The following is a 57,671-nucleotide window of genomic DNA, read 5'->3' on the forward strand; positions in this document are numbered from 1 at the left end:
TCCCCAGCTGTGGATGTAGCTGTGGATAACTCGGCAGTGGGTCCCGGCGCATGGCGGGCGGGAGAGCCCTGGTCACGGCTGGGTGTTCAGCGGCGAGACGCCTGTTGTGGCGGGTGTTGGGCGCTAGAACCCAGCACAACTGCCAGATCGGTGCGGCGCCGCGCGCTGGAACCCGGCACAACGGCGCGGCGTCGGGCGCATGTGGGTGGGGCGTCGGGGGCGAGGTGGACGCGCGCCGTGGGTGGAACCGCGGTGCAGCGCGCGCACGGGTGGAGCAGGGTGTGCGGCGTCAGCGCCAGCGCATGGTCATGACGAACCCGATCATCATGACACCGAACCCGATGGCCAGGTTCCAGTTGCCGAAGCCGGGAATCGGCCCGGCGGACTGCATCAGATAGGTAGTCACCACCCAGACGAGGCCGATGATCATCAGCGTCACCATCGTGGGCGCCCACCAGCGGGGGTTCTGCTTCGGCCCCGACGGGGCCGGCGGTGGAGTGTAGGCCGGTTTCTTCCGGCGCTTCGACTCGGGCATGACGACAACTCTCCTCGGCGATGGTCCTGGCCCATCCTAGGGCCCTTTGCGGCTGAGCTCGGCCAGCGGGTGCAGCCGCCGCGCTGCGACTTGGCTCCCGGCGCTCTGAAGGCTCAGCACCGCTCCGGAGGCTCAGCCCGCTCTGAAGGCTCCCCGGCACCCTGAAGGCTCAGCACCGCTCCGGAGGCTCAGCACTGCACGGGAAGATCAGGCCAGGCCGGTCACCCCGGCGTAGTCCTGCACGGGTGCGGCCCCCGTCACCTGGTACTCCAGCAGCAGGCCACTGGCGGTGCGGCTCTGCTCGGTCAGCTCGAGGCCGACGGCGCTCGGCAGCTGCGGAAACAGGACGCGACCGGTGCCGACGAGAGTCGGCGCGAGGGCTAGCCGCACGACGTCGACCAGACCCGCCGCAAGGAGGGTGGCAGCGAGGCGAGCGCTGCCGTGCACCTGCAGCTCCCGCCCCGGCTGCTCCTTTGAGCTCGGAAACCGCTCGGACCGGGTCGCCACCGAGCACGGTGGTCGGGCTCCACACCCCCTCGGTGAGCGTGGTGCTCACGACGTACTTCGGCAAGCTGTTCATCCGTGCGGTGAAGGGGTCACCGGGATCGGTGATCTGCGGCCAGTCGCGGGCGAAGGCCTCGTAGGTGCGCCGTCCGAGCAGCAGCCCGTCCGCGTGGTCGAGCCATAGGGAGGTCTGGTGCACCAGGTTCGGCGTCCAGGTAGGGCACGAACCAGCCTCCGCGGGAGAACCCATCGGTGGTGTCCTCATCGGCAGCTCCCGGCCCCTGGCTGACGCCATCCAGGGAGAGGAACTGGCTGATCGCGATCTTCACGCGGCCTCCCCTTCGGCGACCTCGGCCAGGGCAGCGGTGACCGAGCCCCAACCGTCGAAGAAGCCCAGCTGCTCGTGCCGGCGTCGCTCCGCCGGGTCGCCGTGGCGGACGATGACTCGGTAGTCGGTGCCCTCCTCGCGCTCGGTGAGCAGGACCTCAGCGGTCATCGCGACCGGGGCGGGTGCGGCGGGGTGCCATCCGCTGTCCACGGCATTGGTGAAGACCAGCCGCCGGTGCGGCTCGACCAGGAGGAATATCGAGTCGGTGTGCGGGACGTACTCGTGACCGTCCTCGCTCATCCGGGTGACGAACCCGCCACCGGGCTGCACCTCGAGCCGGTCCACCCTGGTCAGGGTCGGTGCCGGGGTCCACCAGCGCTGCAGCAGCGACGGCGTGGTCCACGCGTCCCACACACGGTCGAGCGGAGCACGGATCACTCGCTGCAGAGTGAGATCTCGGTCGGGGTCGATCACAGGTCCTCCATCGGTGGTGACACCAGAGCTTCGAGCCGGTCGGTCCGCTGCTCCCAGCGGCGGCGCTCCTCGGCAAGCCAGTCGTCGAGGAGTCCGAGGCGCTCGCGGTCGAGCGTGCAGGTACGGACCCGCCCGCGTTTGGCGCTGCGCACCAGCCCGCTGCTCTCCAGTGTGCGGATGTGCTTCATGAACGAAGGCAGCGTCATCTCGAACGAGCCGGCAAGTTCGCTGACACTGCATGGCCCGCCTCCGAGCCGACGAACTACTGCCCGCCGGGTGGGATCCGCCAGGGCAACGAAGACGCGATCCAGCTCGATCGAATGCTTAGCCACCTGGCACAGTATTGTCGATCGAAACACTTAGCGCAAGGGCTAAGTGTTTTCGCTCAGCTGCGACGGTAGATGACGGCGAACCCGTCCCACCCCTTCATCCCGACGGTCTGCAGTGCCGTGGCGTCCAGCCGCGGATCCTCGGCGATGGTGCGCAGCGCGGTCCGCACGCCGATCACGTCGGGAGCAGTGGACTCGGAGTCGGCGACCCGACCCTGCCGGGTGACGTTGTCCAGCACGATCACGCTCCCGGGCCGGGTGAGGGCCATCGTCGCTTCCAGATAGGCGGGATTGTTCGGCTTGTCCGCGTCGATGAACACCAGGTCGAAAGGCTCGGCCGGTTCCGCGACCAGTGCAGCCGAGGTCGCGGTCGCCGGACCGACCCGGATCTCCACCCGATCGCTCATCCCGGCAGCGGTGAGGTTCTCCCTGGCCACGGCGGCGTTCTGCTCTTCCAGCTCCAGGCTGACCACCCGCCCCTGCGGGCCCACCGCACGCGCCAGCCAGAGCGTGCTGTACCCGGCGAGCGTGCCGAACTCCAGCGCCCGGCGGGCACCGATCATCTCGCCGATCAGCGAGAGCAGCTTGCCCTGCGGCGGGGAGACGGCGATCCCGGGGGCGGTCGTCCGGGCGTCACCCCGCGCGGTATCGATGAGCGCCTGGTCCTGGCGGACCAGCTCGTCGGTGAAGTAGTCGTCGACGGCGGTCCAGTCCCGGGGAGAGTCCATGCGGTCATCCTGGCATCAGCAGGCGGCTCGCCGCGAGCAGGGATGGTGGCCCGCACCGCTGTGTGGGGTCTCATCCGGGCGGGCGCAGCGCCCGGTGGTCGGGATGGTCACCCGTGCGGACGGCCACCGTATGCTTCTGCTATGGGTCAGTCACCCGAACAGCCACCGCAGCCGCCGAACCGCACGGGCATGTCCCTCGGTGTCGCTGTGGTCGGTGTGCTCGCCGGACTGATGTTCGCCACGAATGCGTCTCTGTTCGCTGATTCCTCGGGCCGGCAGCCGATGAATCTGCAGGAGCTGGTCCGCTCCGAGAACGATCGGCTGGAGGAGACCAATACCGAGGTGCGGGACCTGCAGGCCCAGGTGGACGAGCTGGTGGCCGCGCAGTCTCGAGCGAACCCGGACGTGGCCGCGAGCCCGGAGCTGAGCTTCGCCTCTGGTCGCACCGCCGCCGAAGGTGCGGGAGTGACGGTCTCGCTCTGGGATTCGCCGCTGATCCATGACATCCCCGAGGGTTTCCATGCCGATGACCTGCTGGTGCACGAACAGGACCTGTGGGCGGTGCTGAACGCGCTCTGGGTCGGCGGTGCCGAGGCGGTCACCGTGCAGGGGCACCGGGTCGGTCCGCTGACCGATATTCGCTGCGTCGGCAATGTGCTCCTGCTCGACGGCTACACGTACTCCCCGCCGTACACGCTCTCTGCGATCGGGGATCAGGACGAGCTGCGCACTGCACTGGACGAGTCCGAAGCCGTCACGGCCTACCGCACCTATGTGGACGCCGTCTCCCTGGGCTGGTCCGTCGAGCAGCAGGACTCGCTCACCATGCCTGCGATCGAGGGCGGTCTGTCCATGCAGTACGCCCGGCTGCCCGGTGACGAGCCGATCACGCTGGACGCTCCGCCGGGCAGTGGGTCGTGAGCACGTTGACCGACATGCTGGACGAGGCGCAGCAGGATCCGCCACCGCGGCGGCACGGGCGCAAGTCACGACCGTCGGTGGGCGCGGCGATCGCCGGTGGGCTCGGGGAGCTGCTGATCACCGCAGGGGTGCTGCTCGCGCTGTTCGTGGTGTGGCAGCTGTGGTGGACCGACGTGGAGGGCGCTCGGTCCGCGAACATCGCGATCGAGCGGTTCGAGGAGACCATTCCCGAGGCCCCGGACAACGTCGGGGGCCCCCGGACCGATGAGCCACCTGAGGAGCTCGTGCCGGCCGAGGGGGATGTGTTCGGCACGCTGTACGTACCGGACTGGGGCCAGGACTACCGGATGCCGATCGCGCACGGGGTGGACCGTGCCTCCGTGCTGGACGCCGGCCGGGTGGGGCACTACCCGGAGACCGCGATGCCGGGGCAGATCGGCAACTTCTCCGTGGCCGGGCACCGGCAGACGCACGGCAAGCCGTTCTACTCCATCGACACCCTTGCCGAAGGGGACTCGGTCATCGTGCAGACGGCTCAGGCCTGGTACGTCTACACGGTGACAGCTCATCAGGTCGTCCGCCCCGATCAGGTGGACGTGATCGCTCCGGTGCCGGGGGACCCGGGGGTGGAGCCGACCGAGCGGATGCTCACCCTGACCACGTGCCACCCGCTCTGGTCGATTGCCGAACGCTACATCGTGCACGCTGAGCTGGACCACTGGATCCCGCTGGACGATGGTCACCCCGCCGAGCTGGAAGGAGGCCAGTGATGTACGGCTGGATCTGGCGTCATCTGCCGGGACCTGTGCTGGTTCGCCTGGTGCTCGTGCTCGCACTGCTGACAGCAGTGGTGGCGGTGCTGTTCCTCTGGGTGTTCCCCGCGATCGCCCCGCACATGCCCTTCAACGACCAGACCGTAGGAGGGTCGGCGTGAGCGTGAGGAGCCCCCGCGGAGGGACGGCGAGGAACGAGCTGTGCCGGAGCGAGGCACCGCAGCGCTTAGGCAAGGAGAAATCGACATGAGCCGCATTCTGGTGATCGACAACTACGACAGCTTCGTCTATACGATCGTCGGCTATCTGCAGGAGCTCGGCGCCGAGACCACCGTGCTGCGCAATGACGACCCGGCGCTGCGTGCGCCGGAGGTGCTCACCGGTTATGACGGTGTGCTGATCTCCCCGGGCCCGGGCACCCCGAAGGAGGCCGGGGAGTCGCTGCACCTGGTCGACCGATGCGCCCGCACGCAGACCCCGTTGCTCGGCGTCTGCCTCGGCCACCAGGCTCTCGGGGAGTACTACGGTGGCACGGTCGGGCACTCCCCTGAGCTGATGCACGGCAAGACCTCGCAGGTCGAGCACGAGCAGGAGGGGGTGTTCGACGGGCTACCCTCCCCGCTGACGGCTACCCGCTACCACTCGCTGGCGGTGCTCGCCGGGACCGTGCCGGACGTCCTGACGGTGACTGCCACCACCCATGGGGACATCATCATGGGTCTGCAGCACCGCAGCCTGCCGCTGCACGGGGTGCAGTTCCACCCGGAGTCGGTGCTCACCGAGGGAGGTCACCGGCTGTTGGCGAACTGGCTGGCGATCACCGGTGACGACGGCGCACCCGCCCGGAGCGTAGGACTGGCTCCGTTGGTGGAGGGGTCCGCTATCCCCACGAACTGATCCGCACCACTGCTCCCGCAGCACTGGTCCAGCGTCCGGCCGGACGGCTAGCCGCCGTTGTTGCCGTTGCTGTCCGCGCCCGCGTCGGTCTGGTCGTTGTTGTTCCCGCTCGCATCGGCCTCGCCACTGGCGTCCGCGCCGGCGTCATCGCTCGGTGACTCGGTGTCGCCGGACGCGTCATCACTCGGCGACTCCGCGTCGCCGGACGGGTCATCGCTCGGCGACTCGCTCGGCTCATCGGTCGGCTCCGGCACCGGTATCGAGACCACCAGATCGACTGTGGTGTTGTTCGGCACCGTGCTTGCACCGGGGTTCTGGTTGAGCACTCGACCGGCTTGTCCCTCGTCCTCCTGCTCGGTGATGCTCGAGCTCAACCCGAGATCGTTGAGGATGTTACGGACTTCTTCCAGGTCACGGTCCACCAGGTCGGGCAGCTCCACGTTCCCGGTGGCGATGACGATCTCGATCGGGTCATCGGGGTGGGCCATCGTGCCCGCCTCCGGCTCGGTACGGATCACATCGTCCTGCGCCACGTTCGGCACGTCCTCGGTGGCCACAGAGAAGCCTGCCGGATTGAACCCTTCGCTCTCCAGCCGCTGCCGCGCCTGGTCCTGGCTCATCCCGGACACGTCCGGTAGCTCCAGCTCGCCGGGACCGGAGGAGAAGACCACCTCCACCGAGCTGCCCTCGTCCACCATCGTCTCGGTCTCCGGGGTCCAGCTGACCGCCTGGTCCTCGGGGACGTCGGGATCAGCGACCGGGTCTCCGACCACCAGCTCCAGGCCCTCGCTGCCGCCTTCGGGCACGACTTCCAGCAAGGCAGCTCGGGCCTCGTCCTGGGTCATCCCAGCCAGGTCGGGGACGGCCACCTGCGCCGGTGGCGGTGGCGGTGGTTCCGGTCGGTTGATCAGCAGGATCGCGATCGCCGCGGCGGCGAGTACGGCGACGATCGCCAGCACCCACACCAAGGCCTTGGACCGCTTCGGCTTGTCCTCGTCCGTGGCGTCGCCCAGCGTCTCCCGACGGCTGGGGAACACGTCCGGCGGTGCGGTGCCTGCGGCGCCGAGGACCTGGGTGGCGGGGGCGGCGGCTGCCGCCGCCGCGAGGGACGGGGCCTGCACCACGCCGTCGGAGATCGCTGCGTCCAGGTCGGCGCGGAACTCCGCCGCGGTGGCGTAGCGGGCGTCCCGGTCCTTGGCCAGGGCCTTCATCACGATTCGGTCCAGCGGCTCCGGAACGTCGCCGGCCACTTCGCTGGGCGGCTTCGGGTGCTCGCTCACGTGCTGGTAGGCCACTGCGACGGCGGAGTCTCCGCTGAACGGGGGCTGTCCGGTGAGCAGTTCGTACAGCAGGCAGCCGGTGGAGTAGAGGTCGGAGCGGGTGTCCACCACCTCGCCCCGGGCCTGCTCCGGGGAGAGGTACTGTGCGGTACCGACCACGGCCTGGGTCTGGGTCATCGTGGCCGAGGAGTCCGCCATCGCGCGAGCGATACCGAAGTCCATCACCTTCACCGCTCCGGTGGGGGTGAGCATCACGTTCGCGGGCTTGATGTCCCGGTGCACGATGCCGGCGTGGTGGGAGTACTCCAGCGCGGCCAGAACGCCCTGGGTGATCTCAACGGCCTCGTCCAGCGGCAGCGCGGAACCGTCCTTGAGCAGGTCGCGGACGGTGTGCCCCTCCACGTACTCCATCACGATGAACGGGATCGCCACCTCGGCACCATCCACGCCGGTGGTCGCCTCGTCCCCGGTGTCGTACACCGAGACGATCGCCGGGTGATTCAGCGATGCGGCGGACTGGGCCTCCCGGCGGAAGCGGGCATGGAAGCTCGGATCGCGGGCCAGGTCCGAGCGGAGCATCTTGATGGCCACGGTTCGGCCGAGCCGGTTGTCGCGCCCGATGTAGACCTCAGCCATCCCGCCACGACCGATCGGCTCGCCGATCTCATAACGACCGGAGAGCACTCGGGGAACGTCGTTCACCACTTAGCGTTCCTTCACTTTCTGTGGCGGGCGGGGCCCGATAGGTCGATGGTGGTTGGCAGGACGAGGGCAGCGCTGAGTGCCCACGCGGCGTTGGCAGCGCCCAGCCTAGTGAACCACAGCGCAGCGATGGTGCCGATAGCAGCCAGAGCGATCACTACCAGGGGCCACCACCAGGCGGAACCGAACTGCGCCGACAGCGCGCTGACCAGCGGGTTTGCCTGATTATGGCGGCGATGGGCGCCCGCCGCCCGGCGAGAATCGTGACGTGATCGAGATGACGCCGCGCCGCCGCCGGCCGGTGCCCCGTCGGGATCGTTCGGGAGCCGTCGGGTGCGTGCCGTACCGGCCAGCGGTCGCCAGAGGAGGGGCGAGTTGTCGTCGTCCTCGTCCGGGGCGTCGTCCTCGGCGCCACCGCGCCGGGTGCCCGCCGCACCCGCCCCACCCGCCGCCTCGGCACCGTGCTGCACAGGACGCCCCCCGCCCCCGGTGCGGGATCCGACCGAGGGCTGTGCCGCCGTCGGCGGGCCGAGCGGAGCGCTGCCTGGCTGCGGGGAACTGCTCGGCTGCGCGGCCGAACTCGCCTGGCCCCCGGACGGGTTGCCCGGCCCCGCCGGGCCGCCCCCAGAGTCCGCTGCCGCTGCGCCCGCGGTACCACCGACCGAGGTGAGCGGATCGCTCGAGCCAGGCTCCGCCGTCGTCATCCCGGCAGGCGGCGTGCCGCCGACGCTGGTGGCAGGCCGTTCCGGCTCGATCACCACCTCGAGCGCGGACGCGATCGCCTCCAGCGTGCGGGCCAGTGAGGCCGCGGACCGGGGACGGGCCTCTGGATCCTTGGCGAGCATCTGCTCCACCACCTCGCGCACCCGCGGATCGAGGGAGTCTGGCAGCGGCGGCAGCGGCTGCTTCACATGCGCGAACGCGATGTCCACCTGGTTGGTGCCGGTGAACGGCCGCTTGCCCACCAGCGACTCGTACGCCACCACCCCGAGGGCGTAGATGTCCCCAGCACCGGTCGCCGCGCGACCCATCGCCTGTTCCGGAGGCAGGTACTGAGCGGTGCCCATCACCATCCCGGCAGCGGTCATCGGGGCCTGGTTCGAACCGAGGGAGATCCCGAAGTCGGTGATCTTCACGTTCCCGTCCGGGGTGATCAGGATGTTCGAGGGCTTCACGTCCCGGTGCACCACCCCGGCGCGGTGCGCCGCATGCAGCGCGCGTGCGGTCTGAGCCAGTACCGGCAGCACCTGTGACGGCTCCAGGGTGTGCTCGCGGCGGAGCAGCTCCTCCAGCGACTCCCCGCGGACCAGCTCCATGATCAGATAGCCGGAACCACGCTGCTCCCCGTAGTCATACATGGCGGCGATGTTCTGGTGGGTCAGTGCCGCCGAGTTCACCGCCTCGGCCCGCAGCCGCCCGAGAAAGTGCTGGTCACCGGCGAACTCCTCGCGCAGCACCTTCGCCGCGACGTGCCGACGCAGGTTCAGGTCGGTGGCCACCCACACCTCACCCATCCCGCCGATGGCAAGCCGCTCGGTGAGCTCGTAGCGCTCACCGAGAAGGAGGCCGGCCGCCGGTTTCACTCCTCGAGCACCGCCTCGATGATCTCTCGGGCCACGGGGGCGGCGACGGTGCCACCGGTGCCGGCGGCACCGAGCTGCTCGTCGCCTTCGAGCATCACGGCGACTGCTACCTGCGGATCGTCGGCCGGGGCGAATGCGGTGAACCAGGCGTTCGGCGCCACCACCCCGTCGGGGCCCTCGACCCCGGTCTCCGCGGTACCGGTCTTGCCCGCCACCTGCACACCGGAGATCCGAGCGTTCTGCCCGGTGCCGTTGTCCACGACGTTCACCATCAGGTCCGTCATCGTCGCCGCCGTCTGAGAGGAGATCGGCTCAGCGAACACGGTGGGGTCGGCCTCGCGAGTCACCTGCAGGTCCGGCCCGCGCTCGGTGGCTACCAGGTACGGGGTCATCAGCTGACCGTCGTTGGCCACGGCGGCGGAGACCATCGCCATCTGCAGCGGGGTGGTGCGCACATCGAACTGGCCGATCGCGCTCATCGCCAGCTGGGCGTCGTCCAAATCCTCACCGAAGATGCTCGGAGTGACCGAGAGTGGGATGTTCAACCGCTGCCCGAACCCGAATGCCTCGGCCTGATCGGCCAGGGCCTCCTGGCCGTGCTCCACGGCGAGCATCGCGAACGGGGTGTTGCAGGAGACCTGCAGGGCGTACTCGAGCGTGGCCTCACCGCCGCTACCGCACGTGGCACCGCCGGGGTTGCGGATGTAGGTGTCCTCAGTGCCGGGCAGCAGGTACTCGGTGGGTGCGGGCACCATCGTGTCCGGTTCGTACTCGCCGGTCTCCAGCAGCATCGCCAGGTCGATCAGCTTGAACGAGGAGCCCGGGGCGTACAGGTCACCGGCGATCGCGCGGTTGAATAGCGGGTTGTTCGGATCCTCCAGGAGCTCGGCATAGGCGGCGTCCACCTCGGCGCTGGAGTGCCCGGCCAGCTCGTTCGGGTCGTAGCTGGGGCTGGAGACCATCGCGAGGATGGCCCCGGTGCTCGGGTCGATCGCCACCGCGGCGCCGTTGCGCCCGTCGAGAGCGTCCCAGGCGGCCTGCTGGGCCTGAGCATCGATGGTCAGCTCCACACTGCCGCCGTTGTTCTCCGCGCCGGTGAACATCGCACGTATCCGGGCCAGCAGCAGGGAGTCGTCGGTGCCGTTCAGCACGCTGTGCGTGGCCCGCTCCAGCCCGGTCATCTGATACATCCCGTACCAGCCGGTGACCGGGGCGTACAGCGGGCCGTCGGTGTAGACGCGCTGGAAGCCGAACGCATCGTCCACCGGCTCCGACAGTGCGATCGACTCGCCGTTCACCACGATCGGGCCGCGGTCCCGGCCGTAATCCTCGTAGAGGGTGCGCACGTTCCGGGCGTCGCCGTTCAGGGACTCCGCCTGCACGAACTGGACGTAGGTGGCCGAGCCCATCAGAGCGAAGAACATCACCAGCATCACTACCGAGAGCCGGCGCAGCGGAGTGTTCATTCGCCTCTCACCACCTGGGTCGGTTCGTCGCCGTTGCCAAAGCCGTCGTCGTCCTCGTGCGGGCTGCGGTGGTCCGTCTCGTCCCGGCCCTGGTCGCGGACCGGAGCCAGGCCGACGGCGGTGGCCTGGGTGTCGGAGTCCGGCTCACCCTCCGGGCCGTGCGGCCCGGACTCGGGGCGGTGCTCGCGTTCATCGGTGGCGCCGATGATCTCCATCGCGGTCTCGGTGGAGACTCCGCCGCCGACCTCGCTCGCCGGGCGGCGGGAGGAGTCGGAGATGCGGATCAGCAGGCCGACGATGATCCAGTTCGCCACCAGGGAGGAGCCGCCGGCGGCCATGAACGGCATGGTCAGCCCGGTGAGCGGGATCAGCCGGGTGACGCCGCCGACCACCACGAAGCACTGGAACGCCAGGGTGAACGCCAGACCGGACGCGAGCAGCTTGCCGAATCCGTCCCGCACCCCGATCGCCATCCGCATCCCGCGCTGGGCGAGTACCAGGTAGATCAGCAGGATCGCCATCAACCCGGTGAGTCCGAGCTCCTCGCCGAGGGAGGCGATGATGAAGTCGGAGTTGGCATAGGAGACCAGGTGGGGGAAGCCGTCGCCCCAGCCGGTGCCGAGCAGGCCGCCGAGTGCCAGTCCGAACAGCCCGCGCACGATCTGCCCGGATCCGCCGTACTCCCGGTTGTAGATCTCGTTGTCGAGGGCGTTCAGCCAGATGTCGAACCGGTCGGCGACGTGCGGGAAGACCATGATCGCCACGGTCGCCCCGACAGCGAACATGATCAGACCGATCAGGATCCAACTGAACCGTTCGGTGGCCACGTACACCATGGCGACGAACAGCCCGAAGAACATCAGTGAGGTGCCGAGGTCGCGTTCGACCACCAGCACCAGGATGGCCCCGGCCCAGGCGACGACCAGCGGGCCCAGGTCGCGCAGGCGCGGCAGCTGGAGGCCGAGGAACTTCGGCCCGGCCAGGGTGAGCACGTCCCGGTGGGAGACCAGGTAGCCGGCGAAGAACACCGCGAGCAGGATCTTGGCGATCTCGGCGGGCTGGAAGCTCATCCCGGCTACCCGGATCCACAGCTGGGCGCCGTTGATGTTCACCCCGAGACCCGGGATCATCGGTAGGAGCAGCAGGACGATACCGGCCACCATCGCGGTGAAGGTGTAGCGGCGGAGCAGCCGGTGGTCCCGAAGCAGCACGATCACCAGACAGGCGGCGGCCACCCCGATGATCGTCCACATCTGTTGCCGCGGACCGAACCCGGCAGCCAGACCCCGGCCGGTCAGGCCGATGTCGATCCGGTAGATCATCGCCAGGCCGATGCCGTTCAGCGCCATCACCAGTGGCAACAGCAGCGGGTCCGCGTACCGGGCGCGCCAGCGCACCACCAGGTGCAGCACCAGCGCCAGGGCCACCAGGACGCCGGCGAATCGGAGGAGGTCTCCCGGCAGAGCGCCGCCGGTGTTCAGCCCGACCAGGGCGTAGCCGCCGACGCCGAGCAGCACGGAGAGCAGGAACAGCCAGATCTCGGCAGCCCGGCCGGTGCGGATCCGGACCGGTGCGACGGTGGCCATTAGAAACCGCCCCCGGTGGTGCCGCTGGTCTGGGTGCCGGAGTGGGCCGGTGCCGGTGCCCCGGCGCCGTCCGAGGGCCGGTCGCGGCCGGTGGGCGTCTCGCTCGGGCCGTTGCTCGGGCCGGTGCTGGAGTCCTGGCTGGGGCCCCCGCGCGGTGACTCGCTCGGATCCTCGCTGGGGTCCTCGGTGGGTTCTTCCGGTCCGCTCTGCTCCGTGAGCCGCTCGACGATCTGCTCGGCGTCGGCCAGGTCGTCCGCGCTGATGCTCGCCTCCACCCGGGACTGGACGAACGGTGGCAGCTCCGCCAGCTTGAGCTCGGTCACCTGGTGCTGACGGGACAGCTCGAGCGGGCCGAGCGTGGTGGGCACACCCTGGTAGATCACCACATGGCTGCCGTCGGTGCCGACGTAGTACTGACTCTGTGTCCACCGGTACCCGATCGCGGCGGCACCCGCCAGCAGTGCCAGCACCACCACGACGGAGATCGCCCAGCGCAGCGCCCGCCGCCCCGGTGGCTCGCTCTCGTCCAGGTCTGGTGGTATCTCCTCGCGGTCCTCGTCCGGACTGCGGGTCAGGGCCGCAGCGCGGGCCGCCGCACCGGTGCCGCCGCGGGTGGGGCGGGTCCGGTCCGTCTCCGCGGCGCCGACGATCTGCGGTGCGGTGGCGGGCAGGTCCGTGGTGTTCACCACATCGGCGACCACCACGGTGATGTTGTCGGGTCCGCCGGCGCGCAGCGCCAGGTCGATCAGCTGGTCGGCGCACCGGCCTGGGTCGGCTTCGGCGAGCATCGTCTCGGTGATGGTCTCCGGGGAGACGTAGGAGGACAGCCCGTCGGAGCAGAGCAGCCACCGGTCGTCCTCGCGAGCCTCGCGGATGGACTCGTCCAGTTCTGGCGCATCCGGGTCGTCACCGAGCACCCGGAGGATCACCGACCGCTGCGGGTGGTGCTCGGCCTCTTCTTCGGTGATCTGGCCGGTGGCCACCAGGTGTTCCACCAGGGTGTGGTCGGTGGTGACCTGGGAGAGCACACGGTCGCGCAGCAGGTAGGCGCGGGAGTCGCCCACATGGATCATGCCGATCTTGCTTCCCGAGCGCAGCAGAGCTATCACCGTCGTGCCCAGCCCGGCGGCCTCGGGCTTCTCCTCGGAGTACGCCATCAGATCGTGGTGGGCACCGGCGACGGCGCGGCGGAGCTGGTCGAGCAGATCGTCACCACCGTGGGCCTCGCCGTCCAGAGGCGCCAGGTGCCCGACCGCGATCGAGGAGGCGATGTCGCCGCCGGCGGCCCCACCCATGCCATCGGCGAGCACGAGCAGGTGCGGCCCGGCATACCCGGAGTCCTGGTTCGTGCTCCGCACCAGGCCCACATCGGAGCGGGCGGCGTAGTTCAACCCTACGGACACGCCGACTACCGCTGCAGCTCGATGACGGTCTGGCCGAGGTGGATCGGGACGCCGGTCTCCACCGGGACCGGGTCGGTCACCTGGGCCGAACCGAGGTAGGTGCCGTTGCGCGAGCCCAGGTCCTCCACCCACCAGCGGCCATCTTGCGGGAAGATGCGGGCGTGCCGGTTGGAGCAGTAGTCATCGTCGAGCACCAGGGTGGACCCGGGCGCCCGGCCGATCAGGATCGCCGAGGGGCCGAGTGCCAGCGTGGTGCCGTTCAACGGCCCGGCCGTGACCCGGAGCCGAGTAGGCCCGCCCCGGGTGCGACCCCGGGAGGGGCGTCCTCCGCCGTCGGACCGGGACTTGCGGACCACGCTGCCGTGCGCGAGCACGCGGGTGCCGAACACGTCCCGGCGGAGCACTCCGATCGCGGCGAGTACCAGCAGCCAGAGCAGCGCCAGGTAGGCCACCTTCATCACGGTGACGATCAGATCGCTCATTGCCGTGGGTTACCGATCGCCTGAGTCGTCTGCTCCGGACCAGAACAGGATGCGGGTGCGGCCGATGGTCAGCGTGTTGCCGTCCACCAGGGTGGCGGCGTCCACGTGGTGGCCCTCGATGTAGGTGCCGTTGGTGGAGCCGAGGTCGCTGGCGATCACACCGTCGGAGGTGATCCGGATCTCCAGATGCCGGCGGGAGACACCGGTGTCGTCGACGATGATGTCCGCTTCGCTGCCGCGCCCGATCACGGTCACGGCGCCGGTGAGCAGGTAGCGCTGACCGTCGATGTCCAGGATCGGGTGCCGGCGGCTGGCCCGACTGGTGGTGGCCGGGGCGACGGCGCCACGGCGGGAGGCAGAACGGATCCGGAACCGCCCCGGCTCCAGGTCGTCAGCCTCGTCGAACTCCACTTCGACCGGCCCGACGAAGACGTACTCCTGGCTGGTGGCGTGGTCGGTGGCGGCGGTGATCATCTCTTCCGCCATCGCCTCCTCGCCCCAGCCTCGCACCTGCTCGTAGTCCTTGGTGGCCAGTTCCACGGTGAACGTGTTCGGCACCACAGTGCGCCCGCGGGAGAGTGCGGCCGTGCGTTCGTCCATATCCCGGCGGATAGCACTAGCGATCTCCACGGGCTTGAGGTCGGAGCGGAATGCCTTGGCGAAGGCGTTGTTCACTACCCGCTCGACGCCCTTCTCGAAGCGATCGAGGACTCCCACAGCGCACCTCCCTCTCCTGGTCTCGTGGCCGGTGACGACCCGACAGCCTGCACGTGGCTGCACTGGTCCTCACGGAATCGTAAGCCGAATCGCGCGCGCGTGGGTTCAGGCGTGCCGGTCGAGCACCTATCCTCTGCCCACGCAAGCGACCTTTGATCGTGTCCGCCGAGCCCTCAGTCTGGCGGGGTGGAAGGCCGCTGCGCCTCCCACTGCTGCGGGTTCGGCGCGCCTGCAGCGGGCCGGTTTCGGGTGACTGAGCACACGTGCCCGGTTACGTTCTGGCCCGGTGCGCGTGCTAATCTGCATGCGGCGATCAGCACGGCCAGGGTCGAGTTAATCGCCAACAAGCGCGAGTGGCGGAATAGGCAGACGCGCACGGTTCAGGTCCGTGTGCCCGCAAGGGCGTGGGGGTTCAACTCCCCCCTCGCGCACAGTAGGAAGCCGCAGGATCCCAACGATTTCAAGGGTGCTGCGGCTTCTTTCTGCCCGAGGCATAGATTCATGCACAGAGTGTGGAGCCGACCCTGCCTTGCCCGCCAGTGACGGCGAGGCAAGGCGATGACGACGAGAAGTTGCCGCGGCTTCGGCGTTCGCCACCGTTGCTGGAAGCACCGATACCGGGAACCATGCGTAGATTGGCCCGCCCGCCCGGAAGGGTGGCGGGCGGACGGGATCGGCGCAGCGTATGCAAGAGCCCGCACATAGTCGGATGTGCAAGTACTTGCACTTCCGACTATGTGCAAGTACCGTTACATCATGGCTCGAAGCATCGACAGCGTCCCTCGGCTCGGCACCGCGATCCGTGATGCTCGCGCCCGGAGCGGTATGACCCAGGAAGCCCTGGCGCACGCCGCCGGAGTGTCCCGGAGATGGCTGATCAACCTGGAGACCGGCCGAGGCGAACGCAGCGAGATCGCGATGGTGATGGCTACCGCCCGCGCACTCGGGCTGAGCCTGGTCTTGGCATCGGCCAGCGAACCCGAACTGACTGACACCGAGCGGGAGCTGCTTGAGCTCTACGCCGAGGACGGCTAATGGCGTCCGGGCGGAGCCTTGCAGTACTGCTCTACGGTGAGCACCTGGCCGACCTGCACCAGACCGGTGGCGGGGCACACCGCCTCCAGTACCGAGAGGTAGGCCGCGGCGCCGGAATCTCGCTCGCGATGCCCCCGCGGGAGCATCCGTACACCAAGCGGCAGGTCGACCCCTTCCTCGAAGGGCTTCTGCCCGATCGGGAGGAGACGAAGGAGGCGCTCGGCAGGAAGTTCGACGTCTCCGGGCGCAATCCGTTCGCGCTTCTGGAGCACATCGGCCTTGACTGCGCTGGGGCAGTGCAGTTCTGTCGTCCCGACCAGGTGCCCGACGTCCTCAACCAGGCCGGAGAACTGATACCGCGCGAGGAGCGCGAAATCGGAGACCGGCTGCGCGAGCTGCGGGCTAACGATGCCTCGTCGTGGACGGCTGCGCGCGAAAAGTGGTCCCTTGCCGGTGCGCAAGGCAAGTTCGCTCTGCGGGTTGAATCGGGTGCCTGGTGCAGCGTGACAGGGGCAGAGCCCACCACCCACATCATCAAGCCAGGGGTATCGGAGTTCGGAGCACAGGCCCTGAACGAACATATCTGCCTTGCCACAGCACGCCGCCTCGGACTGCCTGCGGCCACGAGCCAGTACCAAGAGTTCGACGGGCAGCCCGCTATCATCGTGGATCGCTACGACCGGCGTCGCACTGAGGACGGCCGGGTACTGCGCGTGCATCAGGAGGACCTCTGCCAGGCCCTGAGTGTCTATCCGCGAGACAAGTACGAGAGTACGGGCGGTCCGCGGGCCGTGCAGATCATCGACCTGCTCCGCCGAGCCTCGACCACTCGTGGGGGGCTCGATATACACCAGTTCCTGGATGGCCTGGTCCTGAACTACCTGCTCGGCGCCCCGGACGCCCACGCCAAAAACTACAGCGTGCTCCTGATCGGAAGGACGGTGCGGCTAGCGCCGCTCTACGACATCGCATCCGGGTTCCCCTACGACGCCGACGACCAACATGGGCTGCGCAGCGCGGCCATGAAGATCGGTGGCGAGAGCCGGTTCGGTCGAGTCGCGCGACGGCACTGGGAACGCTTTGCCACCGAGATTGCCTACCCGGCCGAAAGACTCATCGAGCGCGTGGAAGAGCTGGCCCGCCAGCTGCCTGATGCGCTGTCCTCGGTGCTGGATGCCGAGCGGGAGGTCGCAGCCGAGCTGCGGAACAGACTCCTCGATCCTGTCGCCACGAACTGCCAGAAGACCAGGCAAGACCTCAGATGAACCAAGGAGTCGACATGCCCCTCACCGTTGCCGGTGTCGCTGGCAATGTTCCCCCCCGGCGCGGCCAGGATCATCCTGGCGCTCGAACCGGCCGGCCACCGCACGTCCACTGGCGCCATCAATGAAGTTCACACGCCGAACATGCACTGCGGCACGCGAGCCTCGTGACTGGGGAGCGAGAATGTACCACTGGAGAACCGGGACCGATAGTGGCCAGCTCGCGCGCATACAGGAGTTGGCTAGCCGTATGTGGAGCTGGTCCAGCAGATGGCACCCAGGGGAGCTGACGTGGTTCTGGTGGGAGACGAGCCGATCCTCATCGGCATGGTGGGTGTCCACCTGGGTGTCCAACGGGCAGGCGGTGGCGTGGGCCTGGTCCCGGTCCCCGGGGCGGTTGGACCTGCAGGTCGACCCCGTGCATCTCGCCTTGTTGCCAGAGATCCTCGGTCGGTACGCAGAGTCGTGGGGCGGCTCCGGGTGTGTCATCACGGTCATGGACGCCGAGGTCGAGCTGATCGACGCGCTCAGCCAGTGGGGGTATCGGCGGGACGACAGCGGTCCGTACTTCGCGCATCTGCGGCGCAACCTCATCGACCCGCTCGTGGTGCCACCGGTGCCGCAAGGATTCACCCTGCGGGCGGTGCGCACTCCCGACGATGCGCAAGCGCGAGCAGCGGTACACCGCGCAGCGTTCGCCGACTATGGCGGAGAGCATAGCCTCACGACGGATGTCTACAAGCAAGTGATGGCCGGCCACCCCTACCTCGCCGACCTGGACTGGATCGTCGAGGATACGGAGGGAACCGTTGCCGCATTCTGCCTGTGCTGGGTGGATGTGGAGAACGCCACAGCAGTCTTGGAACCGGTGGGCACCGATCCGCGGTTCCGACGGCGCGGCCTCGCGCGCGCAGCGGTCGCAGCCTCGCTGCGGGCCGCGAGAGAGCGCGGAGCGCGGTACGCACGCGTTTGCGCTCGCGGCGACAGCGCCTACACCGCCGCAGCGGCCACGTATGAGGACATCGGCTTCTCCCGCTATGCCCGCAACATTCGTCTGATCGATGACGGCCCGAGGTTGGCGGCGGGCGGGGCCTGATACGCGGCAGATCGCAACGGAGGTACCTGGTGCGGTCGGAGGTAGTCCGTGCCAACCTCAGACGGTCGCACGTACCTCCGATGGAACGCTGCGGCCATCACCGGCAATGTTCAGACAAGCGGACATTAAAGCACCCCTGCTGCACCAGGCCCTGGATGTTGGCAGCGGACCATGCGGCCGTCGCCAGTCCTGCACCACCAGGCATCATCGCAGGTCAGCGCGTACAGCACCGGACCCTGGTTGCTGTGAACGGGCGTGAGGCGTACCTCGGTGACAGCACCGGTTTGACAGGACGTAACCCCTTGACCACAAGACATGCGTGTGATCGACTGGAACCCGTCGCGACACCCGAGTGACGGGCGAAGCTGAGTGGCTCCGCACCGCCGTCGGGCGTACGCAGCAGCGCCTGCCCCGGATGCCCGGTACAGGCGCCTGGGCACTGTCCTGCCCACCACGACCCCCTCGATCATGGAGAACCACCATGCGTAGGAAGACGGCAGCCGGCGCAGTCGCCGGTATGACGATCGCGGCCCTGACCCTCGCCGCCTGCAGCGGCGGTGACGACGGCGGCGGCGATGGCGACAGCGGCACGCTGACCATCGTCACCAACGCGATCAGCGGCGGGAAGAACGAGGCCGAGGCGGACTGGATCAACGAGTGGGTGATCCCGCAGTTCGAGCAGGCAATGGCCGACGAGGGCCAGGACGTCACGGTGGAGTTCGAGGCCCAGGGCGTGGACGACGAGGACTACAAGACCAAGATCGCCCTGGACCTGCAGTCCGGCGGCGGCGCGGACATCATCGGTATCGACGGCATCTGGGTCGGTGAGTTCGCCGAGGCCGGCTACATCAACCCGCTCGAAGAGGTCGGTGGCGACGCGGTCACCGACTGGGAGGGCTGGGAGCAGATCCCGGACGCCGTCCAGAACGGTCTCTCCTTCAACGATCAGGTCTACGGCGTCCCACAGGGTGCCGATGGCCGCGTGCTCTACTACAACAAGGAGCTCTTCGCCCAGGCCGGCCTGCCCGAGGACTGGCAGCCGACCAGCTGGGAAGAGGTCCTCGAGGCCAGCCGTGCCCTGGCCGGGATCGAGGGGGTGATCCCGATCCAGCTGAACGCCGGAACGGCGATGGGTGAGGCCACCACGATGCAGGGGCTGCTGCCGATGCTGGCGGGAACCGGCGCCGAGGTGTACTCGGGCGACCAGTGGATCGGCGCCACCGACGAGATGCGCGAAGTGCTCGACCTCTACCGCACCATCTATGTGGACGAGGGCCTCGGTGATGCGGTGCTGCAGCAGGAAGCCTCCGGCCGGGACACCTCGTTCAGCCTCTTCGCCGAGGGCGAGATCGGCATCCTGCTCGAAGGCGACTACTTCTGGCGCTCGGTGGTGGACCCCGAGGTGGGCACCGCGCCGATGGAGAACCGGGACGAGGTGGTCGGTTACACGATGATCCCCGCGCAGACCCCGGGCTCGGGCGTCAACGGGCAGGACTTCGTCTCCATGTCCGGCGGCACCGGCCGGGTGCTGAACCCGAACTCGGACAACCCGGAGCTGGCCTGGGAGCTGCTCGCGTTCATGAACTCTGCCGAGGCCTATGAAGCCCGTGCCGAGTACGGCGGCTTGAACATCAGCCCCCGTACGGACGTGAACGAGACCCTGCTCGAGGGCAACGACATGCTCACCTTCATCAGCGACGAGGTGCTGCCGATCACCACCTATCGGCCCGGTCTGGCCGCCTACCCGGAGGTCTCGGTGGCCCTGCAGGAGGCCACTGCCGCGGTGGTCGGCGGAACATCCGTGGATGAGGCGTTGACCGGCTATTCCGATTCGGTCGCCGGGATCGTCGGCGAAGAGAACGTCAACAACGGCTGATCGAGGTCGGTGGTGAGCGTGAGCACCGCGTCCGCGCGCGCGTCCGGGCGGCGCACCAGGCGTCGTCCGGAGGACGTCGCCGGGCTGGGCAAGGCGGGCGCCGGCACCTTCATGACCCCGGCGCTGGCGCTGATCGGGCTGTTCCTGATCTTCCCGGCGCTGTGGACCATCTACCTGGGGATGACCGACTACCGGCTCACCGGGCTGGCCGCCGCGGACCCCTCGTTCGTCGGCGTGGAGAACTACACCCAGATCCTCGCCGATCCGGAATTCTGGAACTCGCTCCGGCTGACGCTGATCTTCGTGCTCGTCTCCGGTGTGCTCGGCCAGACCCTGCTCGGGTTCTCGGTGGCCTGGTCGCTGCGCCGATTGCCGCGCTGGGCCAAGGGGATCGTGGAGACCCTGGTGCTCGCCGCCTGGGTGGTGCCCACCTCGGTGGGTTCCTTCCTCTGGCTCGCGCTGCTGGACCGGCGGGACGGCACGCTGAACTGGCTGCTGGACACCCCCGGGATGGCCTGGCTGATCGAGTACCCGATGGCCAGCATCATCATCTTCAACATCTGGGTGGGCACCGCGTTCTCGATGCTGCTGTTCTCCTCCGCCCTCGGCGCGGTCCCGCCGTCACAGATGGAGAGCGCCCGGATGGCCGGCTCTTCCACCTGGCAGCAGCTGCGGGACGTAGTGATCCCGAACATCCGGGGGCACATCCTCACCAACACGTTGCTGATCACGCTCTGGACGTTCAACACGTTCACCCCGTACCTGCTCACCGCGGGCGGGCCGAACGGCGCGTCGGAGATCCTGCCGGTGTATATCTACCGCACCGCCATCCCCGGTGGGCAGCTCGGGGTCGGCGCAGCGATCTCGCTGCTGATGCTGCTGATCAACCTGGTGATCGCGCTGGTCTACATGCGCATCGGTAGGGGGCGGAAGGCATGACCGCGCAGACCGCAAAGCCGCTACGGCCCGCCGCCGCGCCGGGGCGCACCGTGAAGAAGTTCCTCGTCCGGATCCTGTTCGTGATCGCCATGGTGGTGATCGGGTTCTTCTTCGCGCTGCCGCTGGCGTGGCTGGTCACGGCGCCGTTCAACTCCACCCCGAGCCTGACCGTGTCCTGGCCGGACTGGACGCTGGACAACTTCTCCGTGCTCGCGGAGAACCCCTACGCGCTCACCTCGATCGGCAACTCGCTGATGCTCGGGCTGGGCACGATCGCCGTGGTGGTCACCACCGGGTCACTAGCCGCCTACGCGCTCTCCCGGGTGCGCATCCCCGGCCGAGACGGCCTGCTCTACGGCCTACTGCTGCTCTCCTCGGTGGTCACCGGCACCGCCGCGATGGTGCCGCTGTTCCAGTTGATGGTCACCACCGGCCTGATCAACACCCAGACCGGGGTGATCCTCGCCCTGTCCGGCGGGGTGCTGCCCACGGTGATCTTCATCCTCAAGGACTTCATGGACTCGATCCCGAAGTCCTATGAGGAGTCCGCCCGGCTCTACGGCGCCAAACCGCACCAGATTCTCATGCACGTGGTGGTGCCGATCGCCCGGCCCGGGCTGGCGTTCGTGGCGGTGTGGGCACTGGTGCAGGTGTGGGGCAACTTCCTGCTCCCGTTCATCCTGCTCCGCTCCCCGGAGTCCCAGCCGGCCGCGGTGATCATGTACACCTTCTACACCGAGAGCGGGCAGGCGGACCTGAGCCTGATCTCCGCCTTCTCCCTGGTGTTCTCCATCCCGGTGATTCTGCTCTACTTCCTCGTCAACCGCCGGTACGGCTTCCGTTTCCATGGAGGGATCAAGTCCTGATGGCCACCATCGCCACCACCGCCCTGGTGAAGGAGTACCCCGGCGGGGTCCGTGGGGTCGACGGCGTCGACGTCACCATCGCCGACGGTGAGTTCTTCGCCCTGCTCGGCCCGTCCGGGTGCGGGAAGACCACCCTGTTGCGCTCGATCGCCGGACTGGAGGCGATCACCGAGGGCACCCTGCAGATCGGCGACCGGGACGTCACCCAGGCCGAGCCCGGTGAGCGCGGGGTCGCGATGGTGTTCCAGGACTACGCGCTGTTCCCGCACATGGACGTGGCGGACAACATCGCCTACCCGCTGAAGATCAAGAAGGTGAAGAAGAACGTTCGCCGGGACAAGGCAGTATCCGTAGCCGACGGGCTCGCGCTGGACGGGCTCAGCCTGCGCCGCCCGGCCCAGCTCTCCGGCGGTCAGCAGCAGCGCGTGGCCCTGGCCCGGGCGGTCTCTACCGAACCGGAGGTGCTGCTGCTGGACGAGCCACTGTCCAACCTGGACGCCCGGCTCCGGCTGGAGGCGCGCACCTTCCTCAAGGAGCTGCAGCGGGACCTGGGCGTGACCACCGTGTTCGTCACCCACGACCAGGCGGAGGCACTCGCGCTCGCGGACCGGCTCGCGGTGATGAAGTCCGGCCGGCTGCAACAGGTGGGCACCCCGCAGGAGGTGTTCCAGCGCCCCGCCAACACGTTCGTCGCCTCGTTCATCGGATCCTCGCCGATCAATCTGGTCGCCACCACGATCGCCGACGGCGCAGTGCCGGTGGGCGAGGGCAGCGTTCCGCTGCCGGAGGGGGTCACCGTGGCAGACGGGACCGAGGTGATCTGGGGCGCCCGGCCCGAGTACCTGCGCTGGTCCGCCGAGGAGACCGCGCTCGGTGTCCCGGTGGAGGTCAGCGTCACCGAGAACCTGGGCGCCTCCACCCTGATCACGGCGAACTCCGGAGCGGAGAAGCTCCAGCTGGTGGTGCCCGAGGAGGATGCCCCGGCCGCGGGGGACCACGGCTGGGTGATCTCTTCGGCGCGGCGTAGCCTGCTCTTCGACCCCGAGTCCACCGAGCGGATCAACTGAATGCGGATCGACTGAATGCCTCACACCGAGGAACGCTTGCACCTCACCCTCGATGACCAGATCGCCACCCGCTACCTCCCCGTGCCGTTCGACGTGCCCAGGGGCGCGCCGTCGGTCTCGGTGCAGCTGAGCTATGACACCTCCGCCGGCGTGATCGACCTGGGCTGCGAGGGCGCGTCCGGCTGGCGCGGCTGGTCCGGCGGTGCCCGGGACCGCTTCACCATCACCGCCGAGGCCGCTACCCCCGGCTACCTCCCCGGCGAGCTGGAACCCGGAACGTGGCAGGTGATCCTCGGTCTGCACAAAGTGCCCGCGACGGGACTGGACGTCAGGCTACGAATCGCATGCCCCGCCGTCGAGCAGCCGGAACGCGAACGTGAGGCACCACCGCAGCCCCGGCAGGTGCGCGGAAGCGAGCGGAACCTGCCCGCCCCGGCCGGCCTGCGCTGGTACGCCGGCGACTTCCACGCCCATACCGTGCACTCCGACGGCAGTCTGAGCATCAGCGAGCTCGCCGCCACCGCGGTGCGCGCCGGGCTGGATTTTCTTGCCGTCACCGATCACAACACCGTCAGCCACCACGCCCATCTGCCGCGGGTCGGCGCCGCCCACGGCATCACTCTGCTCCCCGGCCAGGAGGTGACCACGGCACGCGGGCACGCGAACGCGTTCGGTGACATCGGCTGGATCGATTTCCGAGAACCGGCCGATACCTGGGTGGCCGAAGTAGAACGGCGCGGTGGAGTGCTCAGCATCAACCACCCGATCGACGGCGACTGCGCTTGGCAGCACCCGCTCACCGCGCTGCCCGCCGCGCTCGAGCACTGGCACATCTCCTGGTTCCGTGATCTGACCTCGACCGCTCCATGGGCGTTCCACCAGCGGTGGGACCCGGGTGCGGTGCTCCTCGGCGGCAGCGACTTCCACTCCCCGGACCACGGCTACGCGCTCGGCACCCCGACCACCTGGGTGGCCGCCGAGGACGACTCCCCGGAAGCGATCCTGGCCGGTGTGCGGGCGGGGCGGACCGCGATCAGCGTGGGAGTGGGCGAGGACCGGGTTCCGCGTCCGCTGCACACGCCGATCCTGCTCCGGGTGGAGGAGGATCTGCTCGCGATCGACGCCGAAGGCCTGGTGCTGGCCGACGCCGAGGGACGGCGCCGGCGGATCACCGACTCCTACGAACGCCTCCCGGCCAGCTGGGGCAGCGGCCGGCTACACCTGCAGGACGCCACCCGCCGCGTGCTGGCCATCGCCTGAGCCGGCCTCGCCTGAACCTGGCCGTCGCCTGAACGTGACGGTCGCCTGAACGGAGAAGCTATGACGGACGCCGACCCCGCCGCACCCGGACCGACAGATCCGGCCTCGCCCACCGACGCGGGGATCGCTCTGGTCCCACACACCCATTGGGACCGGGAGTGGTACGAACCGCACGAGGTGTTCCGACTCCGCCTGGTGCACGTGCTCGACGACGTGATTACCCGGCTGGAGGCCGATCCGCAGTTCCGGTTCACTCTGGACGGGCAGACCGCCGCGATCGAGGACTACCTGCAGATCCGCCCCGAGATGCGTGAACGGGTCGCGGTGCTGGTGCGCGGCGGACAGCTCGCCGTGGGCCCGTGGCTGATCCTGCTGGACGAGTTCTGCTGCGACGGCGAGACCATCGTGCGCAATCTGGAGCTCGGCATCGACCGGGCCGAGCGGCTCGGCGGGGCGATGGGCGTGGGCTACCTGCCGGACATGTTCGGGCACACCGCGCAGATGCCACAGATCCTGCGCGGGTTCGGGATCGAGCACGCTGCGCTGTGGCGCGGGGTCCCGGCTGCGGTCACCGAGCACAGCTTCACCTGGCAGTCCCCGGACGGCTCGAGCGTGCGCACCGAGTACCTCTTCGATGGCTACGGCAGCGCCCTGGACCTGTTCGCCCTGCCAGATCGCCTCGCCGAGCTCGCTACCGCCTACCGCGAGCAGACTCGCCCCTGGTACGGGCAGGATCCCGTGCTCGGCATGTTCGGCACCGACCACATGGCCCCGCCGCCGGAGCTGATGGACCGGGTGCGCGCCCACAACGCTGGTGCGGACGCCCCGCAGATCCGGGTGGCCACTCTCTCCGAGGTCGTCATGTCAGAAGTGCGTCATGGCGCACCTCTGACAGGACGACCCGAGGTGGTGGCGGGGGAGCTGCGCTCGCACGCCCGCGGAAACCTGCTGCCCGGGGTGTTCTCCATCCGCACCAACCTCAAGGCAGCGATGGCGGAGGCGGAGCTGACCCTCACTCAGGCCGAACGGCTGGACGCGCTGTACTCGGCCGAGGACCACCGGTCCTTCTTCGACCTTGCCTGGTACCGGGTGGTGGAGTCCACGGCACACGACTCGATCACCGGCTGTGGGGTGGACGAGACCGCCGACCAGGTAGCCGCCCGGCTCGCCTCCGCCGCCCAGATCGGCCGCGCCGTGAGTGAGCGAGTGCTCGATGGCCTCGCCGCCGACGTTCCCTCCGATGCCTACCTGCTGGCAAACACCCTGCCCTGGGCGCGCACGGTCCAGACCGAGGTGGTCGTGGCAGGTGACGACGGCGGCGGCTCAGGCGGGCAGGTGGTCGGCGAGCTGGACACGGCGCTCGGGGACGAGACGATGACCTCCGCGGAGCTGGTGAGCATCCTTCGCCGGATCCACGGCCGGGAACTGTTCGGACAGCAGATCAACGGTTACACCTGGGGCGCGGACTCGTTGCACTTCACCGTCGGCGAGGTGGCCGAGGGGCCGTTCGACCTGGCTACCCTGACCGCGGAGATCGAGGCCGCTGCCACCGCGGATCCCGAGGGTCGGCGCCACTGGCAGGTGGTGACCACGGCGCAGCCGCGCCGCCGGGTGATCCTGGCCGCGGAGGTGCCCCCGCTCGGGCACGTGAGTATCCGCGCGGCTTCCGGTGCCGGGTCCATGACCACCTCTGGCGCCGAGGCGACCACGAGTCCTGCCCAGGTGCGCGCTACGCCCCGGAGCGTGACCGGGGACCTGGTCTCCGCCGTCGTTGATGCGGATGGCACGCTCACGCTGACCGGAACCGACGGCACCACCTTGACCGGGGTGGGTCGGCTGGTGGACGAGGGCGACCGCGGCGACTCCTACAACTATGGGCCACTCGCGCACTCCCCGGCGCTGGAGACGCCCACCTCGGTGCACACCGACGTGGTGGCCGAAGGCCCGGTGCGCGCAGCGATCGAGGTCACCCGCCGCTATGACCTGCCGCTGGGTGTGGACCCGGCTGACCGGGACCGGCGGCTGGAGAAGACCGAAGAGCTCGCCGTCCGGATGCTGGTGGAGGTGCGCGCCGGCGAACCGTTCGTGCGGCTCACCCTGTCCGCGGTGAACACCGTGGGTGACCACCGGTTGCGGCTGCACGTGCCGCTCGGGGAGCAGGTGGACACCTCCTTCGGTTCCGGGCAGTTCGACGTCACCCGGCGGGGCCGCACGGCCGAGGGTGGCTGGGGCGAGTACCCGCTGCCCACCTTCCCGGCCACCGGCTTCGTCTCCGCGGGGAACGCGCATGTGCTGTTGGCCAAGCTCACCGAGTACGAGGTGGTGGGCGGCGCGGCCGGCGACGAGCTGGCCCTGACCCTGCTGCGCGCGGTGGGAATGATGAGCGTGAACGTGCACCCGCTGCGGGACGAGCCGGCTGGGTCGGAGATTCCGGTGCCCGGCGCGCAGTACCTCGGTACCGAGGTGAGCACCCGGCTCGCTGTGCTGCCGCGCGCAGGTGGCTGGGAGCGGGCGGAGGTCGCCCGGTGGGCGGAGCACTTCCGGCACGAGCCGTTGGTGGTGCGCGGACATGCCGCAGCAGGGGGTGCGCTGCCCGCCGCTGCGGCCGGCCCCGAGCTGACCGGTCCGGCGGTGCTGAGCAGCCTGCGCCAGGTCGGCGACGGCGGAGCTTCCGTGGTGGAGGCGCGTCTGGTGAGCATGAGCTCGGCCGAGCAGGACGTGCGCCTCACGGCGCCGGACGGGGCGGCCTGGCAGGTGACCGACCTGCGGGGGCGGCCCTCCGGGGTGGCCCCAGACGCACCGTTGCGTGCGGGCGAGGTGCGCACGCTGCGGGCCTGAGGGCGCCGGTGCCCCTCGTGCTGGTGCGGAGAGCAGGAGAACAACGCTGCTGGGCTACCGTAGTGGCGGCCCGGTGAGGCGCGGCGGGGTGTCGAGACGGCGAGGAAGGTACTGATGGGACGAAGCCCGCAGCATCCGACCCTGCTGATGATCGCCACGGAGACGGGCGTCTCCGCCTCGACGGTCTCCCGGGTGCTCAATGCCAAGACCGATGAAGCGGCTCGACGATGGGCCTCGGCGGAGACCATCCGGCGAGTACGTGAGACCGCCGCCGAGCACGCCTACCAGCCGAACCCGCAAGCAGTGAGCCTGCGGACCCGCCGGTCGAATTTCATCGGCATGGTGGTGCCCAGGCTGCAGGACTATGTGCTCGCGACCATTCACGAAGGCGTCGACGAGGCTGCCACTGCCCATGGGTACGCCACCTTCGCTGCGAACTCCCTCGACGACCGTGGCAGGCAGCAGCGTGCGGTAGAGCTCCTCCGGTCGCGGCGGGTGGAGGGGATCATCTTCGGCGATGCGTTCTACGACGGGGAGTTCCTCCGGTACGTCCGGCAGCAGGGCGCGAAGTTCGCTCTGGTCTCCCGCCGGGTGCCTGGGTTTCCCTCGGTCACCTGCAACGACGAGCTCGGCGGGCGGCTGGCCGGAGTGCACCTGGCCGCGATCGGCCGGACCGACGTGGCGGTGCTGTCCGGGCAGCCCTATGCCTCCACCAGCATCGACCGCACCCGGGGCCTGGTGTCCGCGCTCGCCGTGGCGGGGATCGACGTCCCGGCGCACCGGATCATCCATGGCCCATTCGATGCTCAAGGGGGCCGGGCCGCCACCGAGGCGCTGCTGGCCCAGGGCCGGCCGTATCCGGATGCCATCTTCGCCACCAACGACTTCGCCGCCATCGGCGCGATGGGTGCGCTCCGGGACCGGAAGCTGAGCGTTCCGGACGACATCGTTCTCATCGGGTACAACGACACCGCCCTGGCCGCGGAGCTGCCCACCCCGCTCACCTCGGTGCACTCGCCGATGCACGAGATGGGCAAGCAGGGGCTCCAGATGCTGCTTCGGGTGCTCGACGGCGAAGATCCCGATCCGGTCCAGCTCACCCCCACGCTGGTGGTACGCGAGTCGACCGCCGGCGGCTGAGCCGAGCCCCCCGCCGTTGTTGAACCCATCCGTGGCGGTTGAGCCGAGCACCGGCAGTTGACATGTGACTGCGCTCACGATTAGCCTCCCGATCGTCGTACTCAAACGTTTGTGGACATCGCGACGAGCACCACACAAACCTTTGGGTACCGGAATGGACCGGGCAGCACAGTGGCCACGACCGAGGAGCGAGCACATGGGAGCAGTTCCCACCGAGCCTGCGGGTAGCCCGCCGGCCAAGGGCCAAGAGCCCTGGAACCGGGTGATCAGCCGCAAGGACATCACCGCCGTCAGCGTCATCGCGTTCCTGGCCTGGGTGGCCTCGGTCTACGACTACACGCTGTTCGGCACTCTGCTGCCGGTCCTGGCCGAGGACTTTGGCTGGAGTACCGCCGAGTCCACCACGATCAACACCCTCGCCACTGTCGGGGTGTTCCTGGTGTCGATCGCCGTGGGACCGGTGCTGGACAAGCTCGGCCGCAAGCGCGCGCTGATCATCCTGATGCTCGGCGGCACGATCGCCTCCGGGCTGACCGGTCTGGCGATGGGGGCGGTGAGCGTCATCCTCATCCGGTCGGTGACCGGGCTGTCGCTGTCCGAGGAGGTGGTGAACTCCGTCTACCTCAACGAGATGCTGAAGAAGGTCAAGAACCGGGGCTTCGTCTACAGCCTGGTGCAGTCCGGCTGGCCGGTGGGCGCCCTGCTCTCCGCCGGGATCACCGCCGTGCTGCTGCCGGTCATCGGCTGGCGCTGGTCTTTCCTCGTGGCCGGCGTCTTCTCCATCCCGATCATCCTCGCGGCGATCAAGTTTCTGCCGGAATCGCCCACTTTCCTCGCCATCAAGGAGATCAAGCGGCGGCAGGCGGCCGGGGAGAAGGACGCGGCGCGCGAGCTGGCGGTCCAGCACGAGCTGACCGAGCTCACCGACTCCGAGCAGATGTCCGGCGGTCTGAAGGACATCATGGCGCCGGCGCTGCGGCGGCACACGATCTGCCTGTCCGGTGCCTGGCTGACCAACTGGATGGGCATCCAGGTCTTCTCCGTGCTCGGCACCACGGTGCTCGTCGGGGCGAAGGACGTCTCGTTCGAGAGTGCGCTGGTGGTGCTGGTGCTGTCCAACGTTGCGGCGTTCGCCGGCTACCTGTTCCACGGCTGGGTGGGTGACCGGCTCGGCCGCAAGCTGACCGTGACGATCGGCTGGACCCTCGGTGGTCTGGTGTCCATCCTCATGCTGATCCTGCCCACGGGCCAGGGGATGACCATCTTCATGTATGCGCTCACCCTGTTCTTCCTGAACGGGCCGTACGGCGCGATGCTCTTCTACATGGGCGAGTCCTTCCCCGCTCACGTGCGCGGCACCGGCGCCAACGTGGCCCACGTGATGGCCCCGGTCGGCGGAATCGCCGGATCCGGTCTGCTCAGCGTGCTCCTGGCCGCCGGCCTGCCGATGACCACTGCGGCCATTGGCGCGGGCTCGGTGTTCATGCTCGTATCGGGGGTACTGATGCTCGGTACCCGCACCACCAACCGCATCGGCGACCACGCCCGCGAGAAGATGGAGGCAACCCATGACCAGCCGTGATGACGGACTCGAAGGCAAGGTCGCACTGATCTCGGGCGGTGCCAGCGGTATCGGCCGAGCGCTCGCCATCGCCTATGCCCGCGCCGGGGCGAGCTCGGTAGTCGGCTCCTACCCCGGTGACCCGCACGATGTGGACGAGACCGTGTCCGCGGTCGAGGCGGCCGGTGGCCGATGCCTGGCCGTGGAGCTGGACGTGCGCTCCTTCGAGCAGACGGAGCAGTTCGCACAGGCCGGGCTGGACGCGTTCGGCCGCCTGGACATCGCGGTGGCCGCCGCAGGCATCCTGCGCCGCCAGCCGATCGAGGAGATGACCGACGAGGCCTGGGACGACATGATGGCCGTGGACCTGTCCGGCGTCATGCGGATCTTCCGGTCCAGTGCCGCCCGGATGGCAGACGGCGGAGCTCTGGTGGCGACGTCGTCGATCGCGGGTGGCGTGTACGGGTGGGAGGACCACGCGCACTACGCCGCCGCCAAGTCCGGGGTGCTCGGCCTCTGCCGCTCGCTGGCGGTAGAGCTCGCCCCGCGAGGAATCCGCTGCAACGCAGTGATCCCGGGTCTGATCGAGAGCCCACAGTCCCTGGACGCGGAGAACTCGCTCGGCCCGGAAGGGCTGAAGGCAGCGGGAAAGATCATCCCCCACGGCCGGGTCGGCACCGTGGACGAGTGCGCCCGCGCGATCCGCTTCCTCACCAGTGACGATTCGGCCTATGTCACCGGGCAGGAACTCATCGTTGATGGCGGCCTGACCATCCGCTGGCCGAGCTGAGCGAAGGAGAAGAACCATGGGACAGCTTGATGGGCAGGTAGCCGTCATCACCGGAGCAGCCAGTGGGATCGGCGCCGCGATCGCTCGACTGTTCAGTGCGGAGGGTGCCGCGCTGGCACTGTTCGATCTCGCGGAGCCGAGCGATGAGCTGCAGCAGCGAGGCGACGTCAGCACTCACCGGGTCGATGTCACCGACGCCGAGTCCGTCCGCAGGGCGGTCGAGGAAGTGATCGAGCGGCACGGCCGGGTCGATGTCCTGGTCAGCGCAGCCGGCATCCTCGACGAAGTGCCGTTCCTGGAGATGAGCCCGGAGCGGTGGGAGAAGACCATCGCCGTAGACCTGCGCGGGGTATTTCTTGCCGCGCGCTACGTGGCCGAGCACATGGTCGAGGCCGGTGCGGGGCGGATCATCAACATCTCCTCGCAGCTGGGGATCAAAGGTGGGGTCAACCTCGCCCACTACGTCTCGGCGAAGGCGGGAGTGATCGGCCTGACCAAGGCGCTCGCCCAGGAGCTGGCGCCGAAGGGCGTGCTGGTCAACGCGATCGCGCCCGGACCGGTCTACACCCCGTTGATCGACGGCCTCTCCGATGACTGGAAGTCCGCCAAGTCCGCGGAACTGCCCCTCGGCCGGTTCGGCCGGCCGGAGGAGGTCGCCCCCACGGCGCTGCTGCTGGCCAGCTCACCGGGCGGGGACCTCTACGTCGGCCAGACGCTCGGGCCGAACAGCGGCGACGTGATGCCGTAACGGCAGGCACATCGTAAGTTCGAAACCAGGAAGGGGACCTGATGGCACGAGTGGTCGTTCTCGCCACCGGCGGGACCATCGCCTCCGCGGCCGGCCCAGACGGCGGCGCCGTGGCGCAGCGCACTGTCGGTGAGCTGATCGGGACGATGGGCAGCAGCAGCAGCGTCGAGGTTGAGGGCAGAGACGTCGTCAACCTCGGCTCCTATCTGATGCGCCACCGAGACATCCGAACGATTGCCGAGGCAGTGGCTGAGGAGATTGCCCGCGCCGACGTGGACGGTGTGGTGGTCACGCACGGCACGGACACGATGGAGGAGACGGGGTACCTGCTCGACCTGCTGCACGACTCGGCGAAGCCGGTGGTGCTCACCGGTGCGCAGAGGCCGGCCGACCAGCCCGACACCGACGGTCCGCGCAACCTCCGCGACGCCATCGCCGTCGCGGCGGCGCCCCAGGCACGCGAGCGCGGTGTGCTGCTAGCGTTCGGCGGACGCCTCTTCGCGACAGCCCGTACCCGGAAGTTCTACACCGTGGCAGCGGAGCCGTTCGTGACCATCGGTGGTGGACCGATCGGACGAGTGGCCGCCGGCGAGGTGGTGCTGACCGCTCACCCGGTCCGTCCCGCACCGCTGCCGCCGCTCGGCGAAGGCTTCGACAGCACCCGCGTGGACGTGGTGGTGGCCTATCCCGACGTCGACGCCGCGCTCGCGGAGGCCGCAGTGGCGGCCGGGGCGCGCGGGGTGATCCTCGCTGCGCTGGGTTCGGGTAACGGCAACCATGCGCTCCTCGACTGGGTGCGCCGGGCAGCCGCGGACGGGGTAGCCGTCGGCCTGTCCACCCGAGTGCCCGAAGGGCCGGTCGTGCCGATGTACACCAACGGTGGCGCCGTGGATCTGATCGCCGCCGGTGCCCTCAACCTCAGATCCCTACCGCCCTTCCACAGCCGCATGCTCTTCGCTGCGCTGTTGTCGAGCGGCAAGCCGGTCGACGAGCAGGCGATCGCGCCGTATGTCTGACCGGCACACGGAGTAGCTCGTCTCGGCAGTCGACCGTGACCCACTGGAAAGGATGGATTGTGGCAAAGGAAATCTTCGTAGCACTGGGAATCGACGTGGACGCCGTCGGGGGGTGGCTGGGCTCCTACGGGGGCGAGGACTCTCCCGATGACATCTCCCGCGGCATGTTTGCCGGCGAGGTGGGCGTCCCCCGGCTGAACAACCTGTTGAAGAAGTACGACCTCCCGGCCACCTGGTTCTGGCCCGGGCACTCCATCGAGACGTTCCCGGAGCAGTTCGATGAGGTGATCGCGGCCGGGCACGAGATCGGAGTGCACGGCTACAGCCACGAGAACCCGATTGCGATGACCCGCGAGCAGGAGTCGACCATTCTCGACTACTGCATCGACCTGATCAAGGCGCGGTCCGGGCAGGATCCGACCGGGTACGTCGCTCCCTGGTGGGAGTTCTCGCCGGTGACGAACGAGCTGCTGCTCGAGCGGGGGATCAAGTACGACCACTCGCTGATGCACCGTGACTTCGAGCCCTATTACGTGCGCGTCGGAGACAGCTGGACCAAGATCGACTACGAGAAGCTGGCCACCGAGTGGATGAAGCCCTTGGTGCGTGGGCAGGAGACCGACCTGATCGAGATCCCGGCCAGCTGGTACCTGGACGACCTGCCGCCGATGATGTTCATCAAGTCCAGCCCGAACAGCCACGGCTTCGTCAACCCGCGCGATATCGGGCAGATGTGGCAGGACCAGTTCGACTGGGTGTACCGCGAGATGGATTACGCGGTCTACACCATGACCGTGCACCCGGACGTCTCTGGCCGTCCGCAGGTGCTGCTCATGCTGGAGCGCCTGATCGAGCACATCAACTCCCATGAGGGTGTGCGCTGGGCGAACTTCAACACCATCGCCGACGACTTCAAGCAGCGTCGGCCGCGGTCCTGACGGAGCGATGAACCGGTGCCGGTATCCGGGCTCTGGTCCCGTGCCGGCAGCGGGCCGTACGTCGTAGTTCGAAGGGTGACTCATGTGTGGTGCGTGTGGTGGCGCCGGTCCGGACTGGTCCCTGCCCTTCGTCTCCGGGGTGCAGCGGCGCTCGTCGATCGCGAAGTTCCTCACCGCGATCTGCCGAGGGGTTGCGGTGGGGACGATGTCCCAGGGCTGGACCGTGCGCACGGCCACCGGCGGATGGTCGGTGGCGCGGACGTTGGACGAACTCGTGGAGGCCACGGCGCGCCGGGCTGTGTGCACCTCGTGGCCGGACGTGCAGGCGGTGGTTCGTGCCCGCTCTAGCGCCGACGGCGGAGCAGCCAAGGGCGGGCACGCGCGGCCTGCCTCTGTTCGACCGTTCCGCAACGAGGACGACGGCCGGCTTGCCGTGCTCGGGGCAGTCGCTGAACCGGTGCTCCCCGAGGGCGACCTGCACCTCCGGCTGACGGGTTTCGTGCTGGGCGTGCGCGCCTTCGAACGGGGCCCTGTGGCGATCGACATTCTCGACGGCGGCTCTAGTCGGCGCCTTGTCGGCGCAGAAGGCCGAGTTCTCGGTCTGGTCGGTCAGAGTCTCACCGCACACGCATTGCTGCGGACTTGAGGTGATCCCTGCCGCGGATACCCCGCTTCAATGCAGGCGACGTCACCACGTTCGCCGCCGCAGAGCGGGATCGGCTCGACCTGCGCATCGATTGCGAGACCGCTGAGCGATACCCGCCTCCCGTCGTCGGCGAACCGGAGAGACTGGCCGGCGAGGCCGCTCACGGCAACCTCTGCACGCCACCTACGGCGCCGCCGCGCCGGGCTGATCGCTGGTCCGGATCCCGGATCGGCGGATCAGCGCGGCGGTCGCCCCAGCCGAGAGGACGTAGAAGGTGAGCATCGTGACCGACAGTGCGACCGCCGTCGACCCCACCAACCCGAGCAACGGTGCGGCGAGGGCGCCCGCCAGGCTCATGCTGGCGGTCAGGAACGCCGCGGCCGTGCCGCTGCGTTCGCCGTGGTGGGACAGCGCGATCGTCTGACTGTTCGGGATGATCAGCTGCTGGCAGGCCAGCGCGCCCCAGACCGGGATGAGTAGCCCCCACATGCCCCCGGTGCCCGAGGCGGTCAGTGCGGTCATCACGGCCCCGCAGGTGATCACGCCGGTCAATCCGAGGATGAGCACCTGGCCGGTACTCCGCCGGCGCAGCAGCACCGGGTTCACCTGGCTCATCACGATCATGCCGATCGTGCCGGCCGAGAACAGGTAGCCGAACTCACCGGCATCCAGTCCGTAGCCGTCCTGCAGGATGAAGGACATCCCCGAGACGTACGAGAACGAGGCGGAGAACATCAGCGCCTGGGTCAGCAGCGCGCCGATGTAGATCCGGTCCCGCAGCAGCCTGCCGATCGTGCCGGCCATCGCACGGGGCCGGGCGGGGATGCGCGCCCGTACCGGCAGCGTCTCCGGTAGTGCCAGCGCGCACACGGCCACCACGACCAGGGACGTGGCGGCGAGCACCAGGAAGATTCCTCGCCAGCCGGTAAAGGACATCATGAATCCGCCCACGGCCGGAGCCAGAACCGGCGCGATCCCGGTCACCAGCATCAGCCGGGAGAACATCGTGGAGGCGCCGCGCCCGGTGAACAGGTCCCGGACGATCGCCATCGCGGTGATCGCGCCAGCCGCTGCGCCGAACCCCTGCAGTACCCGGAGCGCCATCAGGACGCTGATCGACGGGGCGGCGATCATTGCCAGCGAGGAGAGCACGTGCACGCTGACGCCGAACAGTACCGGGCGGCGTCTGCCCACAGTGTCCGAGAGCGGGCCGATCACCAGCTGACCTGCCGCCATCCCCAGCAGCGACCCGGTCAACGTGGCCTGCACGCTCGCGGTCGAGGTGCCGAACTCGTCTGCAAGCTGCGGTAGCGCCGGCAGATACATGTCCACGGTGGCCGGTCCCAGCCCAGTCATGATGCCGAGCAGCACAGTGATACGGATCAGCTGCCGACGGGAGAGTTCCAAACCACGCGGCAGCGTCCGGGGAGGCGTCAGCCGGGGCAAGCGGGTGACACGGCGCGCGGAAGTGCGCCGAGGCGCGCGGAAGCGCACCGAATGAGGCATGGGGCATCCAACGATTGCAGACAGGTGGACACGAGGACCTGATCATCGTGTCATGGCCCGCCCCGGTCGGTGATTCGCGCCAGCGTCGTCACCCTTGTGTCGTCGGTCACCTGTGGGTTGGCCGAGGGAGGGACCTGGCGGATCGATATCGCCCAGGGAGTGCGTGCCCTCTGGCGCGCTCTACCGCCTACTTGCAGGGCCAGGGTGCTGACGCACCTCTCTGCGCGGGCGTCGCTCCTGAGGCTGCTACCCTCCGTGGACAGAATCGGGGAGGGGCCTGCGGGGGGTCGCGGGCTGCCTGTTCCACGGGGAAAGAGGGGTCCTGTGTTTGTTGTGTCCACGATCGGCCTGGTGGCAGGCCTGGGATTGGCGGCTTGGGCGGTAGTCGAGCCCCAGCTGACGAGGTACATCGTCGGGGTGGTTCTGCTTGCGGCAAGCGTCGCAGCGTTGCTCTACCGGTGGCGGCGCCAGCGGGTGGAACGCACCGAGCCTGGCGGCGGAGCTAGGTGGCGGTTCCGGTTGAGCGCCGGCGGCCTGAGCGCAGCGGTGGCCGTGCTGCTTGCCGGCGTGGCCCTAGCAGTGCCGTACCTGGACCACCGATCCGAGACCGAGGACGGTGTGATCTGGCGAGCGGACAGGTTCGGTGGCCAGGTCGCGGTCGCTGCCGGCACCGCCTTCGTCACCGATAGGCCGGACGGTGAGGTGACCGGCGCCGTCGACCTCGACGATGGCTCGCTTGAGTGGTCTATTCCGGACGGCCGATGGCTGACCCAGGAAGGGGACGTCATCGCGGCTGATGCCGACGGGCTCCGCTACTACAGCTCGGCGGGCGAGCAACTGTGGGAGTTCGATGTCGATGGTGGTCAGGAAGCCATCGATGCGGTCCTTGCTGCGCGGGAGGGGCACATCGCCTTCGCCAGCTGCGGTTCGCAGGATGAGCGTCGGTCCTGCCACCTCGTCGGTATCGATCCGTCCGGCCAGATGACCTGGGAACGGGAACTCGATGTCGCAGGTACGTTCCTCGGGAACTTCCGGGCCTGGGAGGGTGAGTTGCTGCCCGAAGTGGTGACCGTGGCGCCGCTCGAACCCGAGGTCGGACTGATGATCGATCCGGAGTCTGGCGAGCCCATGGGTGACTTTCCACGGACCGGAACGCTGCGTCACTACGGCTTTGGTGAGGTTCTGGTGGTCGCGAGTCCACCTGATACTGACTGCCGGCTCCACGGTTACCGGATCAGCGACGGGGAGCAGCTCTGGAGCGTCGACGACCTGTGTCCCGGCGAGGAGCACCTCGAGCCGGTGCCGCCGAGATGGGCCGGAACGGAAAACGTCATGTACGTCGAGGTAGTGGGTGACGACCAGGCGGAGTCGGTCCTCGCGGTCAGCACGGCCGATGGCACAGTGCAGGAATTGCCCGCCCGGGACGTCGGCAGGGTCACGTCGCAAGGCCTCAACATCGAGGACGCCTCTGCGGGTGACCTCCTGTTCCGCTGGCGGACCACGAACGTCACCGCGGCTCATGCGTCGACCTTGGAACAGCGCTGGCAGGTCGAGGTGCCGGGGCTTCGGGTTCGGACCGTGGGCGGCGACCGCGAGACGGTGACGATCGTCAGTGATGCGGCAGCATCGGAGCACAACCCGTGGGTGCCTCCGCTTCCTGATGACACCGACAGGGGCATGCTGGAGTACCCCACCTACGTCACGGTGGTGGACGCCGAGACCGGGGAGATCCTCTCCACGACTCTCGTACCGGAGGGCGTCAGCGATGTCCAAGCGCTGCCCGGTCAGCGGGCGCTGGTGACGACCTACGAGGGCATGGTCCTGGTGGGAGCGGCCTAGTGGCGCGAGTTCACCAGATGGTGCGGCCGGTGGCGAGAATGACGGCGAGGTCGAGTGCCGAATAGCTCGGTCACCCGCCGGTCCAATGCTGGGATTCAGCGGCTGTCCTGAACGAATTCGGCCATCGTGGCGGGGCGCGGTGGCCCCTCGAAATGAGCGGCGATCGACCATCCATTTCCCATGACCCAGCGTCACGCCGATGTTGAGGGCATTCCTACGTGAGGCACCGAGGACGTTTCGCGGGCACCTTCCGTGAGTTTCGTCGAAGAGGTTGCAAATCAGTGTGATGTGGGTAACATGGCGCACAGCAAGCCGGAGATATTTAGGGGAGAATCCAGCATGCGTCACAGAGCAGAGGGGCACCAAAACGGTGTAACCCGGTCGCTCCGATGGGCGATGCGGGGCGCTCTGAGTCTTGCTGGCGCGGCGCTTCTAGGGGGCGCGTTGACTGCGGCAGCTTCGGCCGACGATTCCCTCGTCGGCGGTCTGCTCGAGGATGCCGGTGAGGTGGTGGAGGACACCACAGGGATCGTCGGATCTGTCACCGATGTGTCTGAGTCGGAGGGCCTCACAGTTGACGTGGGCGAGTCCACCGAGAACGAGCCAACGGACGAGTCGGCGTCCATCGTGGCGGAGGTTGTCCAGCCGGTGGTGGAGACGACCGAGGCGGTGACTGAGGCTGCTGAGCCGGTGGTGGAGACCACGGAGGCGGTGACTGAGGCTGCTGAGCCGGTGGTGGAGACCACCGAGGCGGTGACTGAGGCTGCTGAGCCGGTGGTGGAGACCACCGAGGCGGTGACTGAGGCTGCTGAGCCGGTGGTGGAGACCACCGAGGCGGTGACTGAGGCTGCTGAGCCGGTGGTGGAGACCACGGAGGCGGTGACTGAGGCCACCGAGCCCCAGGCTGACATCGACACAAGCGCGGCGTCACAAGCCCCGGCTCCCTCTGCCACAGAAGGTGATGAACAGGCTGAACCGGTTGTATCGGAGAGCACCGTAGCCGTGGAGGACTCGGGGTCATTGCTCCGCGAGGTCACCGGATTGCTCGCACCGGTGACATCACCGATCGACGATGTTGTCGAGCCGGTGACCGGTGAGCGGATCACATCCACCGTGGGGCGGGTCGCCGACCGTGTACGCGTTCCAGTTGTGGACGAGCTGGCCGCTCCTGTGGTGGACGACGTGGTTGCCCCGGTCCTCGCCCCAGTGGTGGACGACGTGGTTGTCCCGGTGGTTGATGGAGTCGCTGCCCCCGTTCTTGCCCCGGTGCTGGACCAGGCTGCCCCGGTTCTTGCTCCGGTTCTGCAGGATGTCGTGACGCCGGTTGTCGGTTCGGTCGCTACTGAGGTGGCAACTCCGATCGTTACCTTCGTGGCAGGGGAACCCTTCGCCGCGGTGGTGATCGGTGCACCGATGGATGTCGATGACTACTCATCTGCACATCTCGTGAGCGTTTCACCGTCGATACCGCTGGATGTTGATCCTCCCGCGGCGGAGTGGGTTGACGTCGAGACTCCGGTGTCAGAAGCGGGAGACGTGAACGCCGGGCGAGTGTCCGCGCCTTCGGCCGAGCTTGCTTTCGTTGCTCAGCCTTTTGCCGAGGTGGACGCGAACGCCACTAGCGCGCCGAACGGAACTGCCGTTGCGGCCGCGGCCAGCAATCCTGGTGCAGGTGAGGCTGGCGGCCAGAACGCACCGACCCCGGCGGGAGCCCCCACGTCCGCGCCGACCACCGCAAGTTCGGCCGGTCAGGCGTTCGGGGCGGGATACGCCGACGCTGTCGGCGGGCTGTTGCTGCCTGCAAACGCTTTGAGCACTGACTTGGCGGCGTCAACGCTGCCGACTGTCGCTGAGGTCATCCTCAAGGTCGCTGTCGCTCCTGACTGACGGGTGGACGGCTGGATTAGTTATCCAGCACGTCACCATGCGCCCGATGGGCGCATTCCACCCAACCAGTCAGGAGTATTTCCATGCATACCTACTTAAGGCGCGCGCTGTATACATCGCTGCTCGCCGGTGGGCTTACGATCGTTGGATCGGCAGGAGCTCAAGCTGTTTCCGATGGGCCCCCGATAGTGATGGAAACCGTCCAAGGGACCATCGCGAATGATGCCGGCATGACCGGCCCTGCACCCACCACAGTCGAAGCGTGCGACGCGCCTTCGGATGAAACTTCCACGAATGACAGCGGGGACGCCAGCGACGCTGGTGGACTCGTTTCTTCAGTTGTCGGCACCGTGGAATCGGCAATCGACCTTGAGGATGGCGGGATCCTTGAGGGGTCCTCCTCCGTTGAGGATGAACAGGCCGTGGACGAGGGCACAGTTGAAGCGTGCGCCACGGCCGAGGCACCAACTGACGCCCAAGAGGACTCGTCCTCGCCAGACGCTGCCGATCAGACCGAGCCGAGCGCGACTACAGCCTCGACCGCGGTAGTCCAGCCGGACGATCAGGCTGACAGCTCAGAGCCTGATGCTCAGAATGCGGCTTCAGACAGCGGTGAGAACGCAGAGGCGAATCACGATGAGTCGGCAGTGGCCGTCACCGCCGAGTCCACTGAAACGGTGGCCGAGACGGACGACGGCCAGGACGAATCGGTGACTGCTACCGCTGGTACCACTGCTGAGACCAACCAGCCTGTGAGCGCGGAAAGCACTGACGATTGCTGCTCGGTGGAGGATGTCACCAGCGAGGGCGCCGATGGGTCTGACGGGTCCGATGGGTCTGATGGCACGGACGGGTCTGATGGCACGGACGGTTCCGATGGCACGGACGGTTCCGACGGCACGGACGGTTCCGACGGCACGGACGGTTCCGATGGCACGGACGGTTCCGATGGCACGGACGGTTCCGATGGCACGGACGGTTCCGATGGCACGGACGGTTCCGATGGCACGGACGGTTCCGATGGCACGGACGGTTCCGATGGCACGGACGGTTCCGATGGCACGGACGGCACCGATGGCACCGACGGCACCGATGGATCTGACGGGACAAGCGGCGGCGATGAGGCGAAGCCGTGCTGCACGATCGATGACGTGACCGGCGAGGAAAGTGATCGGACCGACGGTCTCCTCGGAGGTGTCACTGACGGTCTGCTTGGTGGTCTGCTTGATGGTGGACTTGGTGGTTTGATCGGTGGGTCTGATGGCACGGACGGTTCCGATCGCACCGATGGCACCGATGGCACCGATGGCACCGACGGCACGGATGGTTCCGATGGCACTGATGGCACTGATGGCACTGATGGCACTGATGGCACCGACGGGTCTGATGGCACCGATGGCACGGATGGCACGGATGGTTCCGACGGGTCTGATGGCACCGATGGCACGGATGGCACGGATGGCACTGATGGGTCTGATGGCACGGATGGTTCCGATGGCACCGACGGGTCTGATGGCACCGACGGGTCTGATGGCACCGACGGGTCTGATGGCACCGATGGCACGGATGGCACGGATGGTTCCGATGGCACCGATGGCACCGATGGCACCGATGGCACCGATGGCACCGATGGCACCGATGGCACGGATGGTTCCGATGGCACCGATGGCACCGATGGTTCCGATGGCACCGATGGCACCGATGGCACCGATGGCACCGATGGCACCGATGGCACCGATGGTTCCGATGGCACCGACGGGTCTGATGGCACGGATAGCACGGATGGCACCGATGGCAGTGATGGGTCTGACGGGTCCGGTGGTCTGCTCGGTGGTGTGACTGGTGGTCTGCTTGATGGTGGACTTGGTGGTTTGATCGGTGGTTCTGATGGCACGGACGGGTCTGACGGCACTGACGGCACCGATGGGTCTGATGGCACCGATGGCGCTGATGGTTCCGATGGCGCTGATGGTTCCGATGGTTCCGGTGGTCTGCTCGGTGGTGTGACTGGTGGTCTGCTTGATGGTGGACTTGGTGGTTTGATCGGTGGTTCCGATGGCACCGATGGGTCTGACGGCACCGATGGCACCGATGGCGCTGATGGGACCGATGGTTCCGATGGTTCCGGTGGTCTGCTCGGTGGTGTGACTGGTGGTCTGCTTGATGGTGGACTTGGTGGTTTGATCGGTGGTTCCGATGGCACCGATGGGTCTGACGGCACCGACGGCACCGACGGCACCGACGGCACCGACGGCACCGACGGGACCGGTGGTTCCGATGGGACCGATGGCACTGATGGTTCCGATGGTTCTGACGGCACCGGTGGTTCTGACGGCACCGATGGCGCCGATGGGACCGACGGCGACTCCGACACGGTGGTATTCACCGTGGACGAAGCCATCCTGGAGGCGGAAGGTTCCGGCGAGCAGGTGCGGATGACGATCGTGGTGACCAATAGCAGTGACACTGCGGTCGAGAGCCTGATCGCTCGGTCGGACGTTGGTGAGCTGACCTGTCAGTCAACGACTTTGGCAGCCGGTGAATCCACTAGCTGTTCGGTCACATTCACCCCAACCGACGGTATGGATACCGTGACCGTGGCATTCGTCGATGAGGCGGATCCGACAACGGCCACGACGTACCAGTTCGCGTACAACGGCCCGAGCGGCGCCGGAGACGGGACCGCGGGAGTAGTAGGTGTCTCGGACGTGACTGGTGGCGTGACCTCGCCGAGTGGCGGGTCGATCGTGACTGGTGGCGTGACCTCGCCGAGTGGCGGGTCGATCGTGACCGGTGGCCTCGTTGGATCCATCGTCCCGGGCGATAGTGGTCTCACGGGCTACCCAATCGGGGTAGAGATGACTCCTCAGCTCGCAGCGACAGGTGCTGGCACGTATTACCTTGCTGGGATCTCGGCCATGTTGATACTTGCTGGCCTGGTTCTGATGCGTCGTCGTCGGACAGTAACCAACTGATCCACTGACTCTGAAAGCTCGCCGTTCGCTTGCCAAGGCAAATCGACGAGCTCCCGAGAACACCCTCTTATCGGACGGCTGATGCGCCGTCCCCAGAGCGGCGTCAATCAGCAACAGATGACAAACCCTTCAGTATCCCTTCGACCCATTGAGGGCTACTTGATTTGAGACTGGTGCGATCCATCGGCCTCATGAACACCTGAGAAATCACGATGATGAGAATGGAGAATGAGAATGTCCTTCACTACCTGGGGTCGCCGACAAGGTGACTCCGAACACGGAAGGGTCGAGAGGAAGTTGTCTCCGGCACTCGCACGCCGCACGACACGGACTGCGGCATCGGTCGTCATTGCCGCAGCCGCGAGCGTGGGACTGATGTCCTCCGCGATGGCAGCACCGGATGACCCGGATGATGCACAACTGGTGAGTACCACCGGTGCCGCCCAGGATGGCACGGGGTCTGGAGGCCAGGACAGCGGCCACGGTGGGCACGGGAGCGGCGACGCTGAAGAGTCCAGTGGTGGGCATGGGAGCGGCAACGCTGCCGGAGAGTCCGGTGGCGAACACGGAGGCCACGGGGGTGGAGACGCCTGTACGTTCTTCCTGGACCACATGTGGGCCAACGAAGACGGCATTCCGCTGATCGGGACGTTTTCCCACTTCAACGAGTTCCACACAGATGACGCCTACGAAAATCTGGTTCTTTCGCTGGCCAGCGGCGCCATTGGTAACTCCGACATGCCGGTGATTGACATCTACGGCGGTCCGTTGGGCTGGATTCCCGTCTTCAATCCCTCGCACGTGAAGGGGCACGGTACCGACTACGTCACCTTGCTCACCTCGTGTGGCGGGATTGGTATCCCTCTGGACACCAATGACCTGACAACTCTGAATGTCCCGTCGGTTGAGGAACTGACGAACCTTTCAGACTTGATTATTCCGGGTCTGCCGAGTCCAGAAATGCTGACGGATCCCAGCTACATCTGGGAGACGACGGACGCGTCTGCCATCCTGGATCGGCTCGATCCTGAGACGATGCTGAACGTGAATGACTACGTGAGCTTCGCCGGTGATCATCTTGATACCTGGCGACTGCTTTGGGAAACGGCGCTGGAGAGTGTATCTAGCGGCAACCCCACCGAAATTCTGGAAGTCCTGCAGATTACGGAGAACATCAACACCCTCTCATCGCTCTCCACCGTTCTCGGCGGAGATGCGTCGAGTGACACTGGCGACGGTGAGGGCGGCCTGCTTGGTGGTCTGCCGACGGATGACCTCCTTGGTGATTTGCCGGTCGTGGGTGGCGATCCGGCCGACGGGAGCGATGAAACCGACGGCACCGATGGGACCGACGGCACCGATGGGACCGACGGCACCGATGGGACCGACGGCACCGATGGGACCGATGGGACCGACGGCACCGATGGGACCGATGGTGACTCGGGCACGGTGGCTTTCACTGTGGACGAGGCGATCATGGAGGTCATTGCGGCTGCTGATACCCCGGATGGTGTGGGGGAGCAGGTTCAGGTGACGATCCCGGTGACCAATAACGGTGACTCGCCGATCGCGACTCTGGCTGCTCAGTCTGATGTTGGTGAGGTGACCTGTGAGGTCGCGGAGCTGGCTGCTGGGGAGTCCACCACCTGCTCGGTGACGTTCACGCCGACTGAGGGCGAGAACGCGGTGACGGTGACGTTCGTCGACGAGACGGACGACTTCAAGACTGGTTCCTTCCAGTTCGTGCTCACCTACGAAGGCACAGACGGGACCGATGGTTCTGACGGCACTGACGGCACTGACGGCACCGACGGCACCGACGGCACCGACGGTGACTTGCTGGGTGGTCTGCCCACTGGTGACCTGCTCGGTGGTCTGCCCACTGGTGACTTGCTGGGTGGTCTGCCCACTGGTGACCTGCTCGGTGGTCTGCCCACTGGTGACTTGCTGGGTGGTCTGCCGACCGGTGACCTGCTCGGTGGTCTGCCGACCGGTGATCTGCTCGGTGGTGACTCGGGCGAAGGGACTGATGGCGGTTCGGGCACGGTGGCTTTCACTGTGGACGAGGCGATCATGGAGGTCATCGCGGCTGCTGATACCCCGGATGGTGTGGGGGAGCAGGTTCAGGTGACGATCCCGGTGACCAATAACGGTGACTCGCCGATCGCGACTCTGGCCGCTCAGTCTGATGTTGGTGAGGTGACCTGTGAGGTCGCGGAGCTGGCTGCTGGGGAGTCCACCACCTGCTCGGTGACGTTCACGCCGACTGAGGGCGAGAACGCGGTGACGGTGACGTTCGTCGACGAGACGGACGACTCCAAGACTGGTTCCTTCCAGTTCGTGCTCACCTACGAAGGCACCGACGGGACCGATGGTTCTGACGGCACTGACGGCACTGACGGCACCGATGGCACCGACGGGACCGACGGGACCGACGGCACCGATGGTGGATCGGGCACGGCGGCTTTCGTTGTGAATCAGCCCACCCTGCAGGTCGTTCCGGCCGCTGATACTCCTGACGATGTCGGGGAGCAGGTCCGGATGACCATTCCGGTGACCAACAACGGAGACACCACCGTCACGTTGGGCGCTCAGACCGAAAGTGGTGAGGTGACCTGTGAGGCGGCGGAGCTGGCTGCTGGGGAGTCCACCATGTGCTCGGTGACGTTCACGCCGACTGAGGGCGAGAACGCGGTGACGGTGACGTTCGTTGACGAGACGGACGACTCCAAGGTCACTTCCTACCGGTTCCTCTGCAACTACGCCAGCGCGGCCAGTGCTGGCGGGAGCCACTCCTGATTCAGGTAAGCGCCTGAGGAATGGCCTTCTGTTGCAGGTCCATGGGCAGGACGCTCTGTACCGAGCGTCCTGCCTGTGGATGACCGATCTGTCGGCGGCGCTGGCTGTGTGCCAGCGTCGCCGACAGGGGGCCGATGGTTCTGGGGCCGGGTTGTAGCCCAGAGGTCATCGCGGGCCCCCCTTCATGGGACGAGATCGCGATCGTCCCACTTCGCCGTCTTCGGGCGTCTACGCGCTCTTGCGGCCTAACTGGGACACCCCGGAATGTTGTCTCGGGCACCGCGATGAGTCCGGGGACCCAGTGCCGACGACCGTCGGCTGAAAATGGGCCCTCGCGTCACACGCACAGGTGCTCGCTCAGCGGGCCAAGGAGGGCGAGGTGGGCCAGAGGAAAGGGAGACACGATGACAACACGACGCACGAAGAGGCCCTTGCTGGTCGGAGGCGGAGTGCTTGCGGGCGTTGCCGCACTGGTTCTGGGGGGCGCGGTTGCTGCAAGTGCGCACGTGGGCATTGCGGAAGAGACCGTCGAAGCTGGCGCATACGAGATCCTGACCGTCAGCGTCCCGCATGGGTGTGAGGGCTCTGCCACCAACGAGGTCGCCATTCAGATGCCCGAGGGAATCAACGCCGTCACACCGACCCGCAACCCCCTGTACACAGTTGAGGCGGTCATGGAGGATCTTGATGCGCCAATCACCGATAGCCATGGCAACGAGGTCACCGAGCGGGTAGCGCAGGTCGTGTACACGGCGGAGACGCCGCTGCCGGACGAGCAACGAGATGCTTTCGAGCTCTCCTTGCAGATCCCGGAAGACGCGGCAGATTCCACGCTCTATTTCCCGACGGTGCAAGGCTGCGAAGAGGGTGAGGCCGCATGGGTACAGATCCCCGAGGACGGCCAGGATCCCGACGATCTGGACGCCCCCGCCCCCAGCGTCGACGTTGTCGCAGCCAGTGAAGATAGCTCCGAGGTGAGCGGTGGGACTACCGACACCACGAGCGATGCTCAAGGCCCTGAGGAGGCCTCCTCGGCAGCGGATCAGACGCCGCTGCTGGTTACCTCGCTCGTGGTCGGCGGCCTCGGTCTGGTTGTCGCGGTGATTGCCCTGCTGAGGGGGCGCAAGAAGGCGTGATGACCTCCATCGCCGGGAAGCGACAGCCGCCACACGGCGTTTCGGCGGCCCGCTACCTGCTGGCGGCGATTCTGCTGGGCGGCTTGTTGGTTCTCACCGGCGCGCAGTCCGCGTCCGCGCACGCAGAACTGTTGAGCACCACGCCCGAGGACGGCGCAGTGCTCGAGCAGGCCCCCGCGGACGCGGTGCTGACGTTCAACGAGCCGGTGCAGCTCATCGACGGCAGCATCCGCCTGTTTCCCGGCGATGGAGATCCCCTCATCCTCGACGCACACGTCAGCGACGCCAACGTGGTCGCGCCACTTCCCGCCGATGCGGAGAACGGTCGGTATGCGTTGAGCTACCGAGTCGTCTCCGCAGACGGACACCCGATCTCCGGCGCGATCACCTTCACCATCGGCAATGCCAGTGATACCACCGCGGCGCCGGTCGTCGATACGCACACCTCGGCGGACGCCCAGTTCGCCCTGAGTGCCCTGACCGCGATCCAGTACCTCGGACTGCTCGTCTTCGCCGGACTGATCCTCTTCGACCGCGCGGTGCTGCGTAACCTCGGGGCGGCGGACCCACGAACCGTGCGCGTCCTGCGCTGGACCGGTATCGGCGCAGCCGGCGCATCGATCCTGCTGGTTCCGGTGTCCGCCCTGAACGTGACAGGTGACTCCCTGTCCGCCCTCGCCACGCCATCCGTCTGGTGGGCCGGTGTGCTCTCGGCTCCGGTCACCGCAGCAGCCGTCGTGCTCGTGGGCACGGTCGGCGCATACCTTCTGGCGACGCGCAGCGCCGAACGCAGCGCCGCACGCCTACTCGCACTGGTGCCTGCCCTCCTTGCTCTTGCCGCTCCAGTCTTGGTCGGCCACACCCGACTCGTCGAGCCCCGAGCACTCGTCGCCGCCGCCGATCTCGGACATCTCCTCGCTGGCAGTTTCTGGGCGGGAGGAGTCGTGGGTCTGCTCTTGCTTCTGGCCTCGGCACGCGCCGCGGGCGACGGCGCGGCCAGCCCTGATCCGATGGGCGCCGCAGCGGTCGTCGCGAGGTTCTCCCGACTGGCGATCTGGAGCGTCGCGATCCTCGCGATCAGCGGCACCGTCATGGGCATCCTGATCGTCGGAAGTTTCGCGACGCTGTTCACCACGGGATATGGGCTCACCCTTCTGTCGAAGGTCGGGATCATCATTCCCATCGTGGCGATCGCCGGCTACAACCGATTTCGGGTCCTCCCCAAGCTCTCCACGCATCCGAGGGCACACAGGTGGCGCCACCTCAGGCGAACCCTTGGCTGCGAGGCTGCGCTCCTGGCCGTTGTCCTCACGCTCACCGGTTTCCTCACCAATCTCAGCCCGACGCACGAGCGCCACGGTGACGCCATGGGCAACACGGCGGCCGCCGAGACAGCCACCATCAGCGCGGATACCCAAGGACTCACGATCAACGGTGCTCTCGAACCTGCGTTGGCCGGTACCAACACGCTCTCGTTCACGCTCCAGTACGAGGATGAGCCGGTCACATCGGACGAAGTCACGATCCGCGCGAGCCTGCCTGAACACGAGCTCGGACCCTTCGAGATCACCCCCGATCTCGACCCGGCGAGCGGCGAGTACTCCGCGCAACTCGCCCTACCCGTCGCAGGAACCTGGCACCTCCAAGTCATCGCTCGAGTGTCGACGTTCGCTGAACCGATCGTGTCGGTACCTGTCACTGTGCGCTGAGTCTGCCAATCTGCTCCTTCGCGGCAGGGTTCAGCGGGAGTCGAGCTGGCCGGTCCCGTGCATGGTGGACTCGACCGGTTCGTGCAGCAGGGTGGGATCGCGCTGCAGGTACGTCTTCGTCTCCCGAGCGATCAGACCAGCGCAGATCACCAGCCCGATCAGGTTCGGCAGCGCCATCAGCCCGTTCATCACGTCCGCGAAGCTCCAGACCACGGACAGCTCGGTGGTGGCCCCGACGAAGATCACCACGCTGAACACCACCCGGTAGGGGATGACGCCCTTGATACCGACCAGGCGCTCGAGGCATCGCTCACCGTAGTACGCCCAGCCGAGCACCGTGGAGAAGGCGAAGAACACCACTGAGATCGTCACGATGTAGTGGCCCCAGTCGCCGACCCCGCGGTTGAAGGCCTCGGCCGTCATCTCCGCACCCTCCAGCCCGCTGCTCCAGGCTCCGCTGATCACGATCACCAGACCGGTCATGGTGACCACGATGATGGTGTCGATGAACGTCTGGGTCATCGATACCAGGCCCTGACGCACCGGGTGGCGGGTCTGCGCAGCGGCCGCCGCGATGGCCGCTGACCCCAGGCCGGACTCGTTCGAGAACATGCCGCGGGCCACACCGAACTGGATCGCCGCCGCCACTGTGGCGCCCACGAAGCCGCCGGTCGCCGCGGTACCGGTGAACGCATCGCTGAACACCAGGGCGAGGGCACTGGGGATCTCGCCGACGTTCAGCACGAGCACGAGCATTCCGCCGGCCACATAGAGCACGATCATCAACGGCACGAACCCGGCCGTGACCCGTCCGATCGACTTGATCCCGCCGATCAGGACCACCGCGGCGAACACCGCCATCACCGCACCCGACACCCATCCAGGCACTCCGAACGTGTTCTCCACCGATGCGGCGACTGTGTTCGCCTGGGTCATGTTCCCGATGCCGAAGCTGGCGAGCACGGCGAACACAGCGAAGAGGATGGAGAGCACCAGGCCGAACTTGTTCGGGATCGCCTTCGCGAGGTAGTACTGCGGCCCGCCGGAGATCTTGCCCTTGGCATCCTTGGTGCGGAACCGCACCCCCATGAACGCCTCGGAGTACTTGGTGGCCATCCCGAGTACACCGGTGACCCACATCCAGAACAACGCGCCCGGTCCGCCGAGGTAGATCGCGGTGGCGACTCCCGCGATGTTTCCCACACCGACGGTGGCCGCGAGCGCCGTCGTGAGCGCCTGATAGTGGGAGATGTCCCCCTCGGCGTCCTTGTCCCTGCGCCCCACTAGGGCGAGCCGCATCGCCCGGCCGAGGGTGCGCAGCTGCAGCCCCTGCAACCGGATCGTCAGGTAGATGCCGGCGCCGAGCAGCAGGGGGATGAGCAGCCATGGCCCCCAAACGAACGTGCTCGCCGCGTCCAAGCCCTCTTGCAGCGTATCCATGGAAGACGACCCTAGAGGTGATGTCCATCACAGTACAGACCCACGGGCGTCGACGCGGCGATGGCGAGTGCGGTTCGGCCTCGGGTGGCGGGCTGAGACAATCACCGGGTGAGCAGCGGTCAGCCGGGGACACAGCGCGCTGTGCCGTTCCGTCGCCTCGGCGGGCTCACCTGGGCGCATTTCCTCAACGACGGCGCCTCGAACTACCTGCCCGGTGTGCTTCCCGCGGTGCTGGTGACGATCGGGCAACCGGTACAGATGGCCGCGGTGCTGGTCACCGCCCTCACCGTGGGCCAGGCGCTGCAGCCGGTGGCGGGCCGGATCGCCGACCGCCTCGGCGGAAAGAGTCTGGTGCTGATCGGACTGGCGATGACCTCCGTGGGTGGCGGTCTGATCGGCGTGGTGCGCTCGACCTGGCTGCTGGTGGTGCTGCTGGTGCTGATCGGAGTGGGTAACGCGTTCTTTCATCCCCAGGCGATCGCCAGTGTGCGGCAGATGATCAGCGGCCGGCAGGGTTTGCTCACCTCGGCCTTCCTGGTCGGTGGTGAGCTGGGTCGCGGCTTGTGGCCCACGATCGCCAGCCTGATCGTGGCCCGCGCCGGCCTCGAGTACCTCTGGCTGGTGGCGGTGCCCGGTGTGCTCACCCTGCCGTTCCTGGTCCGATGGCTGCCCGCTCTGCCGCCGAAACGTGCCCGCGGGCCGGCGATCCAGCTCAGCGTTCATGCCCGACCGATGGCGCTGCTGATCGGCTACCAGGGCGTACGGATGGTCGGCATCTACGCCTTCGCCACCTTCATCCCGGTGCTCTGGAGCCAACGAGACCAGCCGCTGGTGGCCGGTGCCTCGCTGATCACGACGATGATGACCGTGGGCGTGATCGGCAATATCGGCGGCGGCTATCTCACCGACCGTATCGGCAGCCGCGCCACGCTCATCATCTCTGCTGTCGGCAGCGCCGTGCTGATCGTGCCCACCGCGTACCTCACCGGACCGATGGCCTGGGCGGCCGCGGGCCTGCTCGGAGTGATGATGTTCCTCAGCGCCTCCACCACCGTGCTGCTCGGACAGGACATCTTCGCTGAGAACCCGTCGATGGGCTCCGGGATTGCGATCGGCCTGGCGAACGGCATCGGGGCCGTGCTGGTACTGGTGATCGGCATCTGGGTGGGCGATTCGGTGCAGCCGGTGTTCTGGTTGCTCGGCCTCCTCAGCCTCGCCTCCGCAGCCCTCGTGCCGTTGTTCGACCGTCGTCTGGTGGGCTGAGATCGCTCCAGTGGCCCCGCGATCGCTGCAAAATGCCTTGGCCACCGACAGGCGCCCCATGCCAGCCTGGGCTCCTCGCCGCCCGGCCGGGTGGGCGAGGAGGGGAAGAGGGGCCTGTGCGAGTGTGCGCGCCGACAGAGGCGCTCCGCACCGTGCTCATCACCGATGGAGGAAGAGATGACTGAAACCACAACCGACCAGGCCGGGACCGAGGACCCGCTGCCGCTGCCGGGCACCGGCGCGATGTTGACGATCAACAGCCCGCTGTCCGAGGAGTCCGTGCACCGGCTGGCCCGCGCCGCAACAGCGCACCACCCGGCATCGATCCTGGATTATGGCTGCGGCTGGGCCACCATGCTGCTCGCCTGCCTGGACCAGGCCCCGCACGCCCGCGGCGTGGGACTGGACGTGCACCAACCCGATATCGTCCGCGGGAGCGCCGCCGCGCAAGCCCGAGGGCTCAGCGACCGGGTGGAGTTGCGCGCGGCGGAGGCGGCCACGAACACCGATCGGGCCGATCTACTGATCAACCTCGGCGCCTTCCACGCCTTCGGCACCATCGGCGAAGCCCTGACCGCACTGCGCGGCCGCCGCACCGAGGGCGGGCGCCTCCTCTTCGGGTGCGAGTACTGGGTCACGCCGCCGACCACCGACGAGCTCGCGCACATGTGGCCCGAGGCATCGGTTGCCGACTGTGACAGCCTCCCGGAGATTGCCGATGCCGCGCTCGCGGCCGGCTGGCAGATCCTGGACCTGCATGACAGCACCCGGGCCGAGTTCGACGCCTTCGACCTCGGACACCTCCGTGAGCGGCAGGAGTGGCTCACCCGCCATCCCGAGCACCCGGAAGCCGGCCAGATCTCGGCCGAGGTCACCGACTGGCTGCGCGGCCACCGCCGCCCGATGGGATTCGCCACCTTCCTGCTCGGCTGACGCGGCTGGTGAGTGAACCAGCCAGGGGATGACCCCACGGAGTTCACTCACCAGCCGTCAGACTGCCACTAGTTGGCGTAGAGCCAGAGGCCGTCGATCGTTGTCAGGTTGACCCAGCCCGCGGTTCCCGCCGTCAGCTCGAACTGGTATTCCGGCAAGTCACCAAGGGAGATGACGTTCGCGCCGCCGCTCTGGTTGTTCACGATGTAGTGCGGCCCGAACTCGTTGTAGAGCTGGTGCTTGCCGTAGCTCCAGTAGACGTGCTCGGGCGTCTGGGTAGCCTCCCCAGCGGGGTTGTAGATGCAGACGGCACCGTACGGACACCCGTTGTGCGGGCTGCCTTCGGCGCTCGGCGAGTCGCTCGCGTGCGCTGTGCCCACCATGGTCGCCGAGAGCGCGACAGCGGCGCCCGCGCTGGCCACGGCCCTGCGGAGTCGATGTGTGCTCATATCGAATGTTTCCCTTCGTGTCGTCGGAGTCTCTGGTCATGCCCTGAAGTCGGGTCGAGACCAGATCTGGTGGACCGTCGGGCAGGCATCGGCTGTGCTCAGCCACAGGGACCGGCGGCCGGTGCCACGCCTGATCGGCCCGATTCGGCCCAGTGGCTGAGCCGAATCGACTGGATGGGACACCGGATTCGCCCTGCTCGGTACCCCCGCAGCCCTCGCTCTGCCGCAAAGCGCTGCCGTCGGCGTCCTCAGAGTCGGTGGCCCCAGGCTCGCAGTGTCAGTTGTTGTCGTCCGGCGAACTCGCGGCGAGATCAGCCGGTCCGACGATGCTAGGAGGAGTCCGGGATCGGGCCCAACGGAATTTCCGTGGCGGTTCAGTCTCGCCGCAGGAGCACCAAAGTCTCGAAGTGGCCGCTCTGCGGAAACATGTCCAGCACCTGCGCGCGCACCGGGTGCAGCGAGCCCATCACGGTGAGGTCCTTGGCCAGGGAGTCCACGTGGCAGCTGGAGTAGAGCACGTGCCGCACTCCGGAGTTCTCCAACCAGCTGGCCAGCTCGGTGCCGAGGCCGCGGCGCGGCGGATTCACCACCACCAGGTGAGGTGGCTCGCCTGCCCGGGTGGCGAAGTTCGTGGAATCGCCGACGGCGAAGCTCACCTGGTCGCTCAGGCCGGCATCCGTAGCACTGCGCTGGGCGCTGGCGATCGCCTGGTCGCTGATCTCCACCCCGGTCACTGTGCGGCCGGAGTCGGCCAGGTGCAGAGCGAAACCGCCTACCCCGCAGTACAGGTCCCACACTGTGCGCACCCTCAGATCGTGGATCCAGTCCTGTGCTCGCTGGTAGAGCGCCGTCGCGATGGCGGTGTTCGTCTGGAAGAAGCTTTGCGGGCGCAGGTGCAGCACTACGTCGCCCAGGTCGAACGGCAGCGTCTCGGTCTCGGTGAGCACGATCTCGCGATCACCCTCGATCACCGCGGCATGCGCCGGCTGCAGGTTCACCGAGGCCACCACCAGGTGCGGAAGCGCTGCCTGCAGTGCCGGCAGGTGCTTGCGAATGCGCGGCAGCGCCTCAGTGGAACGGAGCACGAACCGGACCATGAGCTCCCCGGCGGGGGACGCCGTCACCAGGAGGTACTTGAGCTCTCCACGACGGGACGGCACCTCGTACGGGGTGAGTCCCGCCGTCGTGATGAACGAGGCGAGAGGCCCGAGTGCGGTGACGATCGGCTCCTCGTGCAGCCCGCACCAGCGCAGGTCCACGCCGGTGCCGTCCGGTCCGAGGATGCCCAGCGTGGGGGCCGCCACCGTTCCGCCGACCACCATCTTCGCCCTGTTTCGGAAGCCCGACTCGGTGGAGGTGACCGGTTCCAGCCAGTCCACTGCGCCGCTGCCAGCCGTGGCCACCGCTGCGCGGGCGCGCGCATCTTTACCGGCGAGCTGCTCGGCGTACGGAGTCTCGATCAGCGTGCACGAACGACATCGGCCGCTGTCGTAGTACCCGCATTGCACGCACCGAGCGTACGCCGGGCCGGCGCCGACGCCAGATTCAGCAGGACATCGCCAGCAGATCGCTGGAGAATCGGTGCTGGTGCGGCGCGCTTGCCGACGGTGACGACGGATCCGCACCGAACGGAGCGTGAACGATGGGACTGACCGTTGGTTTCGACGACACTGAGCAGGGCCGGGATGCGCTCGAGCTCGGCGTGCTGCTCTCCCAGGCGTTCGGCCGCACGCTGACCGTGGCCACGGTCTTCCCGCGGGAGGACAACGGGGTGCTGCACGGGGCTGCCGACAGCCAGTGGCGCGCGGCAGAGCGAGCCAAGGCCGACGCCGTGCTCGCTGTCGCGCGGGACCGGGTCGGCGACCGGGTGCCGATCGAGACGATCGCCCTCGGCCCGGGCTCAGCTGCTCGCCTGCTGTACCAGTACGCCGAGGACGAGCAGCCGAGCGCGCTGGTGCTGGGGTCCAGCGCACAGGCCTCGTTCGGCCTCGTCTCTCCGGGCAGCACGGTGGAGCGGCTGCTGCACGGGATCTCCTGCCCTGTGGTGGTGGCGCCGAAAGGCTATACCGCCGATCCCGGACTCGCCGGCCCGATCGCGGTTGCCTATGACGGCAGCGAGGAGGCGGAGAACGCGGTGGAGTTCGCAGCGCGGCTGGCAGCTGAGGCGGGTGCTGCCATCCGGGTGGTCGCCGTGGCTGAGGGTGCGATGCGGTCGGGGCTGGAAGAGCAGGTTCCGGCGGTGGCCGCCAGCCTGGATGTGCCGGCGACCGGTGAGATCCTCCCGGTGCGGCGCAGCGTGGCCGCTGTGCTCAGCGATCTGCCGGGGGAGCGGCCGAGTGCGCTGGTCTGCGGCTCGCGCGGGTACGGTCCGGTGCGCCAGGTGTTCCTCGGCTCGGTGTCCGTGCGGGTGGTGCGCGCTGCCGCCTACCCGGTGGTGGTCGTCCCGCGGCCCTGACCGCGCCCGCAGCGCTCCGCTGCCACCGGACCGCGCGCATCCTGGCCGACCGGGACCTTGCGGTCCTCCTGACGCGCCACCAGACACCCGATGTCCCGGTCGGCGGGCACCTGGCAGAAGTTCTTTGGCGAGCATGTCGATTTACTCGATCCCCCGTCGACGTCATAGTAAGAGGGCGCAACCGGCGCTCTCTCGACGCACAGGAGTGAGAACAATGAAGTACATGCTGATCATGCGCAGCACCGCCGAAGCGGCCGCGGAGTTCGAGAACGTCGACTTCGAGGAGATCATCAACGCGATGGGCCGCTACAACGAGGAGCTGATGAACGCTGGCGTGATGATCGACGGCGCCGGACTGTCCGACGCCAGCGAGGGCGCCGTCGTCAACTTCGACACCGAGGACCCGGTAGTCACCGACGGCCCGTACGGGGAGATCCACGAGCTGTTCAACGGCTACTGGACGCTCGAGGTACCCACGAAGGCCGAGGCGATCGAGTGGGCGCGCCGCGCACCGCTCGGTAAGGGCGGACGGCTCGAGGTCCGCCGGGTCACCGACGAGTCCGACTTCGAGGACTTCTCCGACAACGAGTACATCCAGAAGGAGGAGGGCTGGCGCGCCGAGCAGGAGCAGCGCCGCGCGCAGGCCACCGAGGCGTGAGCGAGGACCTCACCGACCGGCTGGATGCCGTCTGGCGGATTGAGGGCTCCTCGGTGATCGCCACGCTCGCCCGGATGACCGGGGACGTGGCGTTCGCCGAGGACCTCGCCAGCGAGGCGGTCGTCGCCGCGCTGAAGCAGTGGCCCGCCGAAGGTGTTCCGAAGAACCCGGGCGCCTGGTTGACCGCTGTGGCCAAGCGCCGGGCGATCGACACCTGGCGCAGAGATGAACGCCGCCAGGACCGGTATGCCCAGCTCGCGTTGGCGCAGACCGCGAGCATGACCCCCGAGTGGGAACCGATCGAGGATGACGTCCTCCGGCTGATCTTCATCGCCTGCCACCCGGTGCTCTCCCGGGAGTCCCAGGTGGCGCTGACGTTGCGGATCGTGGGCGGGCTGACTACCTCCGAGATCGCCCGAATGTTGCTCACCTCGGTGCCCACCGTGCAGGCCCGGATCACCCGGGCCAAGCGCACGCTCAGCGAGGCGGGGGTGCCGTTCGAGACCCCGGAACCGGACCAGTGGGGCGGGCGGCTGGTCGGCGTGCTCGCCGCGGTCTACCTGGTCTTCACCGAGGGGTATGCCGCCACCGACGGCGCAGCGCTGGTCCGCCGGGATCTCGCCCGGGAGGGGCTCCGGGTGGCGCGGGTGCTCGCCGGCCTGGTCCCGGCCGAACCCGAAGCGCACGCTCTGGTGGCGCTGATGGAGCTGCAGTCCTCCCACTTCCCTGCGCGCATCGACTCCGGCGGGAATGCGGTGCTGCTGCAGGACCAGGACCGGCGCCGCTGGGACCGGGCGCAGATCCGGCGCGGGCAGGCTGCGCTCGCCCGGGCGGACGCTCTCGGCCGGGGCCGCGGCCCCTACGGCCTGCAGGCGGCGATCGCACAGTGCCACGCGGTGGCGCCGAGCGTGGCCGCGACCGCCTGGGACCGGATCGTGGTGCTGTACGAGGCGCTCGGGCGGCTGGCGCCCAACCCGGTGGTGGAGCTGAACCGGGCGGTAGCGATGGCGATGGCCGGCAGCCCGGAGGAGGCGCTCAAGGTGGTGGAGCAGGCGGCCGAGGCGAAGGGGCTGAAGAACTCCCATCTGGTGCCGAGCGTGCGCGGAGAGCTGCTCAGCCGGCTCGGCCGCACCGCGGAGGCCCAGCGGGAGCTGCTCACTGCCGCGGGCCTGGCCGGCAATGAGCAGGTGGCCCGCACCCTGCGGGCGAAGGCGGCCGAGCTGGAGTCGCACTGACCGATGGCGGGGCTGACCTGCCTCCCCGTGGTGCTACGAGGAGCCGGGGGTAGTCGGGGCCTGCTCGCCGAGAAGGGCGGGAATGCTACCGGCGTACAGCGCATCCAGAATGCGGTCCGGTACCTCGGCGTCGACGATCTGCACCTGCACCCAGTCGCCGCTCTCGGTCACTTCGGTCGCGCCGAGCAGATCCTGCCACGGCTGGCCGTTGCGAGGGTCCACGCCGTTGGCCAGCGACTCGCGGACCGTGTCTGCCATGGCTGCCGGGTCCTCGCTGCGCACGCACAGAGTGCTGGCGGGCTCCTCGGCGGTTCCGCTGAACCCGATGGCTAAGGAGGTGGCCGGCGCCGCCCGCTCACCTGAGTGCAGCTCGGCCGCCACTACCTCGCCCAGGCAGTCCGTGACGCCGGTGTAGACCTCGGCGTCGGAGACACGGTCGTCGGCGCCTTCGACCAGGGAGACCACGGCGCCTTCGGTGGTCGCTCCGATCAGGGTGGTCTCGCCCACCCACACGGTGTTCATCGTGGCCATCACTTGCGGTGGGAGGGAGTCGTCCGCGAGGTCGACCTCTCCGTCAGCGCGCCGGACCAGCAGGCTGCCGTCACCGAGATCGCTGCGCTCACCATCGGCATCGGCGAAGAAGTCCTCGGCGGCCGCGCCGTCCACACCGTCGAACCGGACGGCCGTGTTCGGCGGCTGGCCCACCCACAAGGCCGATGCGCCGTCGGAGTCGGAGGCCGGCAGGAGCGCCGGATCGAGCTGGGAGATCACCGGGGCGAGGCCGCCGTACCCGACCCGGCCGGCGGTCGCGAACGGATTCGGGAAGTCCTCGTACGCGCCCAGCTCGGTCGCTGCCGAGACGTCGGTGTAGGCGATCATCAGCAGGTTCTGGTCAGTTGCCGGGATCGCCGCGAGTGCGTCGCCCAGGCTGCTCGGCGGTTCCTCGACCGGGCTGCTCGGGGAGCAGGCGGCCAGCGTGAGGGTACTGGCCAGGGCCGTAACGGCGAGCAGAGCGGGAGTGCGGGTGCGCATGGTCTCATCCTGACAGCCGGGGAATGAAAAGCAATGGGCGCAGCAGGTCACCTCAGCACCGGTGTGCCCCGCGGAGGTCACCGCTGCGGTCTGAGGCGCTCCGCGCCTACCTCCGATCGCCCCACGTCCCTGCGATGGCGGCGCTCAGCCGCTGTGGGTCCGCGAGCACATTGATCTCGGTGATCCGGCCGCCGGCCACCGAGAACGCCATCACCGACCGCACCTGGCCGCCGACCACGACCACCACCCCAGGTGCTCCATTGATCCAGGCCGGCCGCAGGTTCGGCGCGAGGCGGCCATACATCGTGGCCTGCGAAGCGACGTCCCGCTGCCCGCGTAGCAGCAGGGTCAGCTCGCTCGGCCCGTCCCCGCCGTCGCAGCGCAGCAGGACCTCAGGGTGCAGCACGCGAACCAGCGCTTCGAAGTCACCCGCCTGCGCGGCAGCGAAGAATGCGCTGACCGTCTCCTGACCACCTGAGCCTGCGCCGTCGGGACCTGAGGACTCCGCCGGCGCCTCCAGCTGCACCCGGCGGCGAGCTCGCGAGGCGAGCTGGCGGGCGGCGGCGGGT

The 57,671-nt window shown here is 68.1% G+C and carries 50 protein-coding genes and 1 tRNA gene (1 of these 51 running past the window's edge); 32 read left to right on the forward strand and 19 right to left on the reverse strand.

Annotated features, from left to right (window positions below; translation table 11 throughout):
• Positions 1 to 289: 289 nt before the first annotated feature.
• The 6 genes from FU260_RS00470 to FU260_RS00490 all read right to left on the reverse strand — a co-directional run bounded on the left by FU260_RS00470 (position 290) and on the right by FU260_RS00490 (position 2,898).
• Entirely contained in the window at positions 290 to 535 is a 246-nt protein-coding gene (locus tag FU260_RS00470; RefSeq protein ID WP_147915274.1) for a cell division protein CrgA, read from the reverse strand.
• 207 nt (positions 536 to 742) lie between these two features.
• The gene (locus FU260_RS23950) at positions 743 to 1,042 is read right to left on the reverse strand and encodes a dihydrofolate reductase family protein (protein ID WP_244951257.1); all 300 of its coding nucleotides are present in this window, start codon (positions 1,040 to 1,042) and stop codon (positions 743 to 745) included.
• A gap of 89 nt (positions 1,043 to 1,131) precedes the next feature.
• Complete coding sequence (locus FU260_RS23955) at positions 1,132 to 1,368, reverse strand: hypothetical protein (RefSeq protein WP_244951258.1); 237 nt, start codon at positions 1,366 to 1,368, stop codon at positions 1,132 to 1,134.
• Positions 1,365 to 1,841 carry an SRPBCC domain-containing protein gene (locus FU260_RS00480; protein WP_147915275.1) on the reverse strand — a complete coding sequence of 159 codons (477 nt, stop codon included), beginning with the start codon at positions 1,839 to 1,841 and terminating at the stop codon, positions 1,365 to 1,367. Before FU260_RS00480 ends, FU260_RS23955 begins: the two co-directional genes overlap by 4 nt.
• A complete protein-coding gene (locus tag FU260_RS00485) occupies positions 1,838 to 2,173 on the reverse strand; it encodes an ArsR/SmtB family transcription factor (protein WP_147915276.1) in 336 nt (111 codons plus the stop codon). The genes FU260_RS00480 and FU260_RS00485 overlap by 4 nt, the downstream gene beginning before the upstream one ends.
• A gap of 53 nt (positions 2,174 to 2,226) precedes the next feature.
• Entirely contained in the window at positions 2,227 to 2,898 is a 672-nt protein-coding gene (locus FU260_RS00490) for an O-methyltransferase (protein ID WP_147915277.1), read from the reverse strand.
• Positions 2,899 to 3,039: 141 nt separating this feature from the next.
• Between FU260_RS00490 and FU260_RS00495 the strand changes: the two genes are divergently transcribed.
• From FU260_RS00495 to FU260_RS00505, 4 genes are all read left to right on the forward strand, one after another.
• Positions 3,040 to 3,819, forward strand: a complete 780-nt coding sequence (locus FU260_RS00495) for a DUF881 domain-containing protein (protein WP_187368348.1) — start codon at positions 3,040 to 3,042, stop codon at positions 3,817 to 3,819.
• A complete protein-coding gene (locus FU260_RS00500) occupies positions 3,816 to 4,589 on the forward strand; it encodes a class E sortase (protein ID WP_235912128.1) in 774 nt (257 codons plus the stop codon). The genes FU260_RS00495 and FU260_RS00500 overlap by 4 nt, the downstream gene beginning before the upstream one ends.
• On the forward strand, positions 4,589 to 4,753 hold the full coding sequence (locus tag FU260_RS23415) for a hypothetical protein (protein ID WP_168211587.1): 165 nt from the start codon (positions 4,589 to 4,591) through the stop codon (positions 4,751 to 4,753). Before FU260_RS00500 ends, FU260_RS23415 begins: the two co-directional genes overlap by 1 nt.
• A gap of 85 nt (positions 4,754 to 4,838) precedes the next feature.
• Positions 4,839 to 5,489, forward strand: a complete 651-nt coding sequence (locus tag FU260_RS00505; RefSeq protein WP_147915279.1) for an aminodeoxychorismate/anthranilate synthase component II — start codon at positions 4,839 to 4,841, stop codon at positions 5,487 to 5,489.
• Between the two features lie 47 nt (positions 5,490 to 5,536).
• Here FU260_RS00505 and pknB read toward each other — a convergent pair whose 3' ends face one another.
• Genes pknB through FU260_RS00540 form a run of 7 tightly spaced genes read right to left on the reverse strand, consistent with a single transcriptional unit; the run spans position 5,537 to position 14,708 of the window.
• Positions 5,537 to 7,474, reverse strand: coding sequence for a Stk1 family PASTA domain-containing Ser/Thr kinase (pknB, locus tag FU260_RS00510; RefSeq protein ID WP_235912129.1), 1,938 nt, complete (start codon positions 7,472 to 7,474; stop codon positions 5,537 to 5,539).
• Positions 7,475 to 7,485: 11 nt separating this feature from the next.
• Positions 7,486 to 9,054: a serine/threonine-protein kinase gene (locus FU260_RS00515; protein ID WP_147915280.1), complete on the reverse strand. Its 1,569-nt coding sequence runs from the start codon at positions 9,052 to 9,054 to the stop codon at positions 7,486 to 7,488.
• Positions 9,051 to 10,520, reverse strand: a complete 1,470-nt coding sequence (locus tag FU260_RS00520; protein WP_147915281.1) for a peptidoglycan D,D-transpeptidase FtsI family protein — start codon at positions 10,518 to 10,520, stop codon at positions 9,051 to 9,053. The genes FU260_RS00515 and FU260_RS00520 overlap by 4 nt, the downstream gene beginning before the upstream one ends.
• Positions 10,517 to 12,106, reverse strand: coding sequence for an FtsW/RodA/SpoVE family cell cycle protein (locus FU260_RS00525; protein ID WP_210418168.1), 1,590 nt, complete (start codon positions 12,104 to 12,106; stop codon positions 10,517 to 10,519). The genes FU260_RS00520 and FU260_RS00525 overlap by 4 nt, the downstream gene beginning before the upstream one ends.
• Positions 12,106 to 13,509 (reverse strand): protein phosphatase 2C domain-containing protein, encoded by a 1,404-nt coding sequence (locus FU260_RS00530; RefSeq protein ID WP_147915282.1) that lies wholly within the window; start codon positions 13,507 to 13,509, stop codon positions 12,106 to 12,108. Before FU260_RS00530 ends, FU260_RS00525 begins: the two co-directional genes overlap by 1 nt.
• A gap of 5 nt (positions 13,510 to 13,514) precedes the next feature.
• Positions 13,515 to 13,991 carry an FHA domain-containing protein FhaB/FipA gene (locus FU260_RS00535; RefSeq protein ID WP_147915283.1) on the reverse strand — a complete coding sequence of 159 codons (477 nt, stop codon included), beginning with the start codon at positions 13,989 to 13,991 and terminating at the stop codon, positions 13,515 to 13,517.
• Positions 13,992 to 14,000: 9 nt separating this feature from the next.
• On the reverse strand, positions 14,001 to 14,708 hold the full coding sequence (locus FU260_RS00540; protein WP_147915284.1) for an FHA domain-containing protein: 708 nt from the start codon (positions 14,706 to 14,708) through the stop codon (positions 14,001 to 14,003).
• Positions 14,709 to 15,055: 347 nt separating this feature from the next.
• Here FU260_RS00540 and FU260_RS00545 point away from each other — a divergent pair.
• The 17 genes from FU260_RS00545 (at position 15,056) to FU260_RS00625 (ending at position 33,786) form a co-directional block, all read left to right on the forward strand.
• Positions 15,056 to 15,139: transfer RNA gene (locus tag FU260_RS00545), tRNA-Leu, on the forward strand.
• A 325-nt stretch (positions 15,140 to 15,464) separates the two neighbouring features.
• Positions 15,465 to 15,743 carry a helix-turn-helix transcriptional regulator gene (locus tag FU260_RS00550; protein WP_168211588.1) on the forward strand — a complete coding sequence of 93 codons (279 nt, stop codon included), beginning with the start codon at positions 15,465 to 15,467 and terminating at the stop codon, positions 15,741 to 15,743.
• Complete coding sequence (locus FU260_RS00555) at positions 15,743 to 17,008, forward strand: type II toxin-antitoxin system HipA family toxin (RefSeq protein ID WP_147915286.1); 1,266 nt, start codon at positions 15,743 to 15,745, stop codon at positions 17,006 to 17,008. The genes FU260_RS00550 and FU260_RS00555 overlap by 1 nt, the downstream gene beginning before the upstream one ends.
• Before the next feature lie 331 nt (positions 17,009 to 17,339).
• Positions 17,340 to 18,101, forward strand: coding sequence for a GNAT family N-acetyltransferase (locus FU260_RS23420; RefSeq protein WP_168211589.1), 762 nt, complete (start codon positions 17,340 to 17,342; stop codon positions 18,099 to 18,101).
• Positions 18,102 to 18,582: 481 nt separating this feature from the next.
• On the forward strand, positions 18,583 to 19,977 hold the full coding sequence (locus FU260_RS00565) for an extracellular solute-binding protein (RefSeq protein WP_147915288.1): 1,395 nt from the start codon (positions 18,583 to 18,585) through the stop codon (positions 19,975 to 19,977).
• 18 nt (positions 19,978 to 19,995) lie between these two features.
• Positions 19,996 to 20,916: a carbohydrate ABC transporter permease gene (locus tag FU260_RS00570; RefSeq protein ID WP_235912130.1), complete on the forward strand. Its 921-nt coding sequence runs from the start codon at positions 19,996 to 19,998 to the stop codon at positions 20,914 to 20,916.
• Positions 20,913 to 21,782, forward strand: coding sequence for a carbohydrate ABC transporter permease (locus FU260_RS00575; RefSeq protein ID WP_187368349.1), 870 nt, complete (start codon positions 20,913 to 20,915; stop codon positions 21,780 to 21,782). The genes FU260_RS00570 and FU260_RS00575 overlap by 4 nt, the downstream gene beginning before the upstream one ends.
• Positions 21,782 to 22,849 (forward strand): ABC transporter ATP-binding protein, encoded by a 1,068-nt coding sequence (locus tag FU260_RS00580; protein WP_147915289.1) that lies wholly within the window; start codon positions 21,782 to 21,784, stop codon positions 22,847 to 22,849. The genes FU260_RS00575 and FU260_RS00580 overlap by 1 nt, the downstream gene beginning before the upstream one ends.
• Positions 22,850 to 22,864: 15 nt before the next feature.
• Positions 22,865 to 24,109 carry a CehA/McbA family metallohydrolase gene (locus FU260_RS00585; RefSeq protein ID WP_147915290.1) on the forward strand — a complete coding sequence of 415 codons (1,245 nt, stop codon included), beginning with the start codon at positions 22,865 to 22,867 and terminating at the stop codon, positions 24,107 to 24,109.
• Between the two features lie 60 nt (positions 24,110 to 24,169).
• Positions 24,170 to 26,947, forward strand: coding sequence for a glycoside hydrolase family 38 N-terminal domain-containing protein (locus FU260_RS00590; protein WP_147915291.1), 2,778 nt, complete (start codon positions 24,170 to 24,172; stop codon positions 26,945 to 26,947).
• A 114-nt stretch (positions 26,948 to 27,061) separates the two neighbouring features.
• Positions 27,062 to 28,087: a LacI family DNA-binding transcriptional regulator gene (locus tag FU260_RS00595; protein WP_147915292.1), complete on the forward strand. Its 1,026-nt coding sequence runs from the start codon at positions 27,062 to 27,064 to the stop codon at positions 28,085 to 28,087.
• A gap of 196 nt (positions 28,088 to 28,283) precedes the next feature.
• A complete protein-coding gene (locus tag FU260_RS00600) occupies positions 28,284 to 29,669 on the forward strand; it encodes an MFS transporter (RefSeq protein ID WP_147915293.1) in 1,386 nt (461 codons plus the stop codon).
• A complete protein-coding gene (locus FU260_RS00605) occupies positions 29,656 to 30,438 on the forward strand; it encodes an SDR family NAD(P)-dependent oxidoreductase (protein WP_147915294.1) in 783 nt (260 codons plus the stop codon). The genes FU260_RS00600 and FU260_RS00605 overlap by 14 nt, the downstream gene beginning before the upstream one ends.
• 16 nt (positions 30,439 to 30,454) lie before the next feature.
• Entirely contained in the window at positions 30,455 to 31,186 is a 732-nt protein-coding gene (locus tag FU260_RS00610; protein WP_147915295.1) for an SDR family NAD(P)-dependent oxidoreductase, read from the forward strand.
• A 41-nt stretch (positions 31,187 to 31,227) separates the two neighbouring features.
• Entirely contained in the window at positions 31,228 to 32,202 is a 975-nt protein-coding gene (locus FU260_RS00615; RefSeq protein ID WP_147915296.1) for an asparaginase, read from the forward strand.
• A gap of 59 nt (positions 32,203 to 32,261) precedes the next feature.
• Entirely contained in the window at positions 32,262 to 33,140 is an 879-nt protein-coding gene (locus FU260_RS00620) for a polysaccharide deacetylase family protein (protein WP_147915297.1), read from the forward strand.
• Between the two features lie 82 nt (positions 33,141 to 33,222).
• Positions 33,223 to 33,786: a hypothetical protein gene (locus FU260_RS00625; RefSeq protein ID WP_147915298.1), complete on the forward strand. Its 564-nt coding sequence runs from the start codon at positions 33,223 to 33,225 to the stop codon at positions 33,784 to 33,786.
• A 183-nt stretch (positions 33,787 to 33,969) separates the two neighbouring features.
• On the opposite strand, the gene FU260_RS00630 is transcribed toward FU260_RS00625, so the two are convergent.
• Positions 33,970 to 35,193, reverse strand: a complete 1,224-nt coding sequence (locus FU260_RS00630; RefSeq protein WP_168211590.1) for a multidrug effflux MFS transporter — start codon at positions 35,191 to 35,193, stop codon at positions 33,970 to 33,972.
• Positions 35,194 to 35,625: 432 nt separating this feature from the next.
• Here FU260_RS00630 and FU260_RS00635 point away from each other — a divergent pair, with 432 nt between their 5' ends.
• From FU260_RS00635 to FU260_RS00660, 6 genes are all read left to right on the forward strand, one after another.
• Positions 35,626 to 37,131 carry an outer membrane protein assembly factor BamB family protein gene (locus FU260_RS00635; protein ID WP_168211591.1) on the forward strand — a complete coding sequence of 502 codons (1,506 nt, stop codon included), beginning with the start codon at positions 35,626 to 35,628 and terminating at the stop codon, positions 37,129 to 37,131.
• A gap of 252 nt (positions 37,132 to 37,383) precedes the next feature.
• Positions 37,384 to 39,018, forward strand: coding sequence for a hypothetical protein (locus FU260_RS00640; protein WP_147915301.1), 1,635 nt, complete (start codon positions 37,384 to 37,386; stop codon positions 39,016 to 39,018).
• A gap of 677 nt (positions 39,019 to 39,695) precedes the next feature.
• The gene (locus FU260_RS00645; RefSeq protein ID WP_168211592.1) at positions 39,696 to 41,993 is read left to right on the forward strand and encodes a hypothetical protein; all 2,298 of its coding nucleotides are present in this window, start codon (positions 39,696 to 39,698) and stop codon (positions 41,991 to 41,993) included.
• Between the two features lie 375 nt (positions 41,994 to 42,368).
• The gene (locus FU260_RS00650; protein ID WP_147915303.1) at positions 42,369 to 44,792 is read left to right on the forward strand and encodes a CARDB domain-containing protein; all 2,424 of its coding nucleotides are present in this window, start codon (positions 42,369 to 42,371) and stop codon (positions 44,790 to 44,792) included.
• Positions 44,793 to 45,196: 404 nt separating this feature from the next.
• Positions 45,197 to 45,928 (forward strand): YcnI family copper-binding membrane protein, encoded by a 732-nt coding sequence (locus FU260_RS00655; protein WP_168211593.1) that lies wholly within the window; start codon positions 45,197 to 45,199, stop codon positions 45,926 to 45,928.
• The gene (locus FU260_RS00660) at positions 45,928 to 47,637 is read left to right on the forward strand and encodes a copper resistance protein CopC (protein ID WP_147915305.1); all 1,710 of its coding nucleotides are present in this window, start codon (positions 45,928 to 45,930) and stop codon (positions 47,635 to 47,637) included. The genes FU260_RS00655 and FU260_RS00660 overlap by 1 nt, the downstream gene beginning before the upstream one ends.
• Positions 47,638 to 47,667: 30 nt before the next feature.
• Here the strand turns inward: FU260_RS00660 and FU260_RS00665 are convergent, their stop codons facing one another.
• Positions 47,668 to 49,077, reverse strand: coding sequence for an alanine/glycine:cation symporter family protein (locus FU260_RS00665; protein WP_168211594.1), 1,410 nt, complete (start codon positions 49,075 to 49,077; stop codon positions 47,668 to 47,670).
• A 108-nt stretch (positions 49,078 to 49,185) separates the two neighbouring features.
• Between FU260_RS00665 and FU260_RS00670 the strand changes: the two genes are divergently transcribed.
• Together FU260_RS00670 and FU260_RS00675 are read left to right on the forward strand one after the other, a co-directional pair.
• Complete coding sequence (locus FU260_RS00670) at positions 49,186 to 50,340, forward strand: MFS transporter (protein WP_147915306.1); 1,155 nt, start codon at positions 49,186 to 49,188, stop codon at positions 50,338 to 50,340.
• A 177-nt stretch (positions 50,341 to 50,517) separates the two neighbouring features.
• On the forward strand, positions 50,518 to 51,273 hold the full coding sequence (locus FU260_RS00675; protein WP_147915307.1) for an SAM-dependent methyltransferase: 756 nt from the start codon (positions 50,518 to 50,520) through the stop codon (positions 51,271 to 51,273).
• A gap of 68 nt (positions 51,274 to 51,341) precedes the next feature.
• Here the strand turns inward: FU260_RS00675 and FU260_RS00680 are convergent, their stop codons facing one another.
• Together FU260_RS00680 and rlmC are read right to left on the reverse strand one after the other, a co-directional pair.
• The gene (locus FU260_RS00680; RefSeq protein ID WP_147915308.1) at positions 51,342 to 51,722 is read right to left on the reverse strand and encodes a hypothetical protein; all 381 of its coding nucleotides are present in this window, start codon (positions 51,720 to 51,722) and stop codon (positions 51,342 to 51,344) included.
• A gap of 374 nt (positions 51,723 to 52,096) precedes the next feature.
• A complete protein-coding gene (gene rlmC, locus FU260_RS00685) occupies positions 52,097 to 53,230 on the reverse strand; it encodes a 23S rRNA (uracil(747)-C(5))-methyltransferase RlmC (RefSeq protein ID WP_147915309.1) in 1,134 nt (377 codons plus the stop codon).
• Between the two features lie 134 nt (positions 53,231 to 53,364).
• Here rlmC and FU260_RS00690 point away from each other — a divergent pair, with 134 nt between their 5' ends.
• The 3 genes from FU260_RS00690 (at position 53,365) to FU260_RS00700 (ending at position 56,070) form a co-directional block, all read left to right on the forward strand.
• Entirely contained in the window at positions 53,365 to 54,177 is an 813-nt protein-coding gene (locus FU260_RS00690; protein WP_147915310.1) for a universal stress protein, read from the forward strand.
• A gap of 214 nt (positions 54,178 to 54,391) precedes the next feature.
• Positions 54,392 to 54,835, forward strand: a complete 444-nt coding sequence (locus FU260_RS00695) for a YciI family protein (protein WP_147915311.1) — start codon at positions 54,392 to 54,394, stop codon at positions 54,833 to 54,835.
• The gene (locus FU260_RS00700) at positions 54,832 to 56,070 is read left to right on the forward strand and encodes an RNA polymerase sigma factor (RefSeq protein WP_235912131.1); all 1,239 of its coding nucleotides are present in this window, start codon (positions 54,832 to 54,834) and stop codon (positions 56,068 to 56,070) included. The genes FU260_RS00695 and FU260_RS00700 overlap by 4 nt, the downstream gene beginning before the upstream one ends.
• Before the next feature lie 33 nt (positions 56,071 to 56,103).
• Here the strand turns inward: FU260_RS00700 and FU260_RS00705 are convergent, their stop codons facing one another.
• Positions 56,104 to 57,102, reverse strand: a complete 999-nt coding sequence (locus tag FU260_RS00705) for a hypothetical protein (protein WP_147915312.1) — start codon at positions 57,100 to 57,102, stop codon at positions 56,104 to 56,106.
• Between the two features lie 106 nt (positions 57,103 to 57,208).
• A protein-coding gene (locus FU260_RS00710) for a sigma-70 family RNA polymerase sigma factor (protein WP_147915313.1) crosses the window boundary here: on the reverse strand, positions 57,209 to 57,671 show its 3' portion. It continues 434 nt past the right edge of the window; 463 of the gene's 897 nt are visible here — the last part of the coding sequence; its start codon lies off the right edge, out of view; the stop codon is at positions 57,209 to 57,211.

It is taken from the genome of Ruania zhangjianzhongii (assembly GCF_008000995.1).
Classification (GTDB): domain Bacteria; phylum Actinomycetota; class Actinomycetes; order Actinomycetales; family Beutenbergiaceae; genus Ruania; species Ruania zhangjianzhongii.

Excerpts from the sequence above, each read along its gene's own strand:
- FU260_RS00470 (WP_147915274.1), bottom strand. The coding sequence starts at position 535 with ATGCCCGAGTCGAAGCGCCGGAAGAAACCGGCCTACACTCCACCGCCG.
- FU260_RS00490 (WP_147915277.1), bottom strand. The coding sequence starts at position 2,898 with ATGGACTCTCCCCGGGACTGGACCGCCGTCGACGACTACTTCACCGAC.
- FU260_RS00495 (WP_187368348.1), top strand. The coding sequence starts at position 3,040 with ATGGGTCAGTCACCCGAACAGCCACCGCAGCCGCCGAACCGCACGGGC.
- FU260_RS23415 (WP_168211587.1), top strand. The coding sequence starts at position 4,589 with ATGTACGGCTGGATCTGGCGTCATCTGCCGGGACCTGTGCTGGTTCGC.
- FU260_RS00505 (WP_147915279.1), top strand. The coding sequence starts at position 4,839 with ATGAGCCGCATTCTGGTGATCGACAACTACGACAGCTTCGTCTATACG.
- FU260_RS00520 (WP_147915281.1), bottom strand. The coding sequence starts at position 10,520 with ATGAACACTCCGCTGCGCCGGCTCTCGGTAGTGATGCTGGTGATGTTC.
- FU260_RS00525 (WP_210418168.1), bottom strand. The coding sequence starts at position 12,106 with ATGGCCACCGTCGCACCGGTCCGGATCCGCACCGGCCGGGCTGCCGAG.
- FU260_RS00535 (WP_147915283.1), bottom strand. The coding sequence starts at position 13,991 with ATGAGCGATCTGATCGTCACCGTGATGAAGGTGGCCTACCTGGCGCTG.
- FU260_RS00550 (WP_168211588.1), top strand. The coding sequence starts at position 15,465 with ATGGCTCGAAGCATCGACAGCGTCCCTCGGCTCGGCACCGCGATCCGT.
- FU260_RS00555 (WP_147915286.1), top strand. The coding sequence starts at position 15,743 with ATGGCGTCCGGGCGGAGCCTTGCAGTACTGCTCTACGGTGAGCACCTG.
- FU260_RS00565 (WP_147915288.1), top strand. The coding sequence starts at position 18,583 with ATGCGTAGGAAGACGGCAGCCGGCGCAGTCGCCGGTATGACGATCGCG.
- FU260_RS00575 (WP_187368349.1), top strand. The coding sequence starts at position 20,913 with ATGACCGCGCAGACCGCAAAGCCGCTACGGCCCGCCGCCGCGCCGGGG.
- FU260_RS00580 (WP_147915289.1), top strand. The coding sequence starts at position 21,782 with ATGGCCACCATCGCCACCACCGCCCTGGTGAAGGAGTACCCCGGCGGG.
- FU260_RS00585 (WP_147915290.1), top strand. The coding sequence starts at position 22,865 with ATGCCTCACACCGAGGAACGCTTGCACCTCACCCTCGATGACCAGATC.
- FU260_RS00590 (WP_147915291.1), top strand. The coding sequence starts at position 24,170 with ATGACGGACGCCGACCCCGCCGCACCCGGACCGACAGATCCGGCCTCG.
- FU260_RS00595 (WP_147915292.1), top strand. The coding sequence starts at position 27,062 with ATGGGACGAAGCCCGCAGCATCCGACCCTGCTGATGATCGCCACGGAG.
- FU260_RS00600 (WP_147915293.1), top strand. The coding sequence starts at position 28,284 with ATGGGAGCAGTTCCCACCGAGCCTGCGGGTAGCCCGCCGGCCAAGGGC.
- FU260_RS00605 (WP_147915294.1), top strand. The coding sequence starts at position 29,656 with ATGACCAGCCGTGATGACGGACTCGAAGGCAAGGTCGCACTGATCTCG.
- FU260_RS00610 (WP_147915295.1), top strand. The coding sequence starts at position 30,455 with ATGGGACAGCTTGATGGGCAGGTAGCCGTCATCACCGGAGCAGCCAGT.
- FU260_RS00615 (WP_147915296.1), top strand. The coding sequence starts at position 31,228 with ATGGCACGAGTGGTCGTTCTCGCCACCGGCGGGACCATCGCCTCCGCG.
- FU260_RS00625 (WP_147915298.1), top strand. The coding sequence starts at position 33,223 with ATGTGTGGTGCGTGTGGTGGCGCCGGTCCGGACTGGTCCCTGCCCTTC.
- FU260_RS00650 (WP_147915303.1), top strand. The coding sequence starts at position 42,369 with ATGTCCTCCGCGATGGCAGCACCGGATGACCCGGATGATGCACAACTG.
- FU260_RS00655 (WP_168211593.1), top strand. The coding sequence starts at position 45,197 with ATGACAACACGACGCACGAAGAGGCCCTTGCTGGTCGGAGGCGGAGTG.
- FU260_RS00660 (WP_147915305.1), top strand. The coding sequence starts at position 45,928 with ATGACCTCCATCGCCGGGAAGCGACAGCCGCCACACGGCGTTTCGGCG.
- FU260_RS00665 (WP_168211594.1), bottom strand. The coding sequence starts at position 49,077 with ATGGATACGCTGCAAGAGGGCTTGGACGCGGCGAGCACGTTCGTTTGG.
- FU260_RS00675 (WP_147915307.1), top strand. The coding sequence starts at position 50,518 with ATGACTGAAACCACAACCGACCAGGCCGGGACCGAGGACCCGCTGCCG.
- FU260_RS00680 (WP_147915308.1), bottom strand. The coding sequence starts at position 51,722 with ATGAGCACACATCGACTCCGCAGGGCCGTGGCCAGCGCGGGCGCCGCT.
- FU260_RS00690 (WP_147915310.1), top strand. The coding sequence starts at position 53,365 with ATGGGACTGACCGTTGGTTTCGACGACACTGAGCAGGGCCGGGATGCG.
- FU260_RS00695 (WP_147915311.1), top strand. The coding sequence starts at position 54,392 with ATGAAGTACATGCTGATCATGCGCAGCACCGCCGAAGCGGCCGCGGAG.
- FU260_RS00705 (WP_147915312.1), bottom strand. The coding sequence starts at position 57,102 with ATGCGCACCCGCACTCCCGCTCTGCTCGCCGTTACGGCCCTGGCCAGT.